Genomic DNA, 57,671 nt, shown 5'->3' with positions numbered 1-57,671 from the left:
GATGGAAAAATGCAGCTTGCATGACGGTATTGATTCTAGCACCTAGATTACATTCGCGAGCGATTTTAGCTGCATTGATTATGTAAAAATGAGCACGTTTCTTAATTAGTTGTACTTGAACTTCTTTTGGTAATCGGTGCCAAATTTCATCCTTACTATAAGGCGTATTGAGTAAGAAAATACCATCGTCTTTAAGTTTTTCAACCATTTGGTATTTATCAATAAACTGATCTTGATGACAACCGATAAAATGAGCGCTGGTAATTAAGTAAGCGGAATCTATTGGATCTAAACTTACTCTAAGGTGAGAAGTGGTTAATCCTCCAGCTTTTTTGGAGTCATAAACAAAGTATCCTTGCACATAGAAAGGGGAACCATCACCAATAATCTTAATATTATTTTTAGTTGCAGAAACGGTACCATCACTACCCAATCCATAAAATAGCGCTTCAAGTGCAGATTTTTGGGGAATAGATTTTTCCGGTAATGGTAAAGATAGGCCAGTAATATCATCATAAATACCAACCGTAAACCGTGGTCGTGGTGAAGGTAAAGCTAATTCTGTGAAAATAGCCAGTACGCAACGAGGATCAAACTCTTTAGAAGATAAGCCATAACGACCACCAATAATTAGTGGCATATGAGCTCGTTCACCATGTGAAAAACTTTCAGCAAACGCTGTCATCACATCTAAATACAGTGGTTCTGCTTGTGCTCCGGGCTCTTTAGTTCGATCAAGTACCGCAATTTTTTTAACGGTTTGGGGAATAACCGTCAATAAATGCTTAGCAGAAAAAGGGCGAAATAACCTAACTACTACCACACCCACTTTTTCGTCTTGTTGTAATAGGATATCTACTACTTCTTTTGTGGTACCGGCACCAGAACCCATAATGATAATAATACGTTCGGCATCAATAGCACCATGGAATTCAAATGGTTGATATTTTCTACCAGTTTCTTTTTCAAAGGCAACCATTGCATCAACAACATGTTGGTAAGCATTGTTATAATAGGGATTAATCGCTTCCCGACATTGAAAAAAAGTATCTGGATTGGCAGAGGTACCTCTAATAACAGGTTTGTCAGGTGTTAATGCTCGGGCTCGTAATGCGGTAATAGCATCATGAGGTAACAGATTGTGGATCTCATCATCACTAATTGGATAGATTTTATTAACCTCATGTGAGGTTCTGAAACCATCAAAAAAATGAATAAATGGTATACGGCTATTCAAAGTAGCGATTTGTGAGATTAAAGCTAAATCTTGTGCTTCTTGAACTGAGCTAGAGCAAAGCATGGCAAATCCTGTTTGTCTAACCGCCATTACATCCGAGTGATCACCAAAAATAGATAATGCGTGTGTAGCAACTGTTCGTGCTGCTACATGTAATACAAAAGGCGTTAATTCTCCAGCTATTTTATACAGTGAAGGGATCATCAACAATAAGCCTTGTGATGAAGTAAAGGAGGTGGCCATTGCCCCCGTCATTAATGAACCATGAACAGTTGCAATAGCGCCAGCTTCCGATTGCATTTCAACAACTTTTGGTATGTCACCAAATACATTAGGTTTGTTAAATTCAGCCCATGTGCTAGCCTGCTCGGCCATGGGGGAGCTAGGGGTAATTGGATATATAGCAATGACTTCGTTTGCACGATAAGCAACGGATGAGACCGCACTATTAGCATCTGATATGATCATTAAAAAAACCTTGTATTTTATAGTGTTACGACATTACTCACTTTCTTATAATTGGCGTTATTGTACCAGAAAGTTAGATAGCTTTTAGTTATTTTTTGTATTAATTTTTTTGTACAATCATGGTTATTCGGATTGTTAGTCTGTTAATTTTCATTGAAAATTAGGTGATATGTTAATGTACTAAGTGAGTTATTTTATACTCAGCGGTGAGTTTATTACTCAAGCTATGGAGTATTTGCTTGGTTACAGTTGTTTTAAAAGCTAATTTAAAACTGATGTTATAAATTTTATATACCACATCATGGCAACAATTAAAAAGTATAAGTTGATATTATCCAATGAGTTAATTATTGGTTAATATCAACTGTAATGATTTATTTGATTATCACACGTTCTGATGAATTTGATTGTTTAATCTCACCTATTAACCAAGCTTGTTCACCATGTTTATTGAGTAATGATATAGCGTTATCCACGCAATCTTTAGGCAAAGCTATAATTAAGCCAACACCACAATTAAAAGTACGATACATTTCATGGCGACTTACATTACCAGCTTGTTGTAACCAATTAAATACCGCCGGCCATTGCCAACTGGCTTCATTAATAATCGCTTGAGTATTAGCAGGTAGAACTCGTGGAATATTCTCCCAAAAACCACCACCAGTAATATGAGCAATTGCATGAACTTTTACGTGAGCAATCAGTTCCAGTACTGATTTAACATAAATTCTGGTTGGTGCAAGTAAGTGATCGGCTAATGGTTTTCCTTCTAGTTGTTCTGTGGCTACATTAACACCACTAACTTCGATGATTTTCCGCACTAGTGAATAACCGTTGGAATGAGCTCCACTTGATGCTAAAGCAATTAGTGCATCGCCGTCGGTGACTTTACTACCATCAATCATTTCAGATTTTTCTACTACACCGACACAAAATCCAGCTAAATCATAATCATTACCATGATACATACCAGGCATTTCGGCAGTTTCACCACCAACTAAAGCACAACCTGACTGTTTACAACCTTCAGCAATACCTGTAACAACAGTGGTTGCTACATCAACATTTAACTTACCAGTTGCATAATAATCTAGAAAGAATAATGGTTCTGCACCTTGGACAATGAGATCATTAACACACATGGCAACTAAATCAATACCGATAGATTCATGACGGTTTAGATCCATAGCAAGGCGAAGTTTGGTGCCAACGCCATCGGTACCAGAAACTAAAATTGGTTGTTTATATTTTTGTGGAATAGCGCATAAAGCACCAAATCCACCTAAACCACCCATAACTTCAGGCCGTTTAGTTGCTTTAACGACGGATTTAATACGATCTACAAGTTCATTACCGGCATCAATATTGACACCTGCATCTTTATAACTGAGGGAATTATTATTTGACACAGTGATTATTCCTTTCAATAGAAGAATTGTAGGCTATTTTAGCAAGGATGGAATTTAATGGCGATCAATAATTTATCAAATAACCAATAAATTAAAGTAGTTAATTGTTTTCAAACCAACTTTCTAAAATAATGATTGCTGATGTAGCATCTACATGGCCTTTTTCAAGAGCACGGTAACCACGGGAAGAAAAAATATGTGATTTTGCTTCAACGGTGGATAATCGCTCATCTTGCAGATGAACTTGATAACCAAACATGCCATGTAATCGATTAGCAAATTTACGAGCTCTGGCGGTGAGTGGTTGCTCGGTACCATCCATATTTAATGGTAAGCCAACTACTAAAAAATCGGGTTGCCACTCAGCTAAAACCTTTGCAATTGCTTGCCAATTAGGAATACCATCACGCGCCTTAAATGAACAAAGTGGGTTGGCAGTTTTAGTCACATCCTGACCAATTGCGGCACCAATACTTGCGGTACCAAAATCAAAAGCAATAATGGTCGCCATAAAATTATGCATTACCCATCTGGTGCGAAATCGTATTGATATTAATACCTAATGATTCGGCGGCTTTTTGCCAACGATCTTCAATGGCAACTTCAAAAATAATCTTAGGATCGGCGTCGGCAACCAGCCAATCATTACGAGCTACTTCTGCTTCTAGCTGTAATGATTGCCAACTAGAATAACCTAAAGCAAGGAACAGATCTTTAGGTTGTTCAGGGGTTCCAATTGATTTAAGAGCATCTAAGGATGTGGTTATCATAACATCACCAGAAATATTTATGCTGGATGAAAAACCTGATTGTGGGGTGTGCAAAATAAAACCTTGTTCTTCAGCTAAAGGCCCACCAGAAAAAACCGGATGCTCAAGTTCAGCACAGCTTTTATTCGCGGTGATTTCTAACCGATCGAGTACCGAGGCAACATTTAGTTCGAATATAGGTTTATTAATAATTATTCCCATAGCGCCATCACGGTTATGTTCACAAATAAACACTACAGAACGACTAAAAATGGCGTCATTCATGGTAGGCATGGAAATGATAAAATGATTTTTTAAATTCATAAGCTCACAAAATTTTAAATTCAATAAAATTATCTATTATAATGCACATTTGCCGATTTTTACTTTATGTTCTACATTACAGTGCATTAATACTTCTTCTTCATTAGTTTCTTCATTTATTGATTCAGAAATAATCTCGAAATGTTGAGCCAAGTAAAAATTAATAGCATAGGTATTTTTCTTGTAAACTTGAGTAAATAGCTCGGTATGTTGCTGTTTGGCTTTTTCAATTAATGCTTTACCTGTGCCGTTACCTTGGAAGTTTTGCTCAACAAATAATCCTGAAATATAATTTTCAGTCAAACCAATAAAACCTTTAATTCCATTAACATCCTGTACATATATTTTCGACATTGGGATCAATGTTTTTACTAATTCATAATTTTGTTTGAAAAATTCAGGATCAATAAATTTATGTGCTTGTAAATTCCCTTGTAACCATATTTCCATGATTTTATCTAAATCTGTAGGTTGATATTCTCTAATCATTTTTTTCTCTTTATTTATTTAATCGCTGTTCAATCGCATCCATCAACAGACCTGTTATGGATAAATTAGGGTGTTCGGCTTCAATTTCAAGCACACAAGTTGGGCTGGTTACATTAATTTCGGTTAATTTATCACCTATAATATCCAGACCAACAAACAGTAAACCTTTTTGTTTTAAGGTTGGGGCAATGCTTTTAGCAATACGCCAATCACTTTCGCTAAGTGCTCTAACTTCGCCATGACCTCCAGCGGCTAAATTACCGCGAGTTTCACCTTTAGGGGGGATTCTAGCTAAACAATAGGGTACTGGTTCGCCATCTATAACTAATACTCGTTTATCACCATCTTTTATTGCCGGAATAAAAGTTTGTGCCATGCAATAACGAGTGTTGTGATTAGTTAAAGTTTCAATTATGACGGAAACATTGGCATCATCCGGTTTGATACGAAAAATAGATGCACCACCCATACCATCAAGTGGTTTCAAAATAATATCATGATGTTGATTATAAAAGTTTTTTATTTGTTGGGCTTGGCGCGTAACTAAAGTTTCAGGAGTAAACTCGGCAAACCAAGCAGTAAATAATTTCTCATTACAATCGCGTAAACTTTGCGGCTTATTTACCACTAATACGCCATTGGCTTCGGCACGTTCTAAAATATAGGTAGCATAGATGTATTCGGTGTCAAATGGTGGATCTTTACGCATCAAGATAACATCAAGATCGCTAAGTTTTATGGTTTGTTCTTCATTAAAATCAAACCAATGGGTTTTGTCATTATAAACATTGACAGTGCGTGTGGTTGCATAGGCTTCACCATTACTTAAGAAAAGGTCATTCATCTCCATATAAAAAAGTTGATAACCACGTTTTTGTGCTTGTTGTAGCATTGCAAAACTGGTGTCCTTTTTAATCTTAATGTGATTGATTGGATCCATAACAATACCAAGTTTTATCATGTTTGCTCCTTACTGGTTTTATATGGTTTTATTGAAATATTTATGATGATTAATACTCTTCTATGCAAATGCTAATATTTTGTCAGCAATATTGTGACCGAAAGTGTGGTAAAACATTATTGACTTAATGTTAGCACCTATCATACTCGCTACTATTTAAGATGCAATGCAAACATTATCTATTGTGTTCCTTTTAATAAACTTAACCCAAATCACCAAAACGAACTTGCAAGGCAGAAAGGGCAGTTAAAGCTGCCGTTTCAGTACGTAGTACCCGTGGGCCGAGCAGTATATCGGTAAAATGATAATTAGTGGTCATGTTAATTTCATTTTCTGATAATCCACCTTCAGGTCCAATTAATAAATGAATGTTATGGCTATCATTAAGGGATAATTGATTAATACCATGTTTAGCTTTAGGATGTAAATTAAGCTTTATACCGTCAGTTAAGTTTGCACACCAAGTTTCTAACTTTGTGACAGGGTGGATGATGGGAATCACATTACGACCACATTGTTCACAAGCCGAAATGACAATTTTTTGCCATTGTTGAATTTTTTTATCAAAGCGAGCTTCATCAAGTTTTACCCCACAACGTTCAGAAAGCAGGGGCGTAATATTGGTAATACCTAATTCGACTGATTTTTGAATGGTAAATTCCATTTTTTCACCCCGAGAGATCACTTGCCCAAGATGAATATTGAGTGGTGATTCACAATTTTCTACAATTGAGGTTGCGGTTTTAACCATAACATTTTTTTTATTGATTGCATGGATTATGGCAGGGGTGATCTGGTTGGAACCATCAAATAAAATAATCGGTTCCCCCACTTGCATTCTTAGAACTCGGATCAGATGGTTGAAAGCGTTATCATCTAAAGTAATAATACTGTTTTGTTTAATTGAATATGGTTGAAAAATTCGCGTCATAATTGCTATATATTATCTATAATTTAAAATAAATTATAGCGTAATTTATGAAGATTCGGTAATCTCTAGTCATTACAAATAATAGGCTAAGATGATAAATGAAAATTGTAACTAAAGATAGGGTGTTAATCGAAGGATTAACGGTTTCAACCACTATTGGTGTTTATGAATGGGAAAAAAACATCAAACAAAAATTAGTGCTTGATCTTGAAATGGAATGGGATAACCAACCAGCGGGTAAAAGTGATGATGTTGCCTTGTGTTTGGATTATTTTAAAGTCAGTCAAGCTATTACCAGTTTAGTCGAGGCAAACAAGTTTGAATTGATCGAATGTGTTGCTGAACGAGTTGCTGAATTGGTAATTCAATTATTTTCAGTTAATTGGTTGCGAGTTAAAGTTTCTAAGCCTGGTGCGATTACAAATGCTACCAATGTAGCAGTAGTGATTGAGCGCAGTATGTGTAGCTAACTAAAGTGGGTAATGATGAGCAAACAACAAAAGGATTTAATCGCTTTGCAAAAGGAACAACGGGCACGAAGATTTGCCAGTTACCAACCGAGTAAATTTAAAATTCGCGATATTTTGCGCTGGTACTTGGCGCGGAAAATCTTGCCACCTAAAGCTGGTTATACTGCATTTAACCATACTTGGTTGGAAACGATAGATTTGAGTTTACCCGGTGACAGAATTTGGTGGATCGGGCATGCCACAACCTTGATTCGCTTAGAAGGTAAATTTATACTCACTGACCCCATATTTTCTCACCGGGCATCACCTTCACAACTTTTTGGCCCTAAGCGCCGAACTCCAGCAGCTATAAATATAGCGGAGTTACCACAAATTGATTATATTGTCATTTCGCATAATCATTATGACCACCTTGATTATAATAGTATTAAACAGATAATTACGCGTTTCCCTAAAATTACTCTATTGGTTCCTTTAGGTTTAAAATCAACGTTAACAAAATGGGGAGCAAAGCAAATAGTAGAGCTAGATTGGTGGAGTTCTAATTGTGTTAACGGCTTTACTTTTACCGCCACTCCAGCCAAACATTGGAGCAAACGTGGCTTATTCGATGAAAATAAAGCACTTTGGTGTGGTTGGGTAATACAATCACCAACTACTAGTCACAATGAGTGCAAGACGGTATATTTTATGGGGGATACCGGTTATAGTCCTCAATTGCAAGAGATTGGTAATCGTTTTCCTACAATTGACCTCGCCTTAATTCCTATAGGTGCTTATGCTCCTAGGTGGTTTATGCATTCACAACATATTGATCCACAACAAGCGATACAATTGTATGACGAATTACATTGTAAGTCAGCACTGGCTATTCATTGGGGGGCATTTGAATTAGCTGATGAGCCGATTGATGAGCCGCCAGAATTACTAAATAGTCACAAGGGTGATCGTCGATTTTACTTATTAAAAATAGGTGCTAACTTAGCTATCAATCACCCAAAATATGGATTAAAATAACATTTATATAAACAAGATTTATAAAATCTCTATTTAATATAAAGATTAAATTAAAAAGGGCAGGGAATTATGAAAACTGTAATCATTTCATTATGTTGTATTTTTGTTAGTTTAAGTTTGAGTGGTTGTGGTGGTAAAAATGATGAAGGCAAAGAATATCGTTGGAACAAAGCACACGGGGTTTTGGAAGGTTGTAATGGGGTAATGAGTAACTCACAACAATGCCAAAAAAACTTAAATAACCAACAATATATGATCCAAATCGATAGGAACTAATGATATGAGTGCTTGGTTAGTTTATGCGCTTCTCTCCGCAATTTCTGCTGCATGTGTAGCGATTTTAGGTAAAATCGGGTTACAGCATTTAGACGCCAATACTGCTACAGCTATTCGTTCCATTGTGATGGCAATTTTCTTAGTCGGTGTAGTGATGGTTCAAGGTAAAATGAATTTAATCACTACATTTATTAACGACAAAAAAGCATTATTCATTATTGCATTGAGTGGCATAGCTGGTGCACTATCATGGCTATTTTACTTTATGGCAATAAAAGAAGGCAAAGTGTCACAAGTGGCACCAATAGATAAGCTAAGTGTCGTATTTGCGGTGATATTTGCTGCCATCTTATTTGGTGAAAAAGTTTCTTTCCTTGCCGGCATTGGCGTTGCCATGATAGCAGCGGGTGCCATTTTAGTTGCTCTATTTTAACAGGGCATTAAATGGTTCTACCGAAACTAATTCACCTGCATTTACATTACCTTGTTCTTGTTCTAACACAATAAAACAGTTGGCGTGATTAAATGATTGGGTAATATGTGAGCCTTGTTGCCCTGTGGTAGTCACTTCTAACTCACCATTACTATTGGTTTGCAAAGTACCACGTTGAAAATCTAATCGGCCTACGCTTTTCTTGAGCGCTTTAGTGGTTTTGACTTTAAATGACAATGGCTGTAATTCTGTTAGTGGGTAGCCCGAAAGGGCTAAAATTAATGGTTGCACTAGTTGATAAAAGGTCACTAAAGTTGATACCGGATTGCCAGGTAGGCCACAAAATAACGCCTTATCAATTTGACCAAAGGCAAACGGTTTTCCTGGCTTCATGGCAATTTTCCAAAAATTAATGTGACCAAGTTCTGCTAATGCGGTTTTAGTAAAATCGGCATCACCTACCGAAACACCACCACTAGTTATGACTAAATCAGCTTGCGTAGATCCAGTCATAAGCGCTTGTTTAATTTTAACCGGATCATCCGGGATAATACCTAAATCAATAATTTTACAATTAAGTCGGGTTAACAATAACTTCAATGTAAAACTATTACTGTCATAAATCGCGCCATTGCCAATTAATGGATCACCTAAAGGCGTTAGTTCATTACCTGTCGAAAAAACCGCTACCTTCAATTGTTTAAATACCTTGACTGTATCAAAGCCTAATGTTGCCAGCGTTGCAAGTGTTGGTGCGGTTAAGCAGGTACCTTTAGCAAATACTTCGGTGCCTTTTTTTACATCCTCACCAATGCGACGAATATTATTACCGATTTTTACTTGTTCTAAAAAACGAATACCAGTATTGGTTGTTTCGGTTTGTTCTTGCATCACAACAGCGTCGGCATCGGCTGGAACTGGCGCGCCGGTCATTATGCGCACACAAGTTCCGCTTGGCCAATTGAGGTTACAAATATTATCACCAGCTAAAATCGTTGCAGATAATGGTAAAATGCTGGATTTTTCGATATCCGCCATTCTAACCGCATAACCATCCATTGCCGAATTATCAAATCTAGGCATATTAATTGGCGAAATAATAGGTTCGGCAGCAATGCGAGCATTAGCTTCAATAAGTGGAATGGTTTCGCTATTGAGTGGCTTAGCGATTGAGGCAGCTTGCAATATTTTTTGTTTGGCTTGAGCAAAAGTGAGTAGCATAGAATATATCCAATTTTTAATTATCAAATCAAGATTATTAATTACTTATCAATAAATTTAGAGTTAATTAAATGCTAAAGGAAGTATAGATTTGATTAATTAATAATGTCATTAAAACTAATTAAAGTAATGCTTTATAATTACGTCGCTTAAAAGCGACGTAAATTACTTATTGGTTACACATTAAATAAGAAGTTCATAATGTCACCATCTTGAACGATATAATCTTTACCTTCCGAACGCATTTTACCAGCTTCTTTAGCACCTTGTTCACCGCCGTATTTAATGAAATCATCAAAAGCAATGGTCTGAGCACGGATAAAACCTTTTTCAAAATCGGTATGGATTTTTCCTGCTGCTTGCGGTGCAGTATCACCAACTGAAATAGTCCAAGCCCTAACTTCTTTAACACCTGCGGTAAAATAAGTTTGTAAATTTAATAAGCTATAACCAGCGCGAATAACTCTGTTTAACCCCGGTTCGGTCAAGCCTAAATCTTGCATAAATTCGTCACGATCAGCATCATCGAGTTCAGCTAATTCTGCTTCAATAGCCGCACAAACAGGCACCACAACCGATTTTTCCTGCTCAGCAATCGCTTTCACTTTATCCAGATAAGGATTATTTTCAAAACCGTCTTCATTAACATTAGCAATGTACATGGTTGGTTTTAAAGTTAAAAAGCTAAGATATTTGATTGCTTCTAATTCTTCTTTGCTAAGATCTAGTAACAATAATTTTTTACCTTGTTCCAAATGTGGCAAGCATTTTTCCAGAATTTCTAACTCAAACTTAGCATCTTTATCACCGCCTTTGGCTCTTTTTTGCACGCGAGTCATAGCACGCTCACAGGCTTCAAGATCAGCAAGGGCTAATTCGGTATTAATGATTTCAATATCTTCTGCCGGATCGATTTTACCCGCAACATGAATAATATTCTCATTTTCAAAACAACGCACCACATGGCCAATGGCTTCGGTTTCACGGATATTGGCTAAAAATTGATTACCCAAACCTTCGCCTTTAGAAGCACCTTTAACTAAGCCAGCAATATCAACAAATTCCATCGTAGTGGGTAAAATTCGTTGCGGTTTGACAATAGTAGCGAGCTGATCTAAACGTGGATCTGGCATAGGTACCACACCGGTATTCGGTTCGATAGTGCAAAACGGAAAGTTAGCTGCCTCAATGCCTGCTTTAGTCAACGCATTGAAAAGTGTAGATTTCCCAACGTTTGGTAGTCCGACGATCCCACATTTAAATCCCATATTGTTTGTTACCTTTCTAATAAAATGTCATAAAAAATAAACGCTGATTATATACTAAATTCAGCTATTTGTGCCAATGTTGTTATGGATGACTTGATTTTGGCGGGCAGAGTACAGGTTTATTGCCTTATTCCAAGTCCTCATTAGGCTAATTGGCAAATCATATTGATTAGAGAATAGTGCTCAATTACTTGGTTAACGTCAGACCAAATTGATACAGTTGGTTCTTTTTAAGCCCATAAATCTCTGCGGTTATGGCAGCTGCTTTTTTGAGTGGTAACTCTTGTTGCAGCAATTTAAGGGTATTAATTACTTCAGGATCAACATCATTCTCGGTTTTATTGTGGCCTTCAACCAGTAACACAAACTCGCCTTTTTGCCGATTGAGGTCGGCATTTAACCATGTAATTAAATCACTTACACACAAGTTGACAATGGTTTCCCAAGTTTTAGTCAGCTCTTTTGCTAATACTATTTGCTTATCGGCACCAAAGATCGTTTGCATATCATGGAGAGTGTCCATCAGACGATGAGTAGATTCATAAAATATCATGGTGCGATTTTCATTAATTAATTTGGCTAAGTTATCTTGACGAGCTTTACTTTTAGCTGGTAAAAAGCCTTCATAAATGAATTTATCAGAAGGTAATCCTGCTACAGATAATGCAGCAATAGCAGCACATGCTCCGGGAATTGGCACGACGTTAATTTGATTGTCACGACAGGCTTTGACCAGATGATAACCGGGATCATTAATTAATGGTGTTCCCGCATCAGAAATTAAAGCAATTGATAATCCTGTTTTCAGTTTGTCGATCAAGATCTGCGCTTTTTCTTGTTCATTATGATCATGTAAGGCAAACAACTTAGCTTTAATGCCTAAATGTTGTAATAACAAGCCGCTATGGCGGGTATCTTCAGCAGCGATAAGATCAACATTTTTTAGCGTTTCAATCGCTCTAAGAGTAATATCATCAAGATTACCGATTGGGGTGGCAACAATATATAAAGTCATTATTTTTTAGTCACGTTAAATTTTTATAAAATATACTATACGGTGGAGTATTTTATTGTATATACTTTCTACATTCAAAATAAATTCTGATGAAGCATATTAATTATTCATCATATAATCAGTTTTAATAAGAAATAAGAGATATCTGATTGCGATTTTGATAGCTAACTAAGACAATTAGTCTTAATCTATTTTAACAGCCAATTAGCAACTATAAGCTAAGATGATTAAAACATGGAAACTCGCATAGGAAATTAGTTATTTCCAGCGTAATTATATTGATTTATTATATAAATAATCAATATAATAGCTTTTTATTGTAAAAGCGATAAAATGTGCGTTAGGGAAAATAATTACTAATATATAGGTGTTGCTTTGAAAAAAATTCTCGCATTAAGTTGTTTAAGTTTGATGATTGCAGCGTGTACTCAAACGGATTCTGCTGAAATTGAAGATATTTCAGATTCATCAGGTGGTTCAACTGTTTACACTAAACCACCAGCTAATATCTCAACTGGAGCTAAGATCACTACTTCGCCAGCAGTTTATTCAGCACCACAAACTTTATCAAATTCTACCTCTGCACCAGCCACAGCTAGTAGCAGTAACACGGTAACTACTAAAGAACATAATGTTTATAACCGCAATTATGGTGAAATACCTAAAGGTGGTTATCAAGGCGATACTTACACCGTTAAACGTGGAGATACCTTATATTATATAGCTTGGGTGACCGGCAATGATTATCGCTCATTAGCTGCAAAAAATAATATCAAAGAACCTTATGCCGTTAATGTTGGTCAAGTCTTAGATGTTAGTGGTGGTACAACTGTAGTTGTTACTGAAAAGACTACTACGGGGCATACTGCTACGGCTAAAAGTTCTAGTAGTGAGTCTACGTCGTCAACAACATCTGCTCAGACACATGTTAAACCAGTCATGACCACCACAACGACTACTACAACAACTACTTCAAGTAAGACGCAACCACCAAAAACTACGCAAACTACCGAAACCGTGACCGAACCAGTCGATGAATCTGTCACTGAAACAACGAAAGTAACGCCAATTCCAGAAACGCCTAAAGCTTCTAACTCTGCTAGTATTTCTTGGCAATGGCCAGCTAAAGGTAAGATTATTGAAAAATTCTCTAACGCTAGCAAAGGTATTGATATTTCTGGTTCATTAGGTGACAAAATTATGGCGGCGGCAGATGGTCGCGTAGTATACTCAGGTAATGCGTTACCGGGTTATGGTAATTTAATTATCATCAAACATAATGATGACTATTTAACTGCTTATGCTCATAACCAATCAATTTTAGTGAAAGAGCAACAATCAGTACGCGCAGGTGAACAAATCGCTACTATGGGCGCTACAGGAACTTCATCAGTAAGATTGCATTTTGAAATTCGTTATAAAGCGCAGTCAGTCGATCCATTAAAATACTTATCTAATTAATAACAGTTTGGTACTCACATAATGTGAGCCAAACAATAAATAATGCACGGCTAATTTACCGTGCATTATTATGATAAACAACGTTATGATATATAAAATATATTAAATAGTTTTATTCTACGTAACCAAGGAGTTATATTCATGGCAGTAAAAAAATTAGTTTTGATTCGACATGGGGAAAGTGTTTGGAATCAAGAAAATCGTTTTTGTGGTTGGACTGATGTTGATCTTTCCGACAAAGGTAATAAAGAAGCCGCGGAAGCGGGTAAATTACTTAAACAAGAAGGTTTTCAGTTCGATTTCGCTTATACATCAGTTTTAAAACGTGCCATTCATACTTTATGGCATGTGTTAGATGAAGTAGATCAAGCATGGTTACCAGTTGAAAAATGCTGGAAATTAAACGAACGTCATTATGGTGCGTTACAAGGATTAAATAAAGCCGAAACTGCAGCCAAATATGGTGATGAACAAGTTAAACTATGGCGCCGTGGTTTTGCCATTACACCACCAGCACTAGAAAAATCTGATGAACGCTTCCCGGGCCATGATTCTCGTTATAGCAATTTACCAGAATCAGAATTACCACTAACTGAAAGTTTAGCGTTAACTATTAAACGTGTACTTCCTTACTGGCAATCAACTATTGCACCACGTGTTGCTAAAGGTGAGCGAGTTATTATTGCAGCTCACGGTAACTCACTGCGTGCTTTAGTTAAACATCTAGATAATATCAGTGATGATGACATTATCGAACTAAATATTCCAACTGGTGTGCCATTAGTGTATGAATTTGATGACAACATGAAAGTGATCAAACATTATTACTTAGGTAATGCTGATGAAATTGCCGCTAAACAAGCAGCTGTTGCTAACCAAGGTAAAGCCAAATAATCAACTTTTAAGTTGTAAAAAAAGGTAGGTTATTTAACTTACCTTTTTTATTATTGGAATTAAACTTTTTTATCTATCTGTTTTATTTTTGAGAATCTTATTGTGTCTAAAATGTATTTTATCTACGCGGTTATGAATGCCGGAAAATCCACCGAATTATTACAAATCGACCATAATTATTTAAGAAATAATATGCAAACCTTATTACTTAAATCTTCGGTTGATACCCGACACTCCGATACCGAGATAGTTTCGCGCTTAGGTTTACGTAAAAAGGCGATGTTATTAGATGACGATAGTGTGGATGCAATCATCGCCCATATCGAAAAAAATAATTATGCCTGTGTGCTTGTCGATGAAAGCCATTTTTTAACTAAAAAAACTATCTGGAAATTGTCGGACGCTTGTGATGATTATGATGTGCCAATCATGTTTTTTGGCTTAAAAACTGATTACATGGGGCACTTATTTGAAGCGTCTAAAACTTTATTAGAACTCGCTGATAATTTTAGGGAACTAAAAACCGTTTGCTGGTGTGGCAAAAAAGCCACCATGAACTTATTACAAGGGCCCGATGGCCAAATTGTTAAATCTGGTAATCCCATTCATATCGGTGATAGCGAATACCACTCTGTTTGTCGTAAGCACTGGAAGGCCGGCAAGATCAGAGCCGATCATTAAATCTATAAATTGATTAAGTCAATATTGATATAAGCCTCTTGTTACTCCTACGGTTAGATAAAAAGTGTGAATGAGTTCGCATTTCTGGTGATTTTCTTTTGATGATATTAGATAGTTATGACATATTAACTGAAACGATTCAGGTTCATTAACTAACTTATGAGGAATCAATATGAAAGTTAAAATTATTTCATTAGCTATAATATTAAGTTTGACGTCTTATACTGCCAATGCAAAAGAGTTTGTATTAACAGATAATGAAAAAGGTATTAATAAAGGTAACTGGTCTCTGTCTAGTAAAGATGTAGGCATAAAAAATGAAAAATTTACCATTCAAAATACGGTTCTTAAGGGTGGTAAACAAGATGGTTCAGAGGTATTAACCATTGCTAGCGACAATTTAACTATAAAATTGATCCCTACTCGCGGATTAGGTATTTTATCAGTAGTTGGCGATGGCATTCGCATGGGGTGGGATTCACCTGTTAATGAAGTGGTAAATCCTAAATTCATTAATTTAGAAAGTCGTGGTGGTATCGGTTGGTTGGATGGCTTTAATGAAATGATGGTGCGTTGTGGATTTGAGTGGACAGGGCATGCAGTTCAAGCGGATGGTATGATGTATACTTTGCATGGGCGTGCACAAAATACACCGGTATCAAAATTAATTGTAGATGTATCAGATAAAGCCCCTTACACCATCACCATCAAAGGTTTAATTAAAGAAAATACATTCAAAAAAAGTAATTTAGAAACATCGGTATCATTAAGCTATATTCCAAGTACTAAATATTTTACCGTACACGACGTTGTCACTAATAACAGTGACTATACTCGTGATTATCAAATAATTTACCACAGCAATTTTGGTACGCCAATTTTAGAAGAGGGCGCAAAATTTGTAGCTCCAGTAAAAGAAATCTCACCATTTAATGATTATGCTAAAGATGGATTAAAAACGTGGCAAACTTATTTAGGACCTACCAAAGACTTTGATGAAATGGTCTTTAATGTTTATCCATTTGCCGATGCAAAGGGCAATACTCAAGTTATGGTAACCAACAAGGCTGGTGATAAAGCCGCGGGTATAGCCTTTAATACAAACGAACTCCCTGTCTTGTCATTGTGGAAAAACACAGATACCCTTAAACAAGGTTATGTAACAGGTTTAGAGCCAGGAACAAGTTTTGCGTATCCTGTCACAATAGAACGTGAACAAAAACGTGTGCGTCATTTAGAACCGGGACAAAGTACGCAATTTACTCTTACTTATAGTTTGCTCTCTAGTAAAGATGCAGTAGCTAAATATGCTGATGAGATTAAAACTATTCAAGGAAATCAAGAAACCAAAGTTGTCGATCAACCTATGGCTAAAGAATAAATTTGGTATTACAACTAACAGGGAGGTTAGTTGTAAGATTATACATTAAATTAGTAGGTTATTTTCCATTTCTATTATCCAATCAAATTAAAGTCCAACATTAATAATAAAATAATTTTATCTGCTATGTTGTAGTATGGTGATTAGATTTAATGTAACTATTTCATCGTTGCTTGAAAGCTGTTATTTATCACAGTATTATTACTAGAATTGGTTTATTTGAAATCAGCTTTTGAAATTAATAACCATCATATTCAACTTGGTTATGGCTACAAGTTGTAAGTTAATAGTGTTATATAAATAGTAGGTGTTATTATGGCAAATCCAACAGGCTCATATGATTTACGTGATGCAATCAAACAACTTGAGCAAATTCCCGAGCAATTAGTTACCACTGATACTCCTGTCGACCCAATGGCTGAATTGGCGGGGGTTTATCGTTATGTGGGTGCAGGCGGAACCGTAAAAAGACCAACCCGAATTGGTCCAGCGATGATTTTTAATAAAGTACAAGGTTTTGATGAATTTAAGGTACTAATTGGTTTACTTGCTTCCCGTGAACGAGTCGCTCATCTATTCGGTTGTGCACCTAATAGATTAGCCTTTTTATTAAAAGATGCCATTGCCAATCCAATCTCACCTATTACTATTGCTCGTGAACAAGCTGTTTGCCAGCAAGTTGTTCATAAAGCTAGCGATCCGGATTTTGATATACGTAAATTAGTTCCGGCTCCAACTAATACCGAAGAAGATGCCGGCCCTTATATTACCCTTGGCATGTTATATGCTAGTGATCCGGAAACTGGTGAAAGTGACGTAACCATTCACCGAATGTGTTACCAAAGTAAAGATGAAATTTCGATCTATTTTGTTCCCGGGCGGCATATTGATGTGTTTCGGGAAAAAGCTGAAAAAATGGGTAAACCATTACCTGTTTCGATCAGCATTGGCGTTGATCCGGTGATTGAAATATCTGCCTGCTTTGAACCACCAACTACACCACTCGGTTTTGACGAATTATCCATAGCGGGTGGCATTCGCGGTAGGGCAGTTGAATTAGTTGATTGCTTAACCGTTAATGCTAAAGCCATTGCCAATGCGGAAGTGGTTATAGAAGGTGAAATTTTACCTAATGTTCGGGTAGAGGAAGATCAAAATTCCCATACCGGTAAAGCTATGCCGGAATTCCCTGGTTATACCGGGCCTGCCAATAAATCACTGCCAGTAATAAAAGTTAAAGCGGTTACTTACCGCAAAAATCCGATTTATCAAACCTGCATTGGCCCAAGCGAAGAGCATGTTAATATGGCCGGTATTCCAACCGAAGCCAGTATTTTACAAATGGTCGAAGCCGCTATGCCAGGTAAGCTACAAAATGTTTACGCTCATCGCTCAGGCGGAGGTAAATATTTAGCCATACTACAATTTAAAAAATCGGTTCCTTCTGATGAAGGCAAGCATAAACAGGCTGCGATTTTGGCATTTGCTGCTTTTTCAGAATTAAAGCATGTGATATTGGTAGACGAAGATGTCGATATCTATGATACCGATGACGTACTTTGGGCTATGAATACTCGTTTTCAGGGTGATATTGATATTTCAACAATTTCAGGAGTAAGATGCCATCCACTCGATCCATCACAACGCTCCGAATATAGTCCATTCATCAGGCAATTTGGAAGCTCGGCCAAAGTTATTTTTGACTGCACCGTGCCTTTTAATCTAAAAGAACAATTCGTACGCGCACGTTTTAAAGAAGTTGACGTAAAACGTTTTTTACCTAACTTCAAATAATTATAGGAATTAACATGGCACAGCAACGGATCATAATTGGTATTAGTGGCGCAACAGGATTTGCTTATGGCATTAAAGCCTTAGAGCTGTTACAACCTTTAAATATTGAAACACATTTAGTGATTTCCAAAGCGGCACAATTAACCCGATCTTATGAAGTGCCACACCTAAGCCTGGCACAAATTGAAGCACTTGCCGATAAAGTCTACTCCATTAACAACATTGGTGAAGCCATTGCCAGTGGCTCATTTAAAACCATGGGTATGCTGATTGCACCATGCTCGATGCGATCATTGGCGGCTATAGCCAATGGTTTATCCGATAACTTGTTAACTCGTGCTGCGGATGTGGTGTTAAAAGAGCGGCGACGGTTGGTGTTAATGGTGCGCGAAGCGCCACTGCATTTAGGTCACATAAAAAATATGGAAGCGGTAACCTTAATGGGTGGGATCGTTTTTCCACCGGTTCCGGCCCTCTATCAACACATTGATACTGTTGATGATATGATCACTCATAGTGTGGCTAGAGCATTAGATCTATTTGATATTGATATTCCGTCATTGCCTCGTTGGGGTGAAGACCTGCATTTACACCGTAAACTTGTCTAGTTATTAACAAATATGCATATGCAACTAAATCCCAAAATCAGCAAATTTATACAACAACAGCATGTACTTTCACTAAATGTCGTATTGCCGAATCAGCTGCCATGGGCATGTAATGCTTTTTATGTATTTGACCAAGATTTACTAAATTTATATCTACTATCGGAATTAAAAACTAAACATGCAGAAGCGATGCTAAATAATCCTATGGTGGCGGGGACTATTTGCCTTACGCCCAAAACGGTAGCGCAAATTAAAGGGATCCAATTTCAAGCTAAAGCCAGTCAACTGGCAGGCGAAGCAGCCGAAGCTGCTTATCAACAGTATTATCAAGCCTTTCCATTTGCCAGAATTATTAAAGCGCCTATTTGGTCATTGCAATTACAACAAATTAAAATGACCAATAACGTTATTGGTTTTGCCCATAAAATCCACTGGCAGAGAGATATCGTAGATGGTAATTATTAAATCACTATAATTAGGGGTAAATTTGCTTCTCTTTACAATTCTTTACAAATTGTTAGATTAAAACAGTAGTTAAATTTTTTTCATACTATTATAATTTTAAAAATTAAAAATGAATTTAGCTTAGTATATAATCAATTAGATATAAAAAGTTTAAATAAAACATAAGTATACTTGACGGAAGGGACGCTATGCAGTACAATATTAGACACCAGACACCAGACACCAGCGCTGGCAGCTTTATGTTCTAAATCTTTTAAAAAATACCTTAGTTAAATCATTACCCCCAAGGGGCATTTTTACTCTTAGTCATCCGGTTTTATCGTGGTTATCACAGTTACCTCGTTTAATCTCAAAAGGCTTATCAAAATTACCTTTAGGGTTAGTTGTTATATTATTGCCCTATTCAGAAAATACCCAAGCATTATCAGCGACTACGGCGCAGGTGATTCATGGTAGTAAGCCTTATTTAACTTTTGATAATGGAGTGACTAAAGTCACTACTACGGATGGTTTATTAGGTATTACCATCTCTGATGGCACGACTCAAACTACTTACACTCCGGCAAATAACACTTCAACTGCAAGTAATCCAATAGTCTTACTCAAAGAAAACCAAAGCTTTACAGATATTGGTATGATGGTACCACCCGCAAAGAATGCAATTGACCTAAGTGATCTAATTGGTGCACCTTATAATAATTGGGGTGATGATGACGGTGATGGTCAGGGTACTAATGGTGTTACTGCTACGGGGCATTTAACTGTTTATATTACCGATAAAGACAATCTAGCAGTAGTGCATCCTAGTGCCAGGTTAGATATTTGTAAAGCGCCTTATAAAGTAGAGTTAACCAGTACTGGTGGTAGTTTAATCACCCAGTATGGGCTGCCTAATAGTAGTAGTTTCAGCGATGGTACTGCCACTTATTATATCAGTCCATCTGTGCCTAAAATTTGTTACGCCAGACCGAATCTGGCCTTTGGCACAGCCAACTACGCCGGCCCTGCCGATATCTGGAGCCTAGATAAAGGCTTTCTAGCGCAATCCACTGAGTCATCAAGTTACAGTCGTAACTTCCCTACTACCGGGGCTAATAATCTGCGTTTTGATTTATTGGCAGGGGGTATTGATGCCTCAACATTAACTTGGCCAGCCGTTACTCAGGGGGGTATTACTGCCACTATGACGCTGAGCCCACCTAATGATGGTAGTTTTAACCCTGATGGAGCCTCTTCGGTGCGTGTCACCCTCACCGGTCCGGCAGCAACAGAAGCCCAAATTAATTCAGACTCACCAGGTAGAGTCGCTACTCCTACATTGCCGCAGCAATTTGAGCTAGTCGGTTATGATAGTAATAATAAAGCGGTATTAAAATATGGTTTTGTATTAAAGCGTTGGTTCGTTAACCGCGGAGAGAAACGTGCTAATGCTTTTAACCAATCATCCTGGTGTCGCAATTTAGGTGGTGGATATCGTCTGCCGCAGGTCAAAGACTTAACTAACGCTGTGCGTTCTGGAGCAGTGGGCGCCACGCCGTCATCAGATGGTAATTATTACCAACGTAATATTGGTGCGGGTTTGTTCCCCGAATGGGGCGACCTTTTCAATTATCCCGCTGCCGGCTTCACCTACGACACATACTGGACAAGCGACAGCGACGGTTCGAACCAGTTTGATGTCTACTCGCTCAGCGGCGAGGTTCAAAGCTACAACCCCTTCAACAGCATCCTCGGGGTTTGCGTCTATCCTTAGTCCTTAATCCTTAAGTCGCGGGCGTTTAATAAGGGGTAATAAAGTTTAAGCAACAAGAGGACAGTTGCAGAGGCAGGGGCAACCCGAGCCGACAGAGTTGGCAAGCAAAAGGCGGCTGTTATCTTAAAGATAACTATTTACGACCGCCAACACCATACCAACCAATGCCAGCAATCGCGCTGGCATGTTTTAATTATTGTTAAGATGTTTCCAAACTGCTATACGTTTGTGTATAAAATCAGCTAAGGCTTAATAGTATCATTTCAATAAAAATGAATATTAATCCTGTTTATCATCATTGAATCTGAAAGTGCTTGAACTATTGCGAAATATAATTATCCAGTCATTATAATCAAGGGTAAATTTGCTTCTCTTTACAGTTCTTTACAAATCTTTAGATTAATAGGTAGTTAAATTTTTTTAAGACGTTATACTTTTAACGTTAACACATAGATGCAGTTTTATTCATAGCAAGCAAAACAAAAAAATTCAAATAAAATTTACTTGATAGATAGGAAATTATGCAAAATTACTATAGAAACCAGCACCTTTATGTCCTAAATCCTCTCAAAAACACTTTATTCAGATTATTACATTCAAGAGTTATTATATCTCTTAATTATCTAGATTTGTTGCGGTTATTGCAGCTATATTACTTAACTTTAAACCGTTTATCTAAACTACCTTTAGTTTTAGTATTCTTGTTACCATATTCAGTTAATACCCAAGCATTATCCGCCACTACGGTACAGGTTATAAATGGTAGTCAGCCTTATTTAACCTTTGATGGTGGTGTAACTAAAGCAACTGACATCAATAGTTTATTGGCTATTAAGCTATCCGATGGTACTACTATTACTCCGGCAACCAATACCTCAACCGTAGACAATCCAATAGAGCTCCCCGAAGAAAATCAAAGCATGGCCGATATCAGTATGTTGGTGCCGCCAACCATTACTGATTCAATCACTTTGAACGATTTGATTAGAGCACCTTATAATTATTGGGGCGATGATGATGGAGATGGAGATGGTGCCAATGGCATCACTGCTAGTGGTAGTTTAAGTATCAGTATTACTGATAAAGAAAATCAAGTTGTAAGTCGTAATACAACATTAGATATTTGCCAAGCGCCTTATAAAGTGGTATTAACCAGTACTGCTGGTAGTTTAACTACCCAGTATGGATTGCCCAATAGTAGTAATTTTACTGGCAATAGCGCTACTTATTATATCAATCCTAAAGCCGATCCGGTTATCTGCTATGTAAGGCCTCATGTTACCGCTCTCGACGGAGGCGATCCTACTACCTGGCATCCTAAAAAAGGTTATTTAGTGCAATCCACTACACTGTCATCTTATGAGCGTAACTTTCCAACCACAGGTATGGATAGTCTGCATTTTGATCTGCTCATAAGTAATAACACCGGTCCGTTAACATGGCCAACTGTCACTCAGGGGGGTATTACTGCTACCATGACGCTCAACCCACCTGTAGAGAGGGGGTATAACCCTGATGGAGCCTCTTCTGTGCGGGTTACTCTTACGGGGCCAGTGGCAACAGAAGCCCAAAGTAATTCAAATTCACCGAATAGACTTAGCGCAATATCCTTGCCACAGACTTTCGAATTAGTGGGTTATGATAGTAATCATCGAGCGGTAGTAAAATATGGCTTTGTATTAAAGCAGTGGTTTGTGATTCGTGAAGAAAAGCTAGCTAATTTTGAAGTACAATCATCATGGTGTGCAAGTATAGGAAATTATCGTATACCAAAAATAAAAGAGTTAACCAACGCGACATGTGAAGACCCTCAGAATCCTGAGAAGTGCGTTGGTGTTGAGTCCGGTACCCCGTCGTCAGGAACATACCTAGCAAAGTATACGATTGGTGCGGGTTTTGTATCTGAATGGGGTAGGGTTGATGATGATTTAGAATTTTATTGGACTGATCACCACGTTCCTAACACGACATTTGACCATCTCACGGTATGGTTGGGTGGAGGCTTGATTCAACCGACCTACACTCTTTACCATAATAGAGCTATTTGTGTCTATCCTTAGTCCTTAAGTCGCTGGTGTTTATAAGGAGTAATTAAGGTTAAGCAGACAATGGACAGTTGCAGCGGCAGGGCAACCCAAGCCGTGTTTTAAAAATGCCAACAATCAACGCAGGCATTTTTATGCCTGTCAAAATGTTTCCAAACTGCTATACGTTTGTGTATAAAATCAGCTAGGATATAGCACTTGAACTATTGCGAAATATAATTATCCGGTCACTATAATTAAGAGTAAATCTACTTCTCTTTACAATTATTTACAAATTTTTAGATTAATAGGTAGTTAAATTTTTTTATGCTATTATAATTTTATAGGTTAAAAATGAATTTAGCTTAGCATATAAGCAATCAAGTATAAAAATTCTATTAAAACATGAATATACTTATCGCAAGGGACGCAATGCATAACAATATGATACAGCACTGGCAGCTTTATGTTCAAAATCTTTTAAAAAACAGCTTGGTTAAATCGTTACAATTAAGGGGTATTTTAACTCTTAGTCATCCGGTGTTATCATTGTCCTCTCCGCTATCTTACTTATTCTCAAAATGCTCATCGAAATTACCTTTAGGGTTAATTGGTGTATTATTATTACCCTATTCAGCAAATACTCAGGCCTTATCGGCATTGTCCGCGACAACAAAACAGATTATAAATGGTAGTAAGCCTTATTTAACTTTTGATGGCGGTGTAACTAAAGCAACTGATACCAATAATTTATTGGCTATTAAGCTATCCGATGGTACAACCATAACACCGGCGACTAATACCTCCGCAACAACCCCTATAAAGTTACCTAATGCCGATGAAACTTTAGCTGATGTGCATATGTTGATCCCTAACAATACTGACTCAATAGCTTTAAGTGCACTCATAGGTCCTCCTTATAATTATTGGGGTGATGATGATGGTGATGGTCAGGGTACCAATGGTATAAGTGTGACCGGAAATTTGAGTGTTACTATTACTGATAAAAATAATCGAACAATTAGTCGTAGCGAAGTGTTAAGTATTTGTGGTGCTCCTTATAAAATGGTATTAACTAGTACGGATGGCAAGTTAACTACTAAATATGGAATACCAGATAGTAGTAGTTTCTCTAGTAGTAGTGTTACTTATTATTTTAATCCAAAATCATCTAATCCAACTATCTGTTATGTTAGACCAGCTTTACAGGGATTAGCGGCGCAGGTAAGCCCTTCTTATATGTTTAACCCTGAAAAAGGCTTCCTTGTTCAATCAGTTTCCTCTGCATCATACAGTCGTAACTTCCCAACTACGGCGGCTAACATGATGTATTTTGATTTAGATGTAGCAGGTACAGGTCCCTTAACTTGGCCAGCAGTTACCAAAGGTGGTATTACCGCTAGCATGGCTCCAACACCTAATGAACCAAATAATGTTCGTGTCACCTTAACTGGTCCTACAGCATCATCATCCTATAAACCATCTTTACCACAGAGCATCGAGTTAGTGGGTTACGATAGTAGTAATCAACCGATAGTAAAATATGGGTTTGAGTTAAAGCATTGGTTTATAAATCAAGGAGAGGCTCGGAAGACGTATTCAGAAACCATCTCTTGGTGCTCAAGAATGGGTTATCGAGTGCCACAGGTAAAAGATCTAACCAATGCGAGTGACCTATTGAATGAGGGATTTACTTCCGCCACGCCGAACTCAAATTCTCATTATTCTATGCGTTATATTGGCGGGGGATTTTTCAGCGAATGGGGCGAGATGTGGCCATATAGCGATTCAGGCTTTTTAACCGAACGCTATTGGACAAGTGACCGTTATACTTATGATGGAAACGCCCAGTACTCAGTTTATTCTGGTTATGGTGATGTTTACTATAACTACACATATGCCGATAACCTAACAATGTTGTGTACCTATCCTTAATATTGAGAATTTAGTTATAATTTAGCAATGGCAATTGTTGCCATTGCTTTGTAGAGTGAAGTGAGACGTTTGGACATTTGTCATTGTGAATTTTAAATGAACTCATTAGCCACATACACATAAATGGGGATTAGTGTACATCCCTATTTTTCATTTTTCCACCTTCGTATCTTTGTCAAGATATTTCCAAACTACTATACGTTTATGTATAAAAACGCTAATTATATCCATGGGAAAAAATTGCACTTAAGATACAGGCGTACATCACTCTTATACTTGGGTGTGGATATTAATTAGCTTAGTTATAAATAAAAATTATAAATATATATAAATATATTATTTAACAGAAAAAACGTGATTTTGTATTATACTTTTAACCTTTGTAATTACTTAATATTTAAACCATGCATAAACTCGCTAATCGACTAGACCACTTTTCTGACTCTGTTATTCGGCGCATGACTAGAATTGCTAATCAATATGACGCCATCAATTTGTCGCAAGGTTTTCCGGATTTTGATCCACCAAGAGAACTGATTGATGCCCTTAAACAAGCGGCGGAGCAGGGACCGCATCAATATGAAATTACATGGGGATCGAAAGAGTTTCGCCAGCTTTTAGCTAACAAACAGCAAAAATTGATGAATATTGACATCAACCCCGATGAAAACGTGCTGGTTACTTGTGGTAGTACCGAGGCAATGATGTGTGCGGTGATGACTATTTGTAACCCTAAAGATAAAGTTATCATCTTTTCGCCATTTTATGAAAATTATGGTGCCGATGCTATTTTGTCGGATGCTACGCCGATTTATGTTCCCCTAATTCCACCAACATTTGAGTTTGATAAACAACAGCTACGGCAAGCTTTTGAACAGGGTGCTAAAGCGCTAATTTTATGTAACCCTAGCAATCCTTGTGGTAAGGTGTTTAGTAAAGCCGAACTTGACTATATTAGCCAACTGGCTATTGAGTTTGATGCTTATGTCATTACTGATGAAGTTTATGAGCATATAGTTTTTGAGCCTTACCAGCACCTTTATTTAGCTAACTTCCCCGGCATGCAATCACGCACTATAACTTGTAGTTCGTTGTCGAAAACCTATTCCATAACTGGTTGGCGTTTGGGTTATATTATTGCCGATAAAGCCATTATTGATGGTTGTAAAATGGTGCATGACTTTTTAACTGTTGGTGCCGCGGCGCCGCTACAAAAAGCAGCTTGCGCCGGGCTGGCTCTCGGTGATGATTATTACCAACAACTTACTGAAACTTATACCGCAAAACGGCAATTATTTTTACAAGGCTTGGATAAGATTGGCTTGCCATATTACGAACCTCAAGGCGCTTATTATGTGTTAGTGGATATTTCTGCCTTTAACCCTTTTGCCACGGATTTTGAGTTTTGTGAATGGTTAATAAAAGAAGTCGGTGTTGCCGCCGTGCCGGGTTCAGCTTTTTTCAAACATCCGGAATATCGCTATATTCGTTTCCATTTTGCTAAACAGCAACAAACGCTAATAGAAGCTTTAGAAAGACTATCCAAATTTAAGGAAAAATTATCATGTTTAAAAAAATAATCGCATTAAGTGTGGCTATTGTAGCCGCTTTTACCTTGTTAACTGGTTGTGACAATGCCAAAAAAGACAACCAAATTATTGTTGGCGTTGCTGCCGGGCCATATGGAGATATGTTTAAACAAGCTATAGCACCAGAATTGACCAAAAAAGGTTATAGTGTTGAAATTCGCGAATTTAGTGATTATGTGCAACCTAATCTTGCATTAGCGAATAAAGAAATTGATGCTAACTTATTCCAACACCTTACCTACCTTAATAATTTTAAACAGGCACGCAATCTAGATATTACTGCAATTGGTTTTGTGCCAACAGCGGGTGCCGGCATTTATTCTAATAAAATTACTGACTTTTCGCAGTTAAAAAGTGGCGATCAAGTTACCATTGCCAATGATGTAACTAACGAAGCCCGCGCATTAAGAATTTTACAAGCTGCAGGTTTGATTAAGTTAGATCCTAATATTGATAAAAATAGTCTTACTCCTAATAACATTGTCGAAAATCCGTATAATTTAAACATCGTACCAATTGAAGCTCCACAAACTCCTCGTTCATTAGACAGTGCGGTATTGTCGGTAGTTAATGGTAATTATGCGATTGGCGCTGGTTTGGATCTGTCTAAAGCCCTGTATACTGAAATTTTAGACAAAGATCATAAAAATGTGATTGCGATTCGTAGCGAATCTAAAGACACGTTAGGTAAAGATATTATTGATGTGCTTAAATCACCTGAATTTTCACAAGTGATTGAAGACAAGAATGGTATTTTTTATACCTTTCAAAAACCGGATTATCAATTATTTTAAATTATGCAAAATAACTCCCTTATTCAAGTAAAAAATGTATCGGTGCGGTTTGAATCGAAAGATCATGTTATTGAAGCGGTCAAAAATGTGTCATTTGATGTCAGTAAAGGTGAAATTTTTGGCATTATAGGTTCTAGTGGCGCCGGTAAAAGTACTTTGGTAAGAACGCTAAATCGCCTGGCCGATCCTTCGTCCGGGCAAGTTATTATTGACGGTACTGACATTAAAACGCTGACTGGCCATCAACTACAGGCCTTTCGGTTCCAAGTCGGTATGATTTTTCAAAATTTCAATCTGGCTTCATCAAAGACTGTATATGAAAATATTGCCTTTGTACTTAAAGCCGCCGGCAAAAAAGGTGATGCTGTTAAAAATAGAGTTCAAGAGTTGCTAACCTTAGTGGACTTGAGCGATAAAGCCAATGCCTATCCAGCCGAGCTTAGTGGTGGGCAAAAGCAACGCGTCGGCATTGCCCGCGCGTTAGCCAATGAGGCTAAAATATTGCTGTGTGATGAAGCGACTAGCGCCCTTGATCCAACTACGACCACAGCGATTTTAGAGTTACTTAAGCAGCTTAATCAAGAATTTGGTTTGACTATTGTCCTGATCACCCACGAAATCGATGTAGTTAAAAAAATCTGCCATCGCGTAGCGGTGATGTCGCAAGGCGAAATAGTGGAAATTAATAACACTTTCAACCTATTTGCGCGACCTATACAGTCATTTACCCAAAATTTCCTTAATGTTGATGAAAATACCAATCTACCTGAAGTTATTAAACAAAATGCTCAAGGCAAATTAGTGCGTTTGCGTTATGTTAATGAAAACGCGACCCAGCCGATTTTGTACCAAGCGGCAATGGAAACCAAGGTTGCTTTCAACATTTTGCATGGTTTCATTGAGTATTTTAATGAACAAGCACTAGGCAATTTAGTGATCGAACTCATTGGTGAACCTGAGAATATCCTTAATCTAATTGCCAAATTACAACATCAAGGTGTGATTATTGAGGACATAAATTAATGGTAAAACTGACAATTGCTGAAATGACACAAATGTTATGGCAAGCCGCTTACGAAACTTTCATCATGGTTAGCTGGTCTTTATTAGCTGGGATCATATTTGGTACCCTGATTGGGCTATTACTGTTTTTAATGTCTAGTCCATTCTTCTTTAAAAATACTGTGATTAATAGCATTGCCAATTTTATTATCAATGCTACGCGGTCGATTCCATTTTTGATCCTTATGGTTACTGTATTACCTTTAGGCGCGTTATTTGTGGGTACCACCGTAGGGCCGAAAGCAGTGATCTTTCCATTAGCTTTAGCGGCAATCGCGTTTTATGCCAGATTGGCTGAAAATGCCTTTAGCCAAATCGATAAAGGCGTAATAGAAGCCGCCGTAGCGAGTGGGGCATCTCATATTCGTATTATAGGGGGCATATTATTTCCAGAAGCACTGGCACAATTAATTCGTCATGCCACTGTGACCACAATCTCTTTGATTAGCTTTAGCTCCATGGCAGGGGTAGTTGGTGGCGGTGGAATTGGTGATTTAGCAATCCGTTATGGTTATCAACGTTATGTCACGGAAATTCTGGTTTTATGTATTGTCATTCTTATTATGGTGGTAATGTTAATCCAATATTTAGGAGATAAATTAGCTAACCATTTTGATAGAAGCTATAAATAGTCGGTAACACAACATGAACACAATTACAGATATTATTACCAGTATTATTAATGATGATAAACGGGTTATTGGGCAAAATGATATTCCACAATTACACCTTAGTGATGGTTTAAAACTAAAATATGGGCAAGCCAATGTATTAGTCTACCCAAAAACCACTCAAGAAGTGGCGCAAATTGCCCAATATGCTAATAAAAATGGTATCAACATTACTACTCGTGGCGCCGGCACTAATTTAGTCGGTTCCACCATTCCGGATAGTGGCATCATTATTGATTTATCTTTGATGAACAAGATTATTGAGTTGGATAAAGACACCTTTACCATTACTGTGCAACCAGGGGTGTTATTGCAGGATTTACAACAATTTGTGGAGCAACACGATTTGTTTTATCCTCCTGACCCTGGAGCTAAAAATTCAACCATCGGCGGCAATATTAGCACTAATGCTGGTGGCATGCGGGCGGTGAAATATGGGGTTACCCGTGATTATGTGCAAGCGCTAGAAGTGGTCATGGCGGACGGCAGGGTATTAAATATTGGTAGCAAGAATGTTAAGGATAATACCGGGCTGGCATTAAAGCAGTTGTTTATTGGCAGCGAGGGCACTTTAGGCATTATTACCCAATGTACTTTGAAATTAATTGCTAAGCCGAAAGTGTTTGAAACCTTAATTGTCGGTTTTAATAGCATTGAACAAGCTATTGCCAGTATTACTACCATCTTGCATACTTTAACACCAACGGCACTGGAATTTGTGGAACGCAAAGTTGCCGAATGGGGCGAACGATTTTCGGGTTTTCAATTCCCGCTGCCTGACTCCCACGCTTATTTGATTATTATGTTAGATGGTGCCGATCAGCAAATGATTGCTCAGCAACGCCAGCAATTACTGGCTAATTTAGGCGGTCGTGATTATTTTATAGCGGCAACTGAGCAACAAGCACAGCAAATTTGGAGTGTACGTGGCTCGTTAGTGCGCGCCGTTGAAGCGGTGACCGAACAAGATCCGATTGATACGGTAGTGCCAATTAACCGTATTGCCGATTTTATCAATTATACTAAACAGTTAGAATTAGATACCGGGGTAAGAATGTTAGCCTTTGGTCATGCTGGCGATGGTAATATTCATTTATGTATATTGCGTGATGGTCGTGATGCAAGCCAATGGCATGAAACGCTGGCACTAATTCATCATGCTATTTATCAAAAATGCCATGAATTAGGGGGACTACCTTCAGCCGAACATGGTATTGGTACTGCTAAAGTGCAATATTTTAATGCGGCTATTCCTGAGGCTAATCGGCAGTTGATGCGCTTGATTAAGCAGCAGTTCGATCCTAATAATATCCTTAATAATCAGGTTTATGTAACTCAAAAATAACTGCTGATGTATTTAAGGATGAAACCAACAGCTAACTATTGTTTAGTTAGCTGTGTCTTAAGATTATTCTAACAATTAAGTCCCACTCAATTAGTTACGCTTAGCATTAGCTGCAACAGCAATTGACAAAATACTGAATGATGCGGTTATCAGATGTTAGTTCAGGGTGAAAAGAACATACCAGCACATTATCTTGTTGTGCCATTACACAATGATTGTCGACAAAAGCTAATTGCTTAACTTGATCACCTGCTTTTACAATATAAGGTGCGCGAATAAAAATAGCTGGAATTTGTTTACCGATAGGAGCTATATCAAGAGTTGTTTCAAAGCTATTAATTTGTCGCCCAAAGCCATTGCGCTCTACACTAATGTCGATCAACTTAAGTTGTTCAACCTCATTTTGTGGTGTGGAGGAACCACAAAGCACTAATCCGGCACAAGTGCCGAAAATACCTTTGCCTTGGAGTGCCATTTGTTTGATAACTAGAGTTAGGTTATTTTGGTTAATCAAGCGACTGATGGCTGTAGATTCACCACCCGGGATCACTAAACCATCTAAGTCTGCCAATTGCACCGCATCTTTAACCGCAACGGCGAGCACATTAGCAATATTGGTGAGCGCATTAAGGTGCTCACTTACAGCTCCTTGCAGATTTAAAACCCCTATTTTTTTTGTGGTTTTATGCTGAGATAATTGTGCCATTACCAACCCCGATCTTGCATTCTTTCAGATGCTGCTAATTGGCTAATTTCAATCCCTTTCATAGCATCACCTAATCCTTTAGAAAGCTCAGCTAAACGTGGATAATCATCAAAATAAGTGGTGGCTTGTACAATCGCTTTGGCAAATTTTTCTGGTTGTTGCGATTTAAAAATACCTGACCCTACAAACACACCATCAGCGCCAAGTTGCATCATCAATGCGGCATCAGCTGGAGTAGCCACACCACCAGCAGCAAAGTTCACCACCGGTAATTTACCTAGCTGTTTGACCTGTAATACTAATTCGTATGGAGCACCTATTTCTTTTGCTAATGTCATAAGTTCATCATTAGATTTACTGGTTACCAAGCGAATTTGTTCATTTACTTTGCGCATATGGCGCACTGCTTCAACAATGTTACCAGTGCCGGGTTCACCTTTAGTGCGTAGCATTGAGGCGCCTTCACCAATCCGACGTAAAGCTTCGCCTAGATCTCGACAACCACATACAAATGGCACTACGAATTCGTTTTTAAGTAAGTGGTATTGGTCGTCAGCAGGGGTTAATACTTCACTTTCATCAATATAATCAACGCCCATAGCTTCTAAAATACGCGCTTCGACGATGTGCCCAATTCGCGCCTTGGCCATAACCGGAATAGTGACAGCTTGCATGACTTGTTCAACAATTGAAGGATCAGCCATTCTGGCAACGCCACCGGCAGCACGAATGTCAGCAGGCACACGTTCTAATGCCATCACCGCTACGGCTCCTGCTTGTTCGGCAATTTTAGCTTGCTCTGCATTAATCACATCCATAATCACTCCACCTTTTTGCATTTGTGCCATACCGCGTTTAACCGTTTGTGTACCTGTAACTTGATTCATTTTTCACTCCTAATTAATTATTGTTAGTGTTTCCGAGGGTTATTATTCAAAAATAAATTACAGCAATAAACAGCCAATTGGACTATAATGTAGCCATCCAATTTTATAAAAACGTAAAGATGTTTCAGGAGTGATATACGTTTTAGTATATATGGTTGTAATTTTTATGTGGAATAGACAAAAATTAATCGCTTTTGATGGAACTCTGTTTGAGAAGTTAATTGCGCTGGTTGAACAGTATATTGAGCAGGGATTGTTAATCTCCGGCGAACGTTTGCCGTCGGAACGGGAACTAGCTAAAAACCTGAACATTAACCGTTCAACAGTGGTGCATGCGCTTGATATATTGACTGAACGTGGCATCTTGCTGCGGCGAGTCGGTAGTGGAACCTTTGTTAATGATAAAAAATGGGGCGTTCAAGCGAGCTCGACCATAAATTGGCGTTTACCGGCGCATTTCTACCAAAATAAGCAATCGCTTTATCAACAAAAAGCCGATCAATTGCGCAATCAAAGTAGTGTAATTTGCGATCTGGCTAATGGTGATTTACCCACCAGTATGATCCCAAAATTACGGTTAGCTAATGTGTCGTCACATGAACTGGTTATGTATGAAAAAAATAGCGATCAGTTACAGCTAGGTTTGCCTGCACTCAAACAACAAATTGTTGATTATATGCAACATAGCTTTAATATGGTGGTTGCTGAAAGTGAAATTCTAATCACTTCAGGAACTCAGCAATCGTTATTTTTGATTACTCAAGGTTTGCTCAAACCCGGTGATCCAATCGGTATTGAATCACCTTCATATTTTTATTCACTGCCTTTATTTCAAGCTTCTGGTTTGCGACTATATGGTATTGAATGTGATGATCAAGGAATTACCTTAGACAGCTTACAAAAAGCAGTGCAACAGCATCAAGTTAAATGGTTATTTTTAAATCCTACTTTTCAAAATCCAACTGGTTCGGTAATGAGTGAGGCACGTAAACAAGCGGTTTTGGCTTTTTGCCGATCACAATGTATTGGTATTGTTGAAGATGACGCTTATAGCGGTTTAGCCTTCGATGCTAATTTAGCCATAACTCCCATTAAAAAATTTGATTATGATAACCAAGTGATTTACTTGGGTTCATTGTCTAAGTACATTGGACGCAATATTCGTGTGGGTTGGATGATTGCCCCGCATAAGGTTATTGAAAATTTAGCTAAAATACGCCAACATATTGATTCGGGCTTAAGTATTTTGCCACAATTATTAGCACAACAATACTTACAAAATCACTATATTAGCCATCAACAATTATTGCGGCAACAATTGCAACTCAAAGCACAGCAATTAATGAGTTGGCTTGATCGTTATTTTCATGATGAAATAAATTATTCTAAACCTTTAGGTGGTTTGCATTTATATGCACATCTGCCCATAACTAGTGTGCAGCAGGAAGCAATATTGTTAAATCAGCTGCTTACCAACAATATCATTGTATCGCAAGGAGCTGATTTTGGAGATAAGCTTGGTAAGATACGCTTAAGTTATGGACATTTCGATCAGAATCTGCTTTTATAGCTGACATTAATTACTTAGGTAACTTGATTAATTATGGAAAATCTTAAAACAACATTATTATCCACCAATAAACTATTGCTGGTTGCAGGTACCGGTTGGCTGTTTGATGCGATGGATGTTGGTTTGCTGTCATTCATTTTAGCGGCATTAAAGCAAGATTGGGGATTGTCACCAGCACAATTAGGTTGGATTGGTAGTGTCAATTCAGTTGGCATGGCCGTTGGTGCCTTTGTGTTTGGTATTTATGCGGATAAAAAAGGCCGTAAATCTGCCTTTTTATTCACTTTATTAATGTTTAGTATTGCTAGCGGTTTAAGTGCTTTTGCTTGGGGACTGAGTAGCCTGTTAATTTTACGATTTTTTATTGGTATGGGCTTAGGTGGCGAACTACCGGTGGCTTCTACATTAGTCAGTGAAAGCGTGGCACCTAATGTGCGTGGGCGTATTGTTGTGCTTCTGGAAAGTTTTTGGGCTGTGGGTTGGGTACTAGCGGCATTGATTGCTTATTTCTTAATACCATTACCAACAGTTGGTTGGCGTGGTGCTATGATTTTATGTGCAATACCGGCATTTTATGCCCTGTATTTACGCTTTAATTTACCGGATTCGCCAACTTACAATCAGCTAAATAGCGTGGCTAAAAAAGAGTCAGTTATAACTAAAATAAATTTGTTATTGTGCCAACAATTTCGCAAACGTACCCTAATGTTATGGATTGTATGGTTTTGTGTAGTCTTTTCTTACTATGGCATGTTTTTATGGTTACCAAGTGTCATGATGATGAAAGGCTTTAATATGGTGAAAAGTTTTGAATATATTTTAATCATGACTATTGCTCAATTACCTGGTTATTTCTCAGTTGCGTGGTTAATTGAACGAGTAGGGCGCAAATGGGTATTAGTTACTTATTTACTAGGTACTTTAGTTAGTGCTTATCTGTTTGGGGTAGCTGAATCAGCCAATCAATTACTGATTTATGGTGCTTTACTGTCATTTTTCAATTTAGGCGCTTGGGGAGCAATGTATGCCTACACCCCTGAACAATATGCCACTAATATCCGGGCGACAGGTTCGGGCATGGCAGCATCAATTGGTCGTATAGGTGGCATTTTAGGACCACTAATGGTTGGATTATTGATGACCAAAAATGTGGCTGTGAGTACAATTTTTGGCTTATTTAGTGTGTCCATTCTGATCGCAATTGCAGCCATTATTGTGTTAGGTAAAGAAACCAAACAAAGCGTATTAAACTAAAAACTGCATTAAAACTTTCCTAGCCTAATATAGATAGGAAAAGTTTAAATTATTATTTAATTTTATTGCTAAGCATTTTCGTTGCGGTGAGTAGATATTGCACAAACTCATTAATTCGTTGTTTAGGCATTTGGAAGCGGACACCAGAAGTACTAATTGCTGCAATAACATTACCATGCTTATCAAACACAGGTGCGGCTAAGCAGGTAACTTCATCAAAATCTTCTGCATCATCAAAAGCCCAACCTTGTTGCCTAACTTTAGCTAGTTCTTGTTTATAAGCTGTTTTGGTAGTTATCGTATTTTGGGTTTTTATGGGTAGATTTTCATCTTGAAACAGATCATCTACTCGCTGTTCGGGTAACCATGCTAATAATACTTTGCCCAATGCCGAACAATGTAATGAAAGTTTTCGACCTAACCAACTTTTAACTTGAATGGCATTGGGGCTTTCTACTTTAGCTAAATATATAGCAAAACTACCATCTAATATACCTAAATGACATGCAAGCTGAGTCTTATCACGTAAAAATGACAATGGCTCAATCGCTAAATCTTTAATATTGAATTGCGCAATAGCTTTATTACCAAACTCATAAAAATTAAGTCCTAAATAGTATTTATTTTCATTCTGCCGTAGTAAACCATTGGCAACCAGACTAGTTAATAACGCCGAGGTTGAGCTTTGTGGTAATGATAATCCTTGGTAAATTTGCGTATAGGTGGCACCTCCATTTTCGGCAATAAAATGAAAAATACGCGTTGCTTTATCTATGGCAGGGGCTTGAGTCACTACTTTCGTTGTCATTTTTTACACCAATATATTGAGATTAATTTAAGTATAAATATCTTTTAGTTAATCAACAATGATAATTTAATCATAATAATTATTAATATTTGATCTGCATCACACATTATGAAAAATAATATTGAGTTATTAGAGAATAAGTCGGATATTGAAATAACAATATTATACTGAAATTAATATCAATATACTGGTGTTAAATTTGTTAAAGGGTTTATTATGAAAAAATCATCAAAATTTTGTGGTGCTATCTGTCCGGCTATAACTCCATTTAATACAAAAAATAAAGTTGATTTTACTGCAATGGAAAAACATTACCGAATGTTAACTGATGCCAAAATCAATGGGATTTTAGTGATGGGAACCATTGGTGAATTTGTGACTTTAAGTGTTAATGAACGCTTAGAAATTATTAAACAAGCGCATCAATTTACCGATTTGCCTTTAATTGTCAATGTTTCGACTACTGTTGTTGATGACATGATCCGTCTGGCTGATGCCGCCTATGATGCAGGCTATCCGGCTGTAATGGCATTACCACATTATTATTTTGCACAAACAGCTAATCAATTATATGAATATTATAAACACTTAGATTCGAAATTTTCAGGGGATTGGTTTATTTATAACTTCCCAGCACGAACTGGTTGCGATGTTGATGCTAAATTAGTAACCAGATTAGCGACTGATTTTCCTAAGTTTATAGGTATTAAAGATACTGTTGATTGTGCCTCTCATACTCGCTCTATAGTATTGGCAACTCAAGCAATTCGTAAGGATTTTTCGGTATTTTCTGGTTTTGATGAATATTTTGTGCCTAATTTGATGAATGGTGGTGCAGGTGTTTTATCTGGATTAAATAATGTTGTTCCTGAACTTTTTGCTAATGTGATGACAGCGTTTAATAAAAACGATTTTAAAGAAGTATCACGCTTACATAAAGAAATTAGTCGTTTATCTAATATTTATAATATTGGTGATGACTTTGTAACCACTATTAAAACTGCGGTTGCCGAAAAATACGGTTATTTAAAACCAAGATCTAGGAATTTTGGTGGCAAATTAAATTCTGAACAAATAAAGAATGTAAAAAAATTATTCAAGTGATAAATAAATTAACTGTGATTTCATAACACTATCTAAATTAGAAAAGATTGATTATCACTAACTGGTTAATAAACATATTTTGCAAATTAAATCTGTACAAGGAGTAATAAAAAATGACATATCGTATGATTTTGAATGAAACCTCTTATTTTGGAGAAGGTTCAATTAAGCATTTAATTGATGAGGTCAAAAAAAGACATTTCAAAAAAGCACTAGTAGTTACCGATAAGGACTTAATTAAATTCAAAGTGGCTACCAAGGTGACAGATTTATTAGATAAAGCAGGATTCAATTATGAAATTTATGATGAAGTCATTCCTAATCCTAGTATAGCTGTGGTGAAAAAAGGGGTTGAAGTCTTTAAAAAATCTGGCGCTGATTATTTAATTGCGATTGGTGGTGGTTCACCGCAAGATACCGCTAAAGCCATCGGTATTATAATTAATAATCCTGAACATGCCGATGTTCGTAGTTTAGAAGGTGCCATACAAACTAAACATCCAAGTGTGCCAATTATAGCAATTCCAACCACAGCAGGTACTGCTGCTGAAGTAACCATTAACTATGTAATTACCGATGAAGAAAATAAACGCAAATTTGTTTGTGTTGATCCTCATGATATTCCAATTGTAGCAATTATCGATTCAGAAATGATGGCTTCAATGCCTGCTAAATTGAAAGCGGCAACTGGTGTAGATGCATTGACACATGCAATTGAAGGCTATATTACTAAAGGTGCTTGGGAACTTTCTGATATGATGCACCTTAAAGCTATTGAAATAATTTCCCGTGCTTTACGAAGTTCTGTTAAAGGAGAGGCTAAAGGTGCAGAGGATATGGCACTTGGTCAATATATTGCAGGTATGGGATTTTCTAATGTAGGCCTTGGTTTAGTGCATGGTATGGCTCACCCATTAGGGGCATTTTATGGTACTCCACATGGGGTTGCTAACGCGGTGTTATTACCACACATTATGGCTTATAATGCTGAATTTACAGGTGATAGATTCCGTGCTATTGCTAAAGCAATGGGTGTTCAGAATACTGAAAAAATGTCTGTAGACGAAGCGCGTAACGCTGCCGTTGAAGCAGTAAAACAGCTTAATAAAGATGTTGGCATCCCACCAACACTTCGTGAAATAGGTGTAGTTGAGTCTGATATTCCTGAACTTGCAAAAGCAGCATTGGCTGATGTATGTACAGGCGGTAACCCACGAGATACTAACCTTAAAGAGATCGAAGCCCTTTATCGTTCTATTTATTAATAATTTTCTATAATCTTAACATCCCATAGTTTTATTTCTATGGGATGTATGCTAGATTTATGCCACTTATATATTTCTATTAGGCAGGTTGATTGTGCAACTTTCAGCTAAGGCTTTTCATTATTTAGGTATAATTGCAACTATTGCGTCTTTAGGCATGTATGTTTCTTATATACCTCAAATATTTGATAATTTACAAGGTTTTAAATCTAATCCAACGCAACCATTAGCGGCTGCATTTAACTGTACACTCTGGGTATGCTATGGATTCTTTCGAGAAAAAAAAGATTTGCCTATTGTGATTGCTAATATACCCGGTGTTATTTGTGCTTTTATAGCATTTTTAACCGCATTATAATTTTTAACTTATTTCATTTATTAAATTTTAGCTATAGGGAGACTAGTTATGGTTTCTCTATAGCTATTTTTCTTTTTATTACCAGCAAATTTTCGCTAATTTAATTCATTTTTACATGATGTTATTCTTGACTTTGCCAATAAAAGCGGATTGAATTCAAGGTGGGTTATTATTTAATCTTCAAAATAAAATGTTAATAATTAAGGTGTTATTGAGTTATCAACAGCTTTGTTAAATACTTATCAAATAGTTCGGTGAATAATTTCTTGTTCACAATAACCAGAAAAATTCAATTTCTAGTTTCTGCCATTGTAATGGACTCGAGAACATATTATAGTAAAAGATATCTTTTTTAATCGATAGCAATTGATTATCGAAAAATTAAGATATTTATTGCGGTTTAAGCCTACTAATACTACCTTACTATAAGTTAAAGAGTTTTTAACTTGTTAATGGTTGAATAAGTAAGTTTACTAATATAAGGAAGGAAATTTATGACCAAAATTAATCTTTCAGATGATTTAATAAAAGACTTTATTTATTCAATGTACCGTAAAGAAGTTTTATTGAATTTAAAAGGTGTAGTTTTAACCGAAGAAGATCGAAACACCTTGCATGAAAAGCGTGATTTTGTGAATAGCCTATCGGCAGAAGATCTTGCAGATATTCGCTCTTGGATATTGAATAAATTGAAATTATTAGAAGATCAGCAAAAATAAAATAAGCTCAATTTTAGCAGATTAGCTTAACAAGATTGTATATGTTTATAGTAAGGTAAATATTTTTTCATCATTAGCTAAAAGTATATAGACAGTTTTACTAATAGTCTTATAATGCTGTTGATATTAACGTCATTTATAAGAAAAGGAAAACGTATGAAAAAGCTAGTCTCTGTTTTATTGTTAAGCCTACCAATGGTTGCCGCTGCTTCAAATTGTGAAGAAATCAGTGGTAATATCGCCGAAAAAATCCAAAATAATGGTGTGCAGTCATCGCTGTTCCAATTAAAGCTTGTTCCTGCCGACCAGTCTCAACAAATTGAAGGTCAAATAGTTGGATCATGTGATCGCGGTCAGCAAAATATTGTTTATGTACGTTTAGATGGTGTATCTACTTCAACTAAAGCAACTAAAAGTAAAGCCGCAACCCCTGCCGAATCAGCGCAGCCAGTGGAACAATCAAAAGCTGAAGAGCCAAAATCGGAAGCACCAGCTGTAGAATCTAATACACAACCGGAAGCTGAATCTACTCCTGCTCCGACGCAAAATTAAGAAGGGTTACTAAAATTAGTCTTACTGATTTAATATGGGTTAATAAACTATAATTACTTATAGTATTTTTAATTATTAATTTTATCCATTGTTAATTTTATCCGGGGTGCCATTGGCTGAGATTATATCCGTTGAACCTGATTTGGTTAATACCGACGAAGGGAGTATAAAATAAACTTGCAGTTATAAGTTTGTGGCTACTCCTTTTTTACTATAGAGGAGCATTTATGCCCGCATTTCATCATTTAATCGAATCCTGCCAAGTCGATTGGGATAATTATATTCAACATGATTTTATTCAACAATTAGCTAAAGGTATATTAGATAAATCCTGTTTTCAACACTATCTAAAACAAGACTACCTTTTTTTAATTCAATTTTCACGAGCTTGGGGATTAGCTATTTATAAAAGCCGTAATTTTTTTGAGATCCGCCAAACATTAGTTAGCTTAAAAACAATTGTCGAAGTTGAACTTGATTTGCATATTAAGTATTGCCAACAATGGGATATAACTGAACATGAACTGATTACACTCCCTGAAGCTACAGCGAATATGGCTTACACCCGTTATGTGTTAGATATAGGTCAACAAGGTGGATTATTAGATTTACATATAGCTTTAGCTCCTTGTCTAATCGGCTATGGCATGATAGTTGATTGGGTTAAACAACAAACTTGGTATCGACAACATAACAATCCTTATCAAAGTTGGATTGAAATGTATGCTACTAAAGAATTTAAACAAACTATGCAACAAGAAATAGATTGGCTTAATCAACATTTAGAAACTATTGATCATCGACGTTTTCAGCAATTAAGTACAATTTTTCGCAATGCAACTAAGCTTGAGATTGGTTTTTGGCAAATGGGACTAGATAAAAGTTATTAATTACTAGCAAGTTAATCTTTCCCATAACTAAAATAATGGGAAAGATTGATTGGATAACTTAATTACAATAAATTATGATAATTGTGCTTGATTGAATCATCCCAAACACTTGCTTGTACTTGGCCAATATGCTGTTGTTGTAACAATAACATGGTTAGACGTGATTGGCCAATGCCCCCACCAATAGTCTGCAACAGTTCACCATTGATTAATGCTTGATGCCAAGCAAATTGTAAGCGAGCTTCATCGTTAGTAATTTTTAGTTGGCGTTTTAATGTTTCTGGATCAACGCGGATCCCCATAGAAGAAATTTCGAATGCACTATTTAACACTGGATTCCAAACAAGAATATCACCATTTAATCCCTGTGATCCTAATTCGTTATCGCTACTCCAATCATCATAATCTGGTGCGCGAACATCATGTTTTTCATTATTAGATAATTTGCCACCAATGCCAATTAAAAATACAGCACCTAACTCTTTAGTAATCGCATTTTCACGTTCTTTCGGTGACAAGTCAGGATAACGTTTTAATAGTTGTTCACTATCCATAAAAGTAATTGTTTCTGGTAAAAAACGAGGTAAATGGTATCTTTCTGATACTGCTTTTTCGGTAGTTTTAATAGCTGAATAGATTTTCTCTACGGTTTGTTTTAAGTAAGTTAAGTTGCGATCTTGTGGGCGCATCACTTTTTCCCAATCCCATTGATCCACATAAACGGAATGAATAGGTGATAGTTGATCTTCGTCAGGGCGCAGCGCCTTCATATTAGTATACAGCCCTTCACCGACAGCAAAATGATGATCACTTAAGATTTTACGTTTCCATTTAGCCAGTGAATGCACCACTTCAAATTGGGCATTAGGAATGGCTTTCACTTTAACTTGAACTGCCTTCTCAGTTCCAGATAAATTATCTTGAATACCATCGCCAACTTGGCTTAATAATGGTGCTTGTACTTCAATTAGTGATAAATTTTCAGCTAATTGCTCGGCAAAAAAATGTTTTACAAAACTAATTCGTTGTTGTTGTTCTTTGAATGATATAGACATATTGACTCTTTAAATAATTATTAACAGACGTTTGCTAAAGTAAACTAGAATATAAAAATATGCAAGCTAGTAATAACTTCTCTTTTAATGAGAATTTTTTAAAACAATTTTGAAGGTAGTTTTCGGATGCTTCAATATGTTATATGCAATTTGTAGCTGTTTATTAAGTATATAAAACCAATGTTGGTTAATAATCAGTTGCATTATTTTCTTCAAAAGCTATCATATTCCCTTGATTTATTTCTAAATGGGGCCTCAAATGATCAAATCTTTTTTTTCATTAATATTAACTAGTGTTTTATTATTATCAACGTTCTTATCTTATGCTGATGAACCGACTTATGTTGTTGGTGCTGGAGGCACCTACCGACCATTTGAATATGAAAATAGTGATAAGCAGCTAGAAGGTTTCGATATTGATCTGATTAAAGCGATAGCACAGGCTGAAAATTTTAAAATCAAATTAATTAATACACCATGGGAAGGTATTTTTGCAACTTTGGATAATGGTGAACGCGATATTATTATTTCAGGAATTACTATTACTGATAAACGTAAAAAATCTGTAGATTTTTCTTTACCTTATTTCCCTGCTGAGCAAGTTATTGTCACGCAGAAAGATTCCAAAATAGCAGCTATAACTGATTTAAGTGATAAGACTGTTGGTGTGGTAAATGGTAGTACTGCTGATGTGGTTGTTTCAAAGGTTTTAGGTAAAAATAGTACGTCCATTAAACGTTTTGATAATACGCCACTGTTGTTGCAAGAATTATATGAAGAAGGTATCAATGCAGCAGTAGGTGACGTTGGGGTAGTAAAATTTTATATTAAAATGCATCCAGGTAAAGAGTTTAGTTTAGTTTCGGATAATAATTTTGAGTCGCAATATTTTGGTATTGCGGTTGCTAAAGGAAACGACAAACTACGTAATATTATTAATTCCGGACTAAGAAAAGTTATTGAGAATGGTACCTATGCGAAGATCTATACCAAGTGGTTTGATAGTAGTGTTCCTTCTTTACCGTTAGAATCTAAAGAGTAACTTGGATAACTCATGGCATTTAATTGGGATATTATTTCTGAGTACATGCCCCTGTTTATAGAAGGGGCTAGGATGACGATTCAATGTACAATATTTTGTGTCATCTTTGGTACATTATGGGGGTTGATGTTAGGGATCGGACGAACCGCTTATGCCAAATATGGTTTTTGGAAATATGCGCTTTATTTTTGTGTCCAGTGGCCAGTCAAAATTTATGTAAGCGCTTTTCGTGGCACACCGTTATTTGTACAAATTATGGTGGTTCATTTTGTTTTAATGCCATTTTTAATTAATCCACGTGATGGGATGTTAGTATCTGATAATTTTATTTCTGTTGAAACGGCTCGCTTATTACGTTCTCAATATGGGGCATTTATTTCTTGCGTAACTGCAATTACATTGAATGCCGGAGCTTATATTTCGGAAATTTTTAGAGCGGGGATTCAATCAATTGATAAAGGGCAAATGGAAGCTGCGCGTTCATTAGGAATGAGTTATGGCAGTACTATGCGAAAGGTCATATTACCGCAAGCATTTCGACGTATGCTTCCACCTTTAGGTAATAATGCAATTGCTATTTTAAAAGATTCGTCATTAGGAGCAGCAATTGGTCTTGCTGATCTTGCTTTTGCTGCTAGAACATCTGGTGCCGCTTATGGTTCTTATACTGAACCTTATCTAGTTATTTCTTTGATTTACTGGATAATGACATCCTTACTATCTCTCTTGGTTAGATACTTAGAAAAAAGGTTAGGTAAAAGTGATTCACATTAAAGATCTACAAAAGCAATTTGGTGATATCCATGTGTTACGTGGTATTTCGTGTGATATTCAAGAACAAGAAGTCATTTCAGTCATAGGTCCATCTGGTTCAGGTAAAAGTACATTTTTACGTTGCATTAATGGACTAGAAGATATTACTTCAGGAGAGATTGAAGTTAATGGTTTTAAAGTTCACGATCCTAAAACCAATATTAACCAATTACGTGAATCTGTGGGAATGGTGTTTCAGCGTTTTAACCTTTTTCCACATATGACCGTACTTGAAAATCTAATTTTAGCTCCAAGAGATGTAAAAAAAATGGCGAAAGACCAAGCCATTACTAAAGCTGAGCAGTTGTTAACAAAAGTAGGGATGATTGATAAGATTGATGTTTATCCAAGTCAACTGTCCGGTGGTCAACAGCAACGTGTTGCTATCGCAAGGGCGTTAATGATGGATCCAACCGTTATGTTATTTGATGAACCGACTTCGGCACTTGATCCTGAATTAGTTGGTGAAGTGCTGGCAGTAATGAAATCCCTTGCACAAGAGGGGATGACGATGATTGTTGTCACTCATGAAATGGGTTTTGCTCGAGAGATGTCTGATCGGGTTATTTTTATTGATCAAGGTATTATTCAAGAACAAGGTTCACCTGAACAGATATTTAATAATCCTCAAAACGAACGAACACAGTTATTTTTAAGTAAAGTGTTGTCGTGTTAAAAATGTAATATAGCTTAATGTTGATATTGTTAGATTGATGTTACTACTTACTTAAATTGATTGCGCTATAAAAAAACCGTTCAATTTAGAACGGTTTTTATTTTTTAGCTATTTTAAGGAGTCATTAATTTATGCTTTGTATTTTTTCATCACAATTGAAGCATTTGTTCCACCAAAGCCGAAACTATTTGACATAACAGTAGTCAATTCGCGTTGGGTAGGTTCAGTAATAATATTCATACCAACAGCTGCTTCATCAAGTTCATCAATGTTAATACTTGGTGTAATAAAGCCATGTTCTAACATTAATAGTGAATAGATTAACTCTTGTGCACCCGTGGCACTTAATGAGTGACCTGTCATTGATTTGGTTGATGAGATAGCTGGGATATTGTCACCAAAAACTTGTTTAATGGCCCATAACTCCTTAACATCTCCCACAGGAGTTGATGTTCCATGAGTATTGATATAATCAACGGGCACATCTAAGTCTTGAATAGCAAGTTGCATACAACGCATTGCTCCTTCACCAGATGGGGCAACCATATCATAACCATCAGATGTGGCTCCATAACCAACTAATTCTCCATAAATATGAGCACCACGTGCCAGTGCATGTTCTAACTCTTCTACTACGACCATACCAGCACCACCAGCGATAACAAAACCATCACGATTGGCATCATAAGCTCGAGATGCTTTTTCTGGCGTGTCATTATATTTGGTTGATAATGCTCCCATGGCATCAAATTCACACGACATTTCCCAACAAAGTTCTTCACCACCGCCAGCAAAAACCACATCTTGTTTACCTAACTGAATTAGCTCAGCTGCGTGACCAATACAATGAACAGAGGTTGCGCATGCAGACGTCATTGAATAGCTAATACCTTTAATTTTAAATGGTGTAGCTAAACAAGCAGAGATTGCTGAAGACATTGATTTAGTTACTGCATAAGGACCAACACCACGTAAACCTTTCTCTTTCATACCTGCAACAACAGCATATTGAGTTTTAGTTGAACCGCCATAACCAGCGATTAAACCGGTGCGTGGATTAGATACTTGTTCAGGAGTTAACTTAGAATCTTCGATTGCTTGCTGTAAAGCTAAATAACCATAAATAGAAGCATCATTCATAAAGCGTACAACTTTACGATCAATTAGCCCAGTGGTATCTAATTTTACATTACCACACACATGGCTACGCATCCCGCTATCTTTCATTTCTTGTGAAAAAGTAATTCCACTACGACCTATTTTTAGCGATTCTAACACTTCCTTAGTGTTATTGCCGATGCTTGACAGAATCCCTAAACCTGTGATTACAACACGTTTCATTTAATGACCTACTCCTAAGTTATCTGGCTTTATATGAAAATTGTTGAGATTATAGCTTACACTTGTAAGCTGAACAATACCTATCAGCTATTTATTCATCTTATGTGATGTTATTTATTACTTTTTTACAATAAATTGTATATTACTTGTTCATGGTTGGTGGCTATTTCTAAAATGATGCTGGAATAAATTGTTATTTTTAATGACTTGCGGCCAAAAAAAATCCAGCTATAATGCTGTATATAAATACAGTTATTTGGGCAATTAACAATGAATGAGAATATAATGACTAAACTTGAAATTTTAGCTGAATCAGCTAAATATGATATTTCTTGTGCTTCAAGTGGTACCTCACGCAACAATAAAAGTAAAGGGATTGGCAGTGCCTATGGTTGGGGACTTTGTCATACTTTTACTGCTGATGGGCGTTGTATCTCATTACTTAAAATAATGCTCACTAACTATTGTATGTTTGACTGTGCATATTGCATAAATCGTCAAAGTAATGATATTCCTCGAGCAGGATTTACACCGCGAGAATTAGCCGAACTAACTATTGAGTTTTACCGTCGCAATTACATTGAAGGCCTGTTCTTAAGTTCTGGCATTGTTAGAACGCCAGATCACACTATGGAAAAAATGATTCGTGCGGTAACAATATTACGTAATGAATATTGTTTCAACGGCTATATCCATATGAAGGCAATCCCAGGAGCTAGTAATGAGCTTATTAGCCAAGCAGGACTACTGGTTGACAGAATGAGTGTTAATTTAGAAATCCCTACCGAAAAAAATCTTAAACTACTAGCGCCAGATAAAGATCATCAAAGTATCTACCAACCCATGCGTCATATTCAACAAAACCTACTGGAAAATATTGAAGATCGTAAAAAGATCAAATCGACCCCGAAATTTGTACCGGCAGGGCAAAGTACCCAAGTCATTATTGGTGCTACCGACGAAAGCGATCAGCAAATTTTACAATTAACCGCCAAACTGTATAAAAGACCTAGTATGAAACGGGTATATTATTCTGGTTTTATCCCGGTTAACAGTTATGACAAACGGTTACCGGTAGTACAAGAAGTGCCAAGAGTTCGGGAAAATCGCTTGTATCAAGCCGATTGGTTATTGCGGTTTTATGACTTTGATGTCAATGAAATAGTAAATGAACAGCACCCAGATTTGGATCTAACTGTAGATCCAAAATTATCATGGGCGATCCGCAACCCGCAATTTTTCCCGGTTGATGTGAATCGAGATAGTTACCGAAAAATTTTGCGTGTACCTGGCATAGGGGTTAAATCGGCTAAATTAATTGTCATGGCTAGAAGGCATCGTAAATTGAATCTACAAGCACTTAGACGAATCGGTGTAGTACTAAAACGAGCCCAATTTTTTATTATTTGCTATGAAATGGATCAATTCAAATTACTGGATTCTTCGGCTGAGTATATTCGACTTTCTCTACAAGAAAAGCCATTACTTGCAGCCAAACCAGCAAATATGCCACAACAGTTAGTAATGGGGTGGTAATCAATGCTTGTATTCTATTATGACAAAACCTTTGAAGGGTTGTTGTGTGCGGTTTTTGATGCTTTTAAACTAAAAAAAATGCCAGATAGTTTATTAGCTCAAGATGAAGTTGCGCCGTTATTAACTACTGATAGCCACCAAGTTGAAGTTCGTAATAATAAGTATGAACGTGTACAAACAGCACTAAAAAAGAAGATTAGCAAAGTTGCATTGCAACAATTAGTCAATGTGTGGTTATCTGAACTGCTAGATAGTGATTTAATTATCTTCCGTTATGCATGTAAAGTATTCAAATCAGCATATTCGATAGAAACTGATTTTGCCGATCCAGATGTCATTGCTGTGCGTGAAATTTCACTAAAGGTTAGTAAGGAACGTGAGTATTTAATGCAATTCGTACGCTTTAATGTCATTGAAAATTCAATTACTAATAGCGGTGAAAACGGTAAGGAAAAAATCTATTTTGCTGTTATTGCGCCACTTTATAATGCTTTGCCATTGACCCTAGATTTTTTTAAAGATCGTTATGCCGATCAAAAATGGGCGATATATGATCAAAAACGGCAATATGGTTATTTTTATGATTTAGAAAAGATTGAGCAAATATCATTAAGTGATCAAGATAATTTAATTATTGATGACCAAATTAATCAACAATATTTAAGTCAGGATGAAATATTATTCCAAACAATGTGGCGTCGTTATTGTAAAGCTTTAACCATAAAAGAAAGGATAAACCCTAAACTACAACGCCAACAAATGCCAAAACGATTTTGGCAACATTTGCCTGAAATGCAGGATAACTGACAATCAATAAAAAACACAATAAATAAAAATAATAATAATAAAAAAGCCGTCGATAAACGACGGCTAGAAAAAGTTTTAAAATAACAGATTATTGGGAGTCAATATCATTAATAATACTATTAATGCTCTCTTCACGCTGTTGTTGTTTTTGTTCATCAACTTTACCGCCTGAGGCTACAAAATCATGGCGTTGGAAGTAAGCATTACGCATAAAGTTGTATGGATCATCACTATTTTTGATTAAATCTTCATATTCAATTGCCACTGCACGAGCTTCAATACCATCAAACACTCCGCGCACTAATGCCCATTGCCAATCTAACCAAACCAAAGGTGGGTACAGGCTATCAACCACGCTACCACCGTCATCCCTTAAAGTTGCTGAGCCATAAAATGGTAATACTACATAAGGGCCATAAGGTACATCATAGTGACCTAATACATTACCAAAACTACGTTTATTACCTTTTTGCAATTGCGGATCTGACATACTAGCTACATCCATTAATCCCCCAAAGCCAAAAACAGTATTCAGGAAGAAGCGTGCTAAATGTTTACCTGCTTGATGGACTTCACCTTGCAATAAGTTGTTAACCATAGAAGCAGGTTCAGAAAGGTTTGAGGAAAAATTAACCACCCCAGTACGAACAGGTGTGGGTACATAATCTTTCCACACTACAGCTGCAGGTCTTAAAACATAAGGATCAACAGCATAATAGTTGAAATTAAACATAGCTTTATTAAACCCTGACATTGGGTCGCTATAACTATTTGTTTCTGGTTCATAAGACGCACAACTTGTTAACGCCATAACAGAAAACAACATGCCAATTATTCTTTTTTTCATTGTTTTTCGACTAAATAGATTAAGTTGCAGATAGGATAATTGTAGCATGTTTACTCAAAATAGAAAATTTTTCGTTATTTGATTGGCATTAACTATATAAATTTATTAGAATGAGTGGCTCTCCATGACCTCATAGTTAAATGGATATAACGAGCCCCTCCTAAGGGCTAGTTGCAGGTTCGATTCCTGCTGGGGTCAAAATTTAACATGTACATGACGGTTATACTCGATACAAAATCCCGCTATCTCAATAAATCTGACGAAATAATATTACTTAAGGTTGTTTACCAAGATAGGCTAAAATTCCTCCATCCACATAAAGTATATGACCATTTACAAAGTTAGATGCATCTGAAGCTAGAAAGACCGCGGCACCAGCTAAATCATCAGGCTCGCCCCATCTTGCTGCTGGTGTTTTAGCGATAATAAACTGATCAAAAGGATGGCGCGAACCATCGGCTTGTTTTTCTCTAAGTGGGGCAGTTTGTGGTGTGGTGATGTAACCGGGGCCTATTCCATTGCATTGAATATTGGCATGCCCATATTCAGAGCAAATATTTTTAGTCAGCATTTTTAGACCACCTTTAGCTGCTGCATAACCCACTACAGTTTCACGTCCTAATTCACTCAGCATTGAACAGATATTGATGATCTTACCATGTCCTTTTTTTATCATTGATGGCAATACCGCTTTTGCCATAATAAATTGTCCAGTCAAATCAATATCAATCACTTTGCGAAAATCAGCAACTGAGGTTTCCAACAATGGCGTTCTCTGGATCATTCCGGCATTGTTCACTAAAATGTCAATTACACCAACATCTTTTTCTATTTGTTTAATTACTTTTTCAACATTAACTTCATCAGTAATATCAAAACAATAACCATGAACATCAATGCCAGTCTTTTTGTAGTCAGCTAAACCTTTTGCGAGATTTTCTTTTGATCTTGCATTAAAGACAATTGTTGCTCCGGCTTGGTGGAGTGCTGTAGCTATAGCAAAACCAATACCATAACAAGCACCAGTAACTAAAGCTACTTTGTTTTTTAGTGAAAACTTATTCATAATCGAGTTAGACATTGAACTTTCCTTGTAACTATATAAATTATTTGATAAAAAATAATCGATTTTAAAATTTATCGTACATCTTTAATCGTTTTATGAGCATCTATACCATCAAAAGTTTGATTTTTGTGAGTCATACTCTAAATAAAAATATCGCTTTTGGTTTCCACCTTTGAATAAATAGGCTAACTAGTTGAAATAAATACTTGATCTTTCAGCATTACAATAAGTCTTGTGATCGACAACTTTGTTGTTAATTATTATATTTATAATGTTCAATACGGTAATTAATAATAACAAAACAAAAAAAACAATCTGGATATAGATCACAAAATGAATAAAAAGTGGATAAGTTTTTACTAGTGTAATTTGTCCATTTGAAGATGAAAAATCATCTGTGGATTTAATAAGTATTGATATTTTGAATATTATATTAAATGTTATGGTAAAAAGTTAAAAATGAAAATGTTAATGAAATTCAATAGTCATTTTTTTATGTAAAGATGTTTACAAATCACTATACGTTTGCGTATAAAATATCACAGTCCATCACACATATTTTTTGAATAGATAATAACTCAATCCCCCCATTAAAATAGTAATGGCATAGAGTTTTACTAAACTTGACCAGATAACGCTAAAGCTGACGTCCTTTAAATAAATTTGTTTGCTCAGTTCAATAAAGTGGCGCACCGGATTGAGTTCGGTCAGGTAGCGTAAGCATAATGGCATGTTTTCAATCGGGGCAATAAAACCTGACAGTAAAATGGCAGGCACCATAAAGGTGATAATACCAATAAATGCCTGTTGTTGGGTTGAACACAGTGACGAGATGAATAAGCCAAAACCTACTAACGATAAGCCATAACTCATCATGCATAGGTAGAACAATAACCAACTTCCTTGAAACGGAATTTGATAAATAAAGACACTGGCAATGAGAATGGCGCTGCCTTGTAAGGTGGCAACAATAATTGCCGGCATGGCTTTGCCAATAAAAATTTGCCAAGTGGCTAATGGTGAAATGCGTAATTGGTCAAGCGTGCCTTGTTCACGCTCACGCGCCACCGATAATGAGGTGACAATCATCACACCAATGGTGGTGATTAGTGCCACTAATGATGGCAAAATAAAATATTTATAGTCCAAATTACTGTTAAAACGGTGGCGAACAATCAAACCATTATGGGTTTGCCCTGAGCGTTGTTGCTGATACTGCATGATGATTTGTTGAATATAATTGGCAGCAATTTGCGCGCTATTGGATTTGCGACCATCTAAAATAATTTGCAATTGTGGTGATTCGCCATTGAGTAATTTTCGGGCAAAATCATCCGGAAATTGCACTACCACTATGGCTTTTTGATGATTAATGGTGTCACTAATGGCTGCTTGCGATTCTAATACCAGTATTTTGGAAAAACTGTTGGCATGTGATAGCCGATTAATCAGCTCGGTACTGGGTTCATCTATATTGGGACGATACACTGCAATGGTGGCATTGGTCACGTCCAAGGTTGCGGCAAAAGGGAAGATTATAATTTGTAACAGCACCGGCATAATTAGAATAATTCGGGTTTGTTTATCTTGCCATAAGAGTGCCAGTTCCTTTTTGATTAAGGTTATGATGCGGTAACAAGTGGCATTGTTGATGAAATTTAGCATGGTGTGAATCCTTGTGCCTTAATCTAATTGTAAGCGGGTTTTTTTGAGGATGGCGATAAATAACAGCAACATAAACATCAATAAAAAGCCAACATTGACTACTAATACCGAAACAATATCGCCCGCTAAAAACAAGGTTTGCAAGATGTTTACATAATAACGGGCGGGAATAATATAGGTAAAAATCTGTATTATGACTGGCATACTACTGATTTCAAAAATAAATCCGGAAAGCATGACTGTTGGTAAAAAAGCGACATTTAAGGCGATCATGGCGGCATTAAATTGATTGCGAGCAATGGTGGAAATGAGTAAACCCAAACCCAGAATCACAAATAAAAACAAGCTACTTAACATAAATAATAGCGTGATCGAACCACGAAAAGGCACTGCTAAGATGAATACCGTTACCACAAAGCAGATAACTAACGCCACTAAACCCAATAAGTAGTAGGGGATTAATTTGGACACAATAAATTCGAGTTTAGTCATCGGGGTGGAAAGTAAGGCTTCCATAGTGCCACGTTCCCATTCGCGGGCAACCACTAGCGAGGTTAAGATAGCGCCAATAACCGTCATAATGATCGTTATCGCCCCAGGTAAAATGAAGTTTTTACTAATTGCCGCTGAGTTAAACCAAGCATGTGAAGTTATGGCAATAGTTGGCGCTGGAGTGGTGAGTTGATTTTGGTTTTGCTGTTGTAACCAAATTTGCCAAATACCGGACAAATAACCTTGCACAAAATTAGCGGTGTTGGGCTCGCTACCATCGGTGATCAGTTGAATATTGGCTTGTTGATTATGCATTTGCTGGGCAAAGTTCACCGGAATAATGACCATGCCACGAATATCACCACGACTTAATTTTGCTGACAAGCTATGGCGGTTATTATCAAAAATGGGTTCGATATAGGCAGAGCCCTTTAATACTTGTACAAAGTTATGAGCCGCTTGGCTCGGTTGTTCGATTAACACTCCAAGGCGGACTTTGTTGGAATCCAAACTAATACCATAACCAAACAGGAACAGCAGTAATAAGGGGATAATCACCGCAATCAGCCAACTGCTAGGGTCACGGATGATTTGTTTGAGCTCTTTTTTACACAGGGTAAACGTGCGCGGTAATGAAAATATCATCAAGTTACCTCCGGCTGTGAATCTAGGACTAACTTAACAAAGGTTTGCTCCATGGTGGCATTGGTTGCGACTTGTTGTTTTAGTTGATTTGGCGAACCTAGGGCAATCACTTTGCCGTGATTAATTAAGGCAATGCGATCACAATATTCGGCTTCGTCCATAAAGTGGGTGGTGACCATTACGGTAACACCTTTTTCAACTAAACTGTTGATATGGATCCAAAATTCTCGCCGCGTAATTGGATCGACCCCAGAAGTGGGTTCATCGAGAAACACAATTTCTGGTTTATGCATTAGTGCACAGGCAAGAGCTAAGCGCTGTTTAAACCCTAATGGCAAGGATTCTGGCGTTTGCTCTAAAATAGGCGCAAAATTAAAGGCGGTTATCATCTCGTTGATGCGTTCGGTTTGTTGATGCCCCATTAAGCCATAAATTCCGGAAAAGAAGCTCAAGTTTTGCTGCACGGTTAATTTGTTGTACAGTGAAAAACGCTGCGCCATGTAACCAATCCGTTGCCTAACTAGAGTAGCACTGTGTTTGAGATCCAAGCCTAGTACCAGTGCTTGCCCGTGACTAATAGGCAACAAACCGCACATCATTTTAAAGGTGGTCGATTTGCCGGCGCCATTAGGGCCAAGCAGACCAAAAATCTCACCGCGTTTAATAGCAAAATTAACATGATCGGTCGCAACAAACGTCCCAAAAGTACGAGTCAGATCTTTGGCTTCAATCACTATATCACTAGCTGCACCAGTCACTTTAGGCATGATTTTAGTTAAGATTGATTGTTTATTTTCAATGCCACCAAGTAGATCGATAAAAGCATCTTCAAAGCGCCCTTGGGTAGCAGTGGTAGTAATAGCGGTAGTTGGCAATTTGGTGATCACTTGCGCAATGGTTTGCTCCGGTTTAAGAATCAAACGAATATTATCGCCCTCAATCACACCATCACTAACTTGCGGCAATTTAAGTGCCGCTTGTAATAGTTGCCGATGGGGGTAAGTAGATGTCAGCAAATACACCCTATTGGTTACTCGTTGGTTGAGTTGGTTTGGATCGCCTTGATAAATTAGTTGCCCCTGATTGAGGAGCAAAATATTTTGGCACTGTTCGGCCTCGTCAAGGTAAGAAGTACTCCAGATAATCAGCATACCTTGATTAGCCAGTTGGTACACCATTTGCCACAATTCTTGGCGGGAAATAGGATCAACGCCAACGCCGGGTTCATCTAGTAACAAGATTTGCGGCTCACCAAGTAAGGTACACGCTAAGCCTAATTTTTGTTTCATGCCACCAGATAACTTGCCGGCAAGGCGATCGGTAAAACGACCAAGATCAGTAAATTTAAGTAACTTGGCAAACAATGGTTGCCGATCTGCTGCCCCGATACTGCGCAAATCAGCAAATAAATTGAGATTTTCTAATACGGTGAGATCTTCATACAAACCAAATTTTTGCGGCATATAACCTAAAATGGCACGTAATTGTGATCTATCTTGGGTAGGGCTTAATCCGGCTACAGTGATTTGCCCTTGCGTAGGCGAAAGTAAACCAGCTAGCATACGCAGTAGGGTGGTTTTACCGGCACCGTCAGGCCCAACTAAGCCAGTTACCCCTTGACTGGCAATGGTTATTGATAATGGTTGCAGGGCAACCATTGGTGGTTGCTTTTTGCGGGTAAATTGCTTAGTAACATTTTGTAACACAATTTGCTTAGCTGGGTGCATAAAATTACCGTTACTGATTAAATTTAATGGTCACCGGCATGCCTTGCCGTAACAGATCATCGGCTTGACCGTTGCCGGTGGCATTAATCTGGATGCGTAAGCGATAGACCAGATCGGTGCGTAATACCGGTGTTTCAACGGTTTTAGGTGTAAATTCAGCTGTAGGCGACACAAAGCCAATTTTGCCGATATAGGCCTGATCGGGTCGGCCATCGGTATAAATGTAAACTTCACGGCCGGGAATGGCTTGTGCTAAGTTGACTTCGTCAATATAAGCCCGTACCCAAACTGGTTGATCTAAGGATATGGCATAAACAGGCGAGCCAGCGCTTAACATGGTGCCCGGTTCCACTGCGCGGGTTAAAATGGTACCATTGGACGGGGCATAAAGTTCAGTATCGGCCAAATTAAGCTCTGCTTGATCTAACTGCGCTTTAGCCTCAGCGACGGAGGCTTGAGCTGCTTCAATCTCTTCTTTGCGGTAACCATTAGTTAATTGATCAAGTTTTTGTTTAGCTGTTTGTAAGTTTGCTTGGGCTTGGTTGCGTAAGGTTAAGCTGTTATCAAGCTGATCTTTGGATATCGAGGCGGATTTAATTAATTTTGCCATACGCTGATAATTGCTTTCAGCATAATCATAAGTAGCTTGGTATTGTAATACTTGTGCCGCGGCTTGGGCGACTTCTTCTTTACGGTAGCCGGTGGTGACTAAATCAAGCTGGGCTTGTTGCATCATTAAGTTGGCTTTTGCTTGTGCTAAGGCGATTTGGTAAGGTTCGGAATCGAGTTTAGCTAGCAGATCGCCTTGTTTAACATGGTTGCCTTCTTCATTGGCTAAGTGCAGTAAGCGCCCGGTCACCCGAAAACTACTATTAACGGTGCGAATGTCGACATTACCATACAATACTAGTGGCGGAGTGCTTTTGCAAACTAGCCACACACCATACCCCAGGGCTGCAATTACCACTAATGCGATTATTATGCTGCGTTTCTTTTTCATTGGTTATTCTCGCTTAGATTATTGGGCAATGTGTTTTAACAGTTTGTGTAAAATAGTGCGTAATTGTTGGCGTTCTTCTGCCGTAATAACTTGCCAGGCAGCAACAATTTTTTTCTCGATTGGTGGCATTTGTTTTTGAAAAAAGTTACTGCCCTTATCAGTTAGGATCAACCAATGCGAACGGCGATCGTTAGGAACTTGTTTACGAGCAACTAAATCGTTAGCAACTAGAGCATCGACAAAGCGGGTGATTTGTACTCGGGAAAAGTTAGTTAGTTCACTAATTTGTGAAGGTTTAACCCCTTCGGGGTGGTGCCATTGAACCACTAAAAGCACGGCAAATAGTTTGTCGTCGAGTTGGTGCTTTTTGTAGATTTCATTAAGATTTTCGAGTAGAGCCTCAGTGCTGAACTGTAATAAACGAGTTAAATAGATTTCATCATATTTGGCAGAAAACCCTCGAGATTGAAATTTATGAATGATCTTTTCTACCGTAGTAATTTCAATAGCCATAATCAGCACCTTATAAAATAGTTTCATTTGTAACTATATCAAATGAAACTATTTTGGCAATTAAATTTTTTGCTTTATTTAAAGTAAGGTTATGTTTTGGATTTGCTGGCTCCTTATTTTTTTTATGTAATATCGTTTGGTTCTAAGTCACTGTAACTGTGTATTAGTAATAATTTTTAGGGTAATGACTTATCCTAAAGAAAGGTGCAGTACCGTATACAAATTATGATTGGTAGTAATTGACCTTTGTTTAAAGAAAGTTATTGTCAAAATAACGGAGGTATATTTGAAAAACATACGTTTATATGTAGAGATAAGTTTTACGAAGTTCATTCAAATGAATATAATTTAATGGATGTAGACTCTTTCTACTATATCCCTGTTACTGATGAGCAAGATGAAAACGAATACCTTTCTTCTTTAATAAAAAAGTGGAATGAAAAGCGTAAGACAATTGATAAAATAAGAAACTATTTTCAAACAAACTTTCCGGATACTTGGGAAGCAGGTAAAAGTTACCGCAATGTACTAAGTATTTATGCAGAAACACATTTTCCTTTTGCATCTAGTGCTGCTGGTCATGACTACTGGGTTGATATGGATACAGGGAAAATAGAATATATTGAACCTATTAACTTTTTAATGCATAAAGTTAATGTTGCACCATCATTTTATGAGTTTTGTACTGGTTTACAATGTAGTTGAGACTAAATGATATGAGAAATAAATATATCCTCTAGACAGGTTAAACCTGTCTGATTATAGGGAATGTTAGCTATATTGAGTTATTAGCATCAAAATTTTAATAAAACAAATTAACCAGTAGTATCATATATTAGCTTTTCATTGGATAGTTCAGATTTCCCTCTAGATTCTAATGATTTTCTAGCTAAACAAGTCAAGAAAAATGGTTGGATAGAAACTTTAGATGAAGTGACAATTGAAGATTTAGTTGAAAACGCTAAAGAGCAATTAGGGAAGCTATTATTAACTGATTTGTTTAGAGCTTTTGTTTTTTATTATAAAAATGATGCATTTTTACAGTTTTAATAAAAAGTTATAGTAAAAATAAGCTCGTATAATGTGTTAATTTATTTGCCTTCTTCATTAAGGGTTAATTTACTAATTTTGACTATGATATAGGAAGGTTTACTCAGCCTGACCTCATTGGATTATTAGGTAGATTTAATCTTTATCAATATGCCCCTAATTCTATAGCTTGGGTTGATGATCCCTGGGGGTGGAAAAAATGTTTGCAATGGAATGCAGATAAAGATGCTCAGGGGTTAAGCAGAAAGAATCATATAAGAAGGCATAATGTTGATGATCCCAATAGAAATGTTGCTCATTGGGTTTTTAATGAAAATGGTATAAATCAAACGGCTAATGCATGGGGAAGATCTCAGGATATGGGGCTTCAACCAACTATTCAAGGAAATAGATGGGTTTATGATGTACCATCACCTAATGCTGGATGGGGCAAGAAGGAAATCCTTCATTACCAGGTCATGGGCAGACCATAAATAATATAAGAATAGTAGTAGAAGCAAACACAAGTAAAGTAATCATAAGCTTTCCTTAGACGCTGTAAAATAATTAATTTTT

57 protein-coding genes, 1 tRNA gene and 1 riboswitch (1 of these 59 only partly in view) are annotated in these 57,671 nt (G+C 37.1%); of the genes, 36 read left to right on the top strand and 22 right to left on the bottom strand.

Translation table 11 applies throughout. The annotated features are described in order from the left end of the window. From nifJ to rsmE, 7 genes are all read right to left on the bottom strand, one after another. A protein-coding gene (nifJ, locus tag A9G12_RS07510) for a pyruvate:ferredoxin (flavodoxin) oxidoreductase (protein WP_065565230.1) crosses the window boundary here: on the bottom strand, window positions 1–1,705 show its start. 1,838 nt of this gene lie to the left of the window's left edge; 1,705 of the gene's 3,543 nt are visible here — the first part of the coding sequence; its start codon is at window positions 1,703–1,705; its stop codon lies beyond the left edge, outside the window. Window positions 1,706–2,079: 374 nt separating this feature from the next. Beyond that, window positions 2,080–3,117, bottom strand: coding sequence for a phosphoribosylformylglycinamidine cyclo-ligase (gene purM / locus A9G12_RS07505; protein WP_065565229.1), 1,038 nt, complete (start codon window positions 3,115–3,117; stop codon window positions 2,080–2,082). A 100-nt stretch (window positions 3,118–3,217) separates the two neighbouring features. Then, window positions 3,218–3,640 (bottom strand): Holliday junction resolvase RuvX, encoded by a 423-nt coding sequence (gene ruvX / locus A9G12_RS07500; RefSeq protein ID WP_065565228.1) that lies wholly within the window; start codon window positions 3,638–3,640, stop codon window positions 3,218–3,220. Beyond that, complete coding sequence (locus tag A9G12_RS07495; protein ID WP_065565227.1) at window positions 3,633–4,190, bottom strand: YqgE/AlgH family protein; 558 nt, start codon at window positions 4,188–4,190, stop codon at window positions 3,633–3,635. The genes ruvX and A9G12_RS07495 overlap by 8 nt, the downstream gene beginning before the upstream one ends. Before the next feature lie 36 nt (window positions 4,191–4,226). Further along, window positions 4,227–4,679 carry a GNAT family N-acetyltransferase gene (locus A9G12_RS07490; RefSeq protein WP_065565226.1) on the bottom strand — a complete coding sequence of 151 codons (453 nt, stop codon included), beginning with the start codon at window positions 4,677–4,679 and terminating at the stop codon, window positions 4,227–4,229. A 10-nt stretch (window positions 4,680–4,689) separates the two neighbouring features. Then, a complete protein-coding gene (gene gshB, locus A9G12_RS07485; protein ID WP_065565225.1) occupies window positions 4,690–5,640 on the bottom strand; it encodes a glutathione synthase in 951 nt (316 codons plus the stop codon). Window positions 5,641–5,842: 202 nt separating this feature from the next. Further along, entirely contained in the window at window positions 5,843–6,571 is a 729-nt protein-coding gene (rsmE, locus tag A9G12_RS07480; RefSeq protein ID WP_065565224.1) for a 16S rRNA (uracil(1498)-N(3))-methyltransferase, read from the bottom strand. A 98-nt stretch (window positions 6,572–6,669) separates the two neighbouring features. Between rsmE and folB the strand changes: the two genes are divergently transcribed. The 4 genes from folB (at window position 6,670) to A9G12_RS07460 (ending at window position 8,767) form a co-directional block, all read left to right on the top strand. Further along, the gene (gene folB / locus A9G12_RS07475) at window positions 6,670–7,041 is read left to right on the top strand and encodes a dihydroneopterin aldolase (protein ID WP_065565223.1); all 372 of its coding nucleotides are present in this window, start codon (window positions 6,670–6,672) and stop codon (window positions 7,039–7,041) included. 15 nt (window positions 7,042–7,056) lie between these two features. Then, a complete protein-coding gene (locus tag A9G12_RS07470) occupies window positions 7,057–8,058 on the top strand; it encodes an MBL fold metallo-hydrolase (RefSeq protein WP_065565222.1) in 1,002 nt (333 codons plus the stop codon). Window positions 8,059–8,127: 69 nt separating this feature from the next. After that, complete coding sequence (locus tag A9G12_RS07465; RefSeq protein WP_065565221.1) at window positions 8,128–8,334, top strand: hypothetical protein; 207 nt, start codon at window positions 8,128–8,130, stop codon at window positions 8,332–8,334. Window positions 8,335–8,338: 4 nt separating this feature from the next. Next, on the top strand, window positions 8,339–8,767 hold the full coding sequence (locus tag A9G12_RS07460; RefSeq protein ID WP_065565220.1) for an EamA family transporter: 429 nt from the start codon (window positions 8,339–8,341) through the stop codon (window positions 8,765–8,767). Here A9G12_RS07460 and moeA read toward each other — a convergent pair. From moeA to rsmI, 3 genes are all read right to left on the bottom strand, one after another. Beyond that, entirely contained in the window at window positions 8,759–9,988 is a 1,230-nt protein-coding gene (gene moeA, locus A9G12_RS07455; RefSeq protein WP_065565219.1) for a molybdopterin molybdotransferase MoeA, read from the bottom strand. The two genes, A9G12_RS07460 and moeA, sit on opposite strands and share 9 nt — an antisense overlap. A gap of 176 nt (window positions 9,989–10,164) precedes the next feature. Then, window positions 10,165–11,256 carry a redox-regulated ATPase YchF gene (ychF, locus tag A9G12_RS07450; protein WP_065565218.1) on the bottom strand — a complete coding sequence of 364 codons (1,092 nt, stop codon included), beginning with the start codon at window positions 11,254–11,256 and terminating at the stop codon, window positions 10,165–10,167. 187 nt (window positions 11,257–11,443) lie between these two features. Then, complete coding sequence (gene rsmI / locus A9G12_RS07445; RefSeq protein ID WP_065565217.1) at window positions 11,444–12,271, bottom strand: 16S rRNA (cytidine(1402)-2'-O)-methyltransferase; 828 nt, start codon at window positions 12,269–12,271, stop codon at window positions 11,444–11,446. Between the two features lie 411 nt (window positions 12,272–12,682). On the opposite strand from rsmI, the gene nlpD reads away from it, so the two are divergent. From nlpD to A9G12_RS07370, 15 genes are all read left to right on the top strand, one after another. Beyond that, window positions 12,683–13,732, top strand: a complete 1,050-nt coding sequence (gene nlpD / locus A9G12_RS07440; protein WP_081299720.1) for a murein hydrolase activator NlpD — start codon at window positions 12,683–12,685, stop codon at window positions 13,730–13,732. 141 nt (window positions 13,733–13,873) lie between these two features. Further along, window positions 13,874–14,626, top strand: coding sequence for a 2,3-diphosphoglycerate-dependent phosphoglycerate mutase (gpmA, locus tag A9G12_RS07435; protein ID WP_065556134.1), 753 nt, complete (start codon window positions 13,874–13,876; stop codon window positions 14,624–14,626). A gap of 111 nt (window positions 14,627–14,737) precedes the next feature. Further along, on the top strand, window positions 14,738–15,307 hold the full coding sequence (locus tag A9G12_RS07430) for a thymidine kinase (protein ID WP_081299697.1): 570 nt from the start codon (window positions 14,738–14,740) through the stop codon (window positions 15,305–15,307). A 172-nt stretch (window positions 15,308–15,479) separates the two neighbouring features. Further along, window positions 15,480–16,688: an aldose 1-epimerase family protein gene (locus A9G12_RS07425; protein ID WP_065565214.1), complete on the top strand. Its 1,209-nt coding sequence runs from the start codon at window positions 15,480–15,482 to the stop codon at window positions 16,686–16,688. 315 nt (window positions 16,689–17,003) lie between these two features. Beyond that, window positions 17,004–18,482, top strand: a complete 1,479-nt coding sequence (locus A9G12_RS07420; protein WP_065565213.1) for a UbiD family decarboxylase — start codon at window positions 17,004–17,006, stop codon at window positions 18,480–18,482. 14 nt (window positions 18,483–18,496) lie between these two features. After that, window positions 18,497–19,090, top strand: a complete 594-nt coding sequence (locus A9G12_RS07415; protein ID WP_065565212.1) for a UbiX family flavin prenyltransferase — start codon at window positions 18,497–18,499, stop codon at window positions 19,088–19,090. A 12-nt stretch (window positions 19,091–19,102) separates the two neighbouring features. After that, window positions 19,103–19,555 (top strand): hypothetical protein, encoded by a 453-nt coding sequence (locus A9G12_RS07410; protein WP_141674120.1) that lies wholly within the window; start codon window positions 19,103–19,105, stop codon window positions 19,553–19,555. 394 nt (window positions 19,556–19,949) lie between these two features. Beyond that, window positions 19,950–21,308 (top strand): hypothetical protein, encoded by a 1,359-nt coding sequence (locus A9G12_RS07405; RefSeq protein WP_065565210.1) that lies wholly within the window; start codon window positions 19,950–19,952, stop codon window positions 21,306–21,308. Between the two features lie 521 nt (window positions 21,309–21,829). After that, window positions 21,830–23,368, top strand: a complete 1,539-nt coding sequence (locus A9G12_RS07400) for a hypothetical protein (protein WP_065565209.1) — start codon at window positions 21,830–21,832, stop codon at window positions 23,366–23,368. A gap of 396 nt (window positions 23,369–23,764) precedes the next feature. Then, entirely contained in the window at window positions 23,765–25,267 is a 1,503-nt protein-coding gene (locus A9G12_RS07395; protein WP_065565208.1) for a hypothetical protein, read from the top strand. A 404-nt stretch (window positions 25,268–25,671) separates the two neighbouring features. After that, the gene (locus A9G12_RS07390; protein WP_065565207.1) at window positions 25,672–26,847 is read left to right on the top strand and encodes a pyridoxal phosphate-dependent aminotransferase; all 1,176 of its coding nucleotides are present in this window, start codon (window positions 25,672–25,674) and stop codon (window positions 26,845–26,847) included. Further along, window positions 26,832–27,650: a MetQ/NlpA family ABC transporter substrate-binding protein gene (locus A9G12_RS07385; RefSeq protein ID WP_065565206.1), complete on the top strand. Its 819-nt coding sequence runs from the start codon at window positions 26,832–26,834 to the stop codon at window positions 27,648–27,650. Before A9G12_RS07390 ends, A9G12_RS07385 begins: the two co-directional genes overlap by 16 nt. Window positions 27,651–27,653: 3 nt before the next feature. After that, entirely contained in the window at window positions 27,654–28,673 is a 1,020-nt protein-coding gene (locus tag A9G12_RS07380; protein WP_065565205.1) for a methionine ABC transporter ATP-binding protein, read from the top strand. After that, on the top strand, window positions 28,673–29,344 hold the full coding sequence (locus A9G12_RS07375; protein WP_218056602.1) for a methionine ABC transporter permease: 672 nt from the start codon (window positions 28,673–28,675) through the stop codon (window positions 29,342–29,344). The genes A9G12_RS07380 and A9G12_RS07375 overlap by 1 nt, the downstream gene beginning before the upstream one ends. Before the next feature lie 13 nt (window positions 29,345–29,357). Beyond that, window positions 29,358–30,728, top strand: coding sequence for an FAD-binding oxidoreductase (locus tag A9G12_RS07370; protein WP_065565204.1), 1,371 nt, complete (start codon window positions 29,358–29,360; stop codon window positions 30,726–30,728). A 106-nt stretch (window positions 30,729–30,834) separates the two neighbouring features. On the opposite strand, the gene pdxT is transcribed toward A9G12_RS07370, so the two are convergent. Both pdxT and pdxS read right to left on the bottom strand, forming a co-directional pair. After that, window positions 30,835–31,434, bottom strand: coding sequence for a pyridoxal 5'-phosphate synthase glutaminase subunit PdxT (gene pdxT, locus A9G12_RS07365; protein ID WP_065565203.1), 600 nt, complete (start codon window positions 31,432–31,434; stop codon window positions 30,835–30,837). After that, a complete protein-coding gene (gene pdxS, locus A9G12_RS07360; RefSeq protein WP_065565202.1) occupies window positions 31,434–32,321 on the bottom strand; it encodes a pyridoxal 5'-phosphate synthase lyase subunit PdxS in 888 nt (295 codons plus the stop codon). The genes pdxT and pdxS overlap by 1 nt, the downstream gene beginning before the upstream one ends. A 166-nt stretch (window positions 32,322–32,487) precedes the next feature. On the opposite strand from pdxS, the gene A9G12_RS07355 reads away from it, so the two are divergent. After that, window positions 32,488–33,891, top strand: coding sequence for an aminotransferase-like domain-containing protein (locus tag A9G12_RS07355; protein ID WP_065565597.1), 1,404 nt, complete (start codon window positions 32,488–32,490; stop codon window positions 33,889–33,891). Window positions 33,892–33,924: 33 nt separating this feature from the next. Then, complete coding sequence (locus A9G12_RS07350; RefSeq protein WP_065565201.1) at window positions 33,925–35,145, top strand: MFS transporter; 1,221 nt, start codon at window positions 33,925–33,927, stop codon at window positions 35,143–35,145. A 52-nt stretch (window positions 35,146–35,197) separates the two neighbouring features. Here A9G12_RS07350 and A9G12_RS07345 read toward each other — a convergent pair whose 3' ends face one another. Further along, window positions 35,198–35,953: an IclR family transcriptional regulator gene (locus A9G12_RS07345; protein ID WP_065565200.1), complete on the bottom strand. Its 756-nt coding sequence runs from the start codon at window positions 35,951–35,953 to the stop codon at window positions 35,198–35,200. A gap of 216 nt (window positions 35,954–36,169) precedes the next feature. Between A9G12_RS07345 and A9G12_RS07340 the strand changes: the two genes are divergently transcribed. From A9G12_RS07340 to tenA, 6 genes are all read left to right on the top strand, one after another. Beyond that, a complete protein-coding gene (locus A9G12_RS07340) occupies window positions 36,170–37,057 on the top strand; it encodes a dihydrodipicolinate synthase family protein (protein WP_065565199.1) in 888 nt (295 codons plus the stop codon). 113 nt (window positions 37,058–37,170) lie between these two features. Beyond that, window positions 37,171–38,322, top strand: a complete 1,152-nt coding sequence (fucO, locus tag A9G12_RS07335; RefSeq protein WP_065565198.1) for a lactaldehyde reductase — start codon at window positions 37,171–37,173, stop codon at window positions 38,320–38,322. 94 nt (window positions 38,323–38,416) lie between these two features. Beyond that, complete coding sequence (locus A9G12_RS07330) at window positions 38,417–38,680, top strand: SWEET family sugar transporter (protein WP_255306600.1); 264 nt, start codon at window positions 38,417–38,419, stop codon at window positions 38,678–38,680. Window positions 38,681–39,174: 494 nt separating this feature from the next. Next, complete coding sequence (locus A9G12_RS07325; protein ID WP_065565197.1) at window positions 39,175–39,399, top strand: hypothetical protein; 225 nt, start codon at window positions 39,175–39,177, stop codon at window positions 39,397–39,399. A 156-nt stretch (window positions 39,400–39,555) separates the two neighbouring features. After that, a complete protein-coding gene (locus A9G12_RS07320; protein ID WP_065565196.1) occupies window positions 39,556–39,951 on the top strand; it encodes a DUF1161 domain-containing protein in 396 nt (131 codons plus the stop codon). A gap of 92 nt (window positions 39,952–40,043) precedes the next feature. Further along, window positions 40,044–40,133: riboswitch (TPP riboswitch) on the top strand. Window positions 40,134–40,178: 45 nt separating this feature from the next. Continuing rightward, window positions 40,179–40,841 carry a thiaminase II gene (gene tenA / locus A9G12_RS07315; RefSeq protein WP_065565195.1) on the top strand — a complete coding sequence of 221 codons (663 nt, stop codon included), beginning with the start codon at window positions 40,179–40,181 and terminating at the stop codon, window positions 40,839–40,841. A 62-nt stretch (window positions 40,842–40,903) separates the two neighbouring features. On the opposite strand, the gene asnA is transcribed toward tenA, so the two are convergent. Next, a complete protein-coding gene (gene asnA, locus A9G12_RS07310; protein ID WP_065565194.1) occupies window positions 40,904–41,896 on the bottom strand; it encodes an aspartate--ammonia ligase in 993 nt (330 codons plus the stop codon). Between the two features lie 259 nt (window positions 41,897–42,155). Between asnA and A9G12_RS07305 the strand changes: the two genes are divergently transcribed. From A9G12_RS07305 to A9G12_RS07295, 3 genes are read left to right on the top strand one after another with little or no spacing between them, the layout of a single operon-like run. Beyond that, window positions 42,156–42,938 (top strand): basic amino acid ABC transporter substrate-binding protein, encoded by a 783-nt coding sequence (locus A9G12_RS07305; RefSeq protein ID WP_065565193.1) that lies wholly within the window; start codon window positions 42,156–42,158, stop codon window positions 42,936–42,938. 12 nt (window positions 42,939–42,950) lie between these two features. Beyond that, entirely contained in the window at window positions 42,951–43,712 is a 762-nt protein-coding gene (locus A9G12_RS07300) for an amino acid ABC transporter permease (RefSeq protein ID WP_065565192.1), read from the top strand. Continuing rightward, on the top strand, window positions 43,699–44,427 hold the full coding sequence (locus tag A9G12_RS07295; RefSeq protein WP_065565191.1) for an amino acid ABC transporter ATP-binding protein: 729 nt from the start codon (window positions 43,699–43,701) through the stop codon (window positions 44,425–44,427). The genes A9G12_RS07300 and A9G12_RS07295 overlap by 14 nt, the downstream gene beginning before the upstream one ends. Before the next feature lie 129 nt (window positions 44,428–44,556). Here A9G12_RS07295 and fabB read toward each other — a convergent pair whose 3' ends face one another. Then, a complete protein-coding gene (fabB, locus tag A9G12_RS07290) occupies window positions 44,557–45,768 on the bottom strand; it encodes a beta-ketoacyl-ACP synthase I (protein WP_065565190.1) in 1,212 nt (403 codons plus the stop codon). A 270-nt stretch (window positions 45,769–46,038) separates the two neighbouring features. On the opposite strand from fabB, the gene A9G12_RS07285 reads away from it, so the two are divergent. Beyond that, window positions 46,039–47,304, top strand: a complete 1,266-nt coding sequence (locus A9G12_RS07285; RefSeq protein WP_065565189.1) for a putative DNA modification/repair radical SAM protein — start codon at window positions 46,039–46,041, stop codon at window positions 47,302–47,304. 3 nt (window positions 47,305–47,307) lie between these two features. Further along, window positions 47,308–48,111: a TIGR03915 family putative DNA repair protein gene (locus A9G12_RS07280; protein WP_065565188.1), complete on the top strand. Its 804-nt coding sequence runs from the start codon at window positions 47,308–47,310 to the stop codon at window positions 48,109–48,111. 88 nt (window positions 48,112–48,199) lie between these two features. Here A9G12_RS07280 and A9G12_RS07275 read toward each other — a convergent pair whose 3' ends face one another. Next, window positions 48,200–48,958: an MlaA family lipoprotein gene (locus A9G12_RS07275; protein ID WP_065565595.1), complete on the bottom strand. Its 759-nt coding sequence runs from the start codon at window positions 48,956–48,958 to the stop codon at window positions 48,200–48,202. 126 nt (window positions 48,959–49,084) lie between these two features. Here A9G12_RS07275 and A9G12_RS07270 point away from each other — a divergent pair. Further along, window positions 49,085–49,156: transfer RNA gene (locus A9G12_RS07270), tRNA-Arg, on the top strand. Window positions 49,157–49,232: 76 nt separating this feature from the next. On the opposite strand, the gene A9G12_RS07265 is transcribed toward A9G12_RS07270, so the two are convergent. From A9G12_RS07265 to A9G12_RS07240, 6 genes are all read right to left on the bottom strand, one after another. Continuing rightward, window positions 49,233–50,027, bottom strand: a complete 795-nt coding sequence (locus tag A9G12_RS07265; protein WP_442903479.1) for a gluconate 5-dehydrogenase — start codon at window positions 50,025–50,027, stop codon at window positions 49,233–49,235. Window positions 50,028–50,573: 546 nt separating this feature from the next. Next, window positions 50,574–51,689, bottom strand: a complete 1,116-nt coding sequence (locus A9G12_RS07260) for an ABC transporter permease (protein WP_065565186.1) — start codon at window positions 51,687–51,689, stop codon at window positions 50,574–50,576. Between the two features lie 18 nt (window positions 51,690–51,707). Further along, window positions 51,708–52,826: an ABC transporter permease gene (locus A9G12_RS07255; protein WP_065565185.1), complete on the bottom strand. Its 1,119-nt coding sequence runs from the start codon at window positions 52,824–52,826 to the stop codon at window positions 51,708–51,710. Further along, window positions 52,826–54,553, bottom strand: a complete 1,728-nt coding sequence (locus A9G12_RS07250) for an ATP-binding cassette domain-containing protein (RefSeq protein ID WP_065565184.1) — start codon at window positions 54,551–54,553, stop codon at window positions 52,826–52,828. Before A9G12_RS07250 ends, A9G12_RS07255 begins: the two co-directional genes overlap by 1 nt. A 10-nt stretch (window positions 54,554–54,563) precedes the next feature. Then, window positions 54,564–55,553 carry a secretion protein HlyD gene (gene hlyD, locus A9G12_RS07245; protein ID WP_065565183.1) on the bottom strand — a complete coding sequence of 330 codons (990 nt, stop codon included), beginning with the start codon at window positions 55,551–55,553 and terminating at the stop codon, window positions 54,564–54,566. Window positions 55,554–55,571: 18 nt separating this feature from the next. Continuing rightward, window positions 55,572–56,066, bottom strand: a complete 495-nt coding sequence (locus tag A9G12_RS07240; RefSeq protein ID WP_065565182.1) for a MarR family transcriptional regulator — start codon at window positions 56,064–56,066, stop codon at window positions 55,572–55,574. A 351-nt stretch (window positions 56,067–56,417) separates the two neighbouring features. On the opposite strand from A9G12_RS07240, the gene A9G12_RS07235 reads away from it, so the two are divergent. The 3 genes from A9G12_RS07235 (at window position 56,418) to A9G12_RS07225 (ending at window position 57,589) form a co-directional block, all read left to right on the top strand. Then, on the top strand, window positions 56,418–56,771 hold the full coding sequence (locus tag A9G12_RS07235; protein ID WP_141674119.1) for a hypothetical protein: 354 nt from the start codon (window positions 56,418–56,420) through the stop codon (window positions 56,769–56,771). 141 nt (window positions 56,772–56,912) lie between these two features. Next, window positions 56,913–57,116, top strand: coding sequence for a DUF7716 domain-containing protein (locus A9G12_RS07230; RefSeq protein ID WP_065565180.1), 204 nt, complete (start codon window positions 56,913–56,915; stop codon window positions 57,114–57,116). Between the two features lie 203 nt (window positions 57,117–57,319). After that, window positions 57,320–57,589, top strand: coding sequence for a hypothetical protein (locus A9G12_RS07225; RefSeq protein WP_065565179.1), 270 nt, complete (start codon window positions 57,320–57,322; stop codon window positions 57,587–57,589). The last annotated feature ends 82 nt before the right edge of the window (window positions 57,590–57,671 follow it).

The sequence above is a fragment of the Gilliamella sp. wkB112 genome (assembly GCF_001690685.1).
Lineage (GTDB): Bacteria > Pseudomonadota > Gammaproteobacteria > Enterobacterales > Orbaceae > Gilliamella > Gilliamella apicola_J.
The sequence above is the reverse complement of the archived record's forward strand: the minus strand, read 5'-3'. Positions and strand labels throughout refer to the sequence as shown.

Excerpts from the sequence above, each read along its gene's own strand:
- A9G12_RS07255 (WP_065565185.1), bottom strand. The coding sequence starts at position 52,826 with ATGATATTTTCATTACCGCGCACGTTTACCCTGTGTAAAAAAGAGCTC.
- tenA (WP_065565195.1), top strand. The coding sequence starts at position 40,179 with ATGCCCGCATTTCATCATTTAATCGAATCCTGCCAAGTCGATTGGGAT.
- A9G12_RS07415 (WP_065565212.1), top strand. The coding sequence starts at position 18,497 with ATGGCACAGCAACGGATCATAATTGGTATTAGTGGCGCAACAGGATTT.
- A9G12_RS07465 (WP_065565221.1), top strand. The coding sequence starts at position 8,128 with ATGAAAACTGTAATCATTTCATTATGTTGTATTTTTGTTAGTTTAAGT.
- A9G12_RS07240 (WP_065565182.1), bottom strand. The coding sequence starts at position 56,066 with ATGGCTATTGAAATTACTACGGTAGAAAAGATCATTCATAAATTTCAA.
- A9G12_RS07390 (WP_065565207.1), top strand. The coding sequence starts at position 25,672 with ATGCATAAACTCGCTAATCGACTAGACCACTTTTCTGACTCTGTTATT.
- A9G12_RS07430 (WP_081299697.1), top strand. The coding sequence starts at position 14,738 with ATGTATTTTATCTACGCGGTTATGAATGCCGGAAAATCCACCGAATTA.
- A9G12_RS07340 (WP_065565199.1), top strand. The coding sequence starts at position 36,170 with ATGAAAAAATCATCAAAATTTTGTGGTGCTATCTGTCCGGCTATAACT.
- A9G12_RS07425 (WP_065565214.1), top strand. The coding sequence starts at position 15,480 with ATGAAAGTTAAAATTATTTCATTAGCTATAATATTAAGTTTGACGTCT.
- hlyD (WP_065565183.1), bottom strand. The coding sequence starts at position 55,553 with ATGAAAAAGAAACGCAGCATAATAATCGCATTAGTGGTAATTGCAGCC.
- A9G12_RS07235 (WP_141674119.1), top strand. The coding sequence starts at position 56,418 with ATGGATGTAGACTCTTTCTACTATATCCCTGTTACTGATGAGCAAGAT.
- nlpD (WP_081299720.1), top strand. The coding sequence starts at position 12,683 with ATGATTGCAGCGTGTACTCAAACGGATTCTGCTGAAATTGAAGATATT.
- gshB (WP_065565225.1), bottom strand. The coding sequence starts at position 5,640 with ATGATAAAACTTGGTATTGTTATGGATCCAATCAATCACATTAAGATT.
- ychF (WP_065565218.1), bottom strand. The coding sequence starts at position 11,256 with ATGGGATTTAAATGTGGGATCGTCGGACTACCAAACGTTGGGAAATCT.
- fabB (WP_065565190.1), bottom strand. The coding sequence starts at position 45,768 with ATGAAACGTGTTGTAATCACAGGTTTAGGGATTCTGTCAAGCATCGGC.
- A9G12_RS07490 (WP_065565226.1), bottom strand. The coding sequence starts at position 4,679 with ATGATTAGAGAATATCAACCTACAGATTTAGATAAAATCATGGAAATA.
- fucO (WP_065565198.1), top strand. The coding sequence starts at position 37,171 with ATGACATATCGTATGATTTTGAATGAAACCTCTTATTTTGGAGAAGGT.
- folB (WP_065565223.1), top strand. The coding sequence starts at position 6,670 with ATGAAAATTGTAACTAAAGATAGGGTGTTAATCGAAGGATTAACGGTT.
- A9G12_RS07300 (WP_065565192.1), top strand. The coding sequence starts at position 42,951 with ATGGCATTTAATTGGGATATTATTTCTGAGTACATGCCCCTGTTTATA.
- moeA (WP_065565219.1), bottom strand. The coding sequence starts at position 9,988 with ATGCTACTCACTTTTGCTCAAGCCAAACAAAAAATATTGCAAGCTGCC.
- A9G12_RS07380 (WP_065565205.1), top strand. The coding sequence starts at position 27,654 with ATGCAAAATAACTCCCTTATTCAAGTAAAAAATGTATCGGTGCGGTTT.
- ruvX (WP_065565228.1), bottom strand. The coding sequence starts at position 3,640 with ATGCATAATTTTATGGCGACCATTATTGCTTTTGATTTTGGTACCGCA.
- A9G12_RS07260 (WP_065565186.1), bottom strand. The coding sequence starts at position 51,689 with ATGCTAAATTTCATCAACAATGCCACTTGTTACCGCATCATAACCTTA.
- A9G12_RS07275 (WP_065565595.1), bottom strand. The coding sequence starts at position 48,958 with ATGAAAAAAAGAATAATTGGCATGTTGTTTTCTGTTATGGCGTTAACA.
- A9G12_RS07395 (WP_065565208.1), top strand. The coding sequence starts at position 23,765 with ATGCATAACAATATGATACAGCACTGGCAGCTTTATGTTCAAAATCTT.
- pdxT (WP_065565203.1), bottom strand. The coding sequence starts at position 31,434 with ATGGCACAATTATCTCAGCATAAAACCACAAAAAAAATAGGGGTTTTA.
- A9G12_RS07370 (WP_065565204.1), top strand. The coding sequence starts at position 29,358 with ATGAACACAATTACAGATATTATTACCAGTATTATTAATGATGATAAA.
- A9G12_RS07460 (WP_065565220.1), top strand. The coding sequence starts at position 8,339 with ATGAGTGCTTGGTTAGTTTATGCGCTTCTCTCCGCAATTTCTGCTGCA.
- A9G12_RS07280 (WP_065565188.1), top strand. The coding sequence starts at position 47,308 with ATGCTTGTATTCTATTATGACAAAACCTTTGAAGGGTTGTTGTGTGCG.
- gpmA (WP_065556134.1), top strand. The coding sequence starts at position 13,874 with ATGGCAGTAAAAAAATTAGTTTTGATTCGACATGGGGAAAGTGTTTGG.
- asnA (WP_065565194.1), bottom strand. The coding sequence starts at position 41,896 with ATGTCTATATCATTCAAAGAACAACAACAACGAATTAGTTTTGTAAAA.
- A9G12_RS07410 (WP_141674120.1), top strand. The coding sequence starts at position 19,103 with ATGCATATGCAACTAAATCCCAAAATCAGCAAATTTATACAACAACAG.
- A9G12_RS07250 (WP_065565184.1), bottom strand. The coding sequence starts at position 54,553 with ATGCACCCAGCTAAGCAAATTGTGTTACAAAATGTTACTAAGCAATTT.
- A9G12_RS07495 (WP_065565227.1), bottom strand. The coding sequence starts at position 4,190 with ATGAATTTAAAAAATCATTTTATCATTTCCATGCCTACCATGAATGAC.
- A9G12_RS07350 (WP_065565201.1), top strand. The coding sequence starts at position 33,925 with ATGGAAAATCTTAAAACAACATTATTATCCACCAATAAACTATTGCTG.
- pdxS (WP_065565202.1), bottom strand. The coding sequence starts at position 32,321 with ATGAATCAAGTTACAGGTACACAAACGGTTAAACGCGGTATGGCACAA.
- A9G12_RS07320 (WP_065565196.1), top strand. The coding sequence starts at position 39,556 with ATGAAAAAGCTAGTCTCTGTTTTATTGTTAAGCCTACCAATGGTTGCC.
- A9G12_RS07355 (WP_065565597.1), top strand. The coding sequence starts at position 32,488 with ATGTGGAATAGACAAAAATTAATCGCTTTTGATGGAACTCTGTTTGAG.
- A9G12_RS07385 (WP_065565206.1), top strand. The coding sequence starts at position 26,832 with ATGTTTAAAAAAATAATCGCATTAAGTGTGGCTATTGTAGCCGCTTTT.
- rsmE (WP_065565224.1), bottom strand. The coding sequence starts at position 6,571 with ATGACGCGAATTTTTCAACCATATTCAATTAAACAAAACAGTATTATT.
- A9G12_RS07420 (WP_065565213.1), top strand. The coding sequence starts at position 17,004 with ATGGCAAATCCAACAGGCTCATATGATTTACGTGATGCAATCAAACAA.
- A9G12_RS07325 (WP_065565197.1), top strand. The coding sequence starts at position 39,175 with ATGACCAAAATTAATCTTTCAGATGATTTAATAAAAGACTTTATTTAT.
- A9G12_RS07375 (WP_218056602.1), top strand. The coding sequence starts at position 28,673 with ATGGTAAAACTGACAATTGCTGAAATGACACAAATGTTATGGCAAGCC.
- rsmI (WP_065565217.1), bottom strand. The coding sequence starts at position 12,271 with ATGACTTTATATATTGTTGCCACCCCAATCGGTAATCTTGATGATATT.
- A9G12_RS07305 (WP_065565193.1), top strand. The coding sequence starts at position 42,156 with ATGATCAAATCTTTTTTTTCATTAATATTAACTAGTGTTTTATTATTA.
- A9G12_RS07400 (WP_065565209.1), top strand. The coding sequence starts at position 21,830 with ATGCAAAATTACTATAGAAACCAGCACCTTTATGTCCTAAATCCTCTC.
- A9G12_RS07285 (WP_065565189.1), top strand. The coding sequence starts at position 46,039 with ATGAATGAGAATATAATGACTAAACTTGAAATTTTAGCTGAATCAGCT.
- A9G12_RS07345 (WP_065565200.1), bottom strand. The coding sequence starts at position 35,953 with ATGACAACGAAAGTAGTGACTCAAGCCCCTGCCATAGATAAAGCAACG.
- A9G12_RS07470 (WP_065565222.1), top strand. The coding sequence starts at position 7,057 with ATGAGCAAACAACAAAAGGATTTAATCGCTTTGCAAAAGGAACAACGG.